Raw genomic sequence first — 57,671 nt, forward strand, 5'->3', positions numbered from 1 at the left:
TGGAGCAACGTTTAAGCGCGGAAACGGAAAGATCTTCTACTTCCGTCCGGGTCATGAAACTCACCCGACTTACCATAACAAACAGATCCAGCAGGTCATTGCAAACGGCGTAAAATGGGCAGCTCCAACAAAGCGTGACTACCCTGTTTACGGAAATGCAAAGCCGATCGAAAAGCTTGAAGGATACAAGGAGGAATAATCAATGGCTAAATTAAAAGTTGGTGTTGTAGGTGCCGGCAGTATTGCAAAGCACCGTCATCTTGCTGAATATGCAGCTAATGAAAATGTAGAGATCGTTGCAATTTGTGATATCAATGAAGAGCGCGCAAAAGAAATGGCTAAAAAATTCGGCGCTGCGCAAACGTTTACAGATTATAAGGACCTTGTAAAACAGGACCTTGATGCAGTCAGCGTCTGCACGCCGAACTATTTGCACGCACCAGTATCAATCGCTGCGCTTGAAGCCGGCAAACACGTATTATGCGAAAAGCCAATGGCAACAAGCGAGCAGGAAGCAGATGATATGATTGCAGCTGCTGAAAAAGCAGGAAAGCTTCTGATGATCGGTCATAACCAGCGCTTCGTTGCATCACACCAGAAAGCACAGGAGTGGATTGCTTCAGGTGAGCTTGGTAAAATCTACAGCTTCCGTACTGCATTCGGACACCCTGGTCCTGAAGGCTGGAGTGCTGATGGAAAAGACAGCTGGTTCTTTGACAAGGATGAAGCATTTATCGGTGCAATGGGTGATCTTGGCGTTCACAAAACTGATTTAATCCGCTACATACTAGGTGAAGAAATGACAGAAGTAGCGGCGATGGTCGAAACAAGTGCAAAAGAAAACACTGAAGTAGATGACAATGCCGTACTTGTGTTGAAAACAGAAAGTGGTATTATCGGCACGCTTGCTGCAAGCTGGTCTTACGTTGCAGAAGATAATGCAACAGTCATTTTTGCAGAAAAAGGTGTCCTTCGCCTTGAAGACGATCCTGAATATTCAGTTGTCCTTCAAAAAGCGGACGGCACGAAAGAAGAACTTTCACTTGGAAAGATCCAGTCAAATGATGAAGGCGGCCAGGTTTCTACTGGTGTGATCGATCATTTCGTAGACTCGATCCTCTCAGGCAAACAGCCGCTGATCGACGGCGAAGAAGGTAAACGTTCTCTGAAAGTCATTTTAGGAGCACTTGAATCTAACAAATCCAAACAGATTGTAAAGCTGTAGGTGATCGATATGGATAAATTAAGAGTCGGCATTATTGGAGTCGGAGGCATCGCGGTATCGCGGCACCTCCCCTCCTTTCTTGCGTTAGGAAACGATGTTGATGTAACGGCAGTCTGTGATGTAAATGCAGAACGCGCGAAAACCGTGGCAAAAGATTATCAGATCCCTTATCACACAGATGACTATCAAAAGATTTTTGATAAAGTGGATGCAGTAACAATCTGTACGCCAAATAAATTTCATGCAGAGATTGCAATTGCTGCATTTGAAGCAGGTAAACATGTGTTATGTGAAAAGCCGATGGCGATGACAACTGCAGAATGTAAGGCAATGATTGAAGCGTCTGAAAAAGCGGATAAAGTGCTGATGATCGCTTATCATTACCGCCATACAAAAGAAGCTGTAGCTGCCAAACGCTTTATTGATGCCGGTGAAATCGGCCGTCCTTTAGTCTCACGTGCGCAGGCAATCAGACGACGCAAAGTTCCTGGCTGGGGCGTATTCACAAACAAAGACTTGCAGGGTGGCGGAAGCCTGATTGATTTTGGCTGTCACTTCCTTGACCTGGCACTTCACCTGATGGACTTCCCTGAAATTGCTGAAGTATCAGGCGCAACTTACAATGAATTGAGTCGTCAGGACGATGTTGTAAACCAGTGGGGTAAATTTGACCCGACAACATTTGAAGTCGATGACCATGCAACTGCTTATATTAAATTCAAAGATGGCGCGACCTTATTATTTGAAACGTCATGGGCAGCCAACCTGGCTGATGATCAGGAAACGGTCACTGTCTCCGGGACAAAAGGCGGTATGGATGTCTATCCGCTTAAGCTTTATCAGGCTAAATACGGTATGCTGCTTGATCAGGAAGCTTACTGGATTTCAGATGACGAGAACCCTGGACTTCCTCAGGCCTATAACTTCCTTGAAAGCTGCCGCGGTAACCAGCAGCCGCTTGTAAAGCCTGAAGAAGCGATGATCGTATCCAAGGTCATTGAAGCGATTTATGAAAGCAGTGAGACCGGGAAATCGATTAGGTTTTAATATGTGTTGTATTGATATCCAGTTCCAGGCGCTAACTGCTCGAGTCATAAGCCACTGAGCGATAAAGGGATAGTTCGCCCTTTTTCGCTCCGCGTCTTATGCTTTTCGCAGTTGACCAAGCGCCTTACACTTTTATTACAGGAGGTATTTTAATATGAAGTTAGGTGTATTTGCAGTATTATTTGCACAAAAACCATTTGAAGACATGCTTGATTATGTAAAAGACTCAGGTCTTGATTCAGTTGAAATCGGCACAGGTGGATACCCTGGGAATGACCACTGCCCGATCGACGATCTTCTTGAAGATGAAGGCAAGCGTAAAGAGTACCTTGAAAAAGTAACGTCACGTGGCCTTACAATCAGTGCATTCAGCTGCCACGGTAACCCTGTCAGCCCTGATGCGGCTCTAGCAAAAGACAGCGATGAAGCCCTACGCAAAACAATTAAGCTTGCGAAGCTTTGCGGTGTGCCTGTTGTCAACACATTCTCAGGAACACCAGGTGCTGACGCTGACGCGAAGCATCCAAACTGGCCCGTAGCACCATGGCCAAATGAATACGGTGATATCCTGAAGTGGCAGTGGGAAGAAAAACTGATTCCTTACTGGAAAGAAATCGCTGAAATTGCGAAAGAAGCTGACGTAAAAATCGGCCTTGAGCTTCATGGCGGATTCTCAGTACACACACCATACACAATGCTGAAGCTACGCGCGGCAACAAACGAATATATTGGAGCAAACCTTGACCCAAGTCATCTGTGGTGGCAGGGAATTGATCCGGTTGGCGCGATCAAAATTCTTGGAAAAGAAAATGCAATCCATCACTTCCATGCAAAAGACACGTATATTGATCAGGATAACGTGAACATGTACGGACTGACTGATATGCAGACATATGACAAAATCCAGACGCGTGCATGGAGCTTCCGTTCAGTTGGAATGGGGCACCCTGCAGACGAATGGGGCCGCATCATCAGCGCACTGCGCACATACGGCTATGACCACGTTGTCAGCATTGAACACGAAGATCCAATCATGAGCATCGAAGAAGGCTTCCAGCGCGCAGTACAGACGCTGAAGTCAGTGAATATTAAAGATCAACCTGATGACATGTGGTGGCTATAAGAAAAGCGGAAGCAGGCGTTTAGGGGCGTATGCGGTGGACTGAAGCGGATTGAGATAAAGGAAACACAGCGAACGCAGTGAGCTGATGTTGACTTATCTTAAGGAGCTGAGGGAACCGCACTAGACCCTGCCTGCTGGAGCTGGACACCAAGAAAAGCGGAAGGCGCTTGTTCAGCTCCGACAGGCATAAGACGCAAAGTGAAAAAGGGCGAACTTTCCCTTTATCACTTTGTGGCTTATGACTCGAGGAGCTGCGAGTCGGAGCTGGACACCGTTAATAACAATAACCTTAAAAATCTTCCCCAGACTCCGTCTGCGGGAAGATTTTTTGTGCTCTGCACACAGGTCTAATTACACTTTTCTAAGGACCACCCCGGTTTTTCTAAGAACCATCATGTCTATTCTAAGAACAACGACGATTTTTCTACGAACTTGAACCTCCCCTCCCCCATATAGCCAAAAACCTCTCCCTAGAGTAAAATAAAATCAAAAGTTGAAGTGGCACAAGATTTAAACCAGATGAAGGGAAGGCTTCAGGCCTGACACCGTGAAAACTCTTGTAATAGTTTTTAAGAGTATGTGAGCATTTACGACAGTAAACAGGCGCTTGATAGCCTGGAGCAGGTCAGTGTATAAGAAAACAGCGCATCAAACGATTGGGCTCTGACTTTTATCATATAGACACTTATCAGTAAAAAACGATTTACCTTTTTTATAAATGGAGGAATTTTAAAGTCTTTACCTCAAAGCAGAGGAGGATAAGAATGGAGATCATTGCTTTTATTTTCAGTGCAGTCATATCTTTCACTGTTTTATACTTTGTGATCCGTGAAGCAGTCACTGAAGGAATTAACCGGTCAGTGATCGGAAAACGATTCACCCGGGGAAAAACGCCATCATCCAAGCAGGCGCAACAGCACTTTTCAATGATGAAAGGCGGCAGGGTTATTACGTACCAAAAAGCAACTGAAGCCAGATACAATGAAATTCTTTTATTACTGAAGCACTGTGCCGGGAAGTTAAAAAGCGAGGGTATTCAGCAGTGGGGCCACCTGCTGTCAGGCGGTGAAGATTCTGAGATTAAAGAGGATCTATTGAAAGGAAATACGTATGCTATTTATGAAAAGGATCAGATGATCGGGACTTTCACTCTGAGAAAAGGGCCCGGTTCATGGGATGAGCATATCTGGAGAGACCGGTTGGACCCTGACGCACTCTATCTTCACAGGCTTGCTGTAGATCCTGCGTTCAGAAAAGAAGGCATCGGCACTGCCTGTCTGTCGTGGATTGAGGAGCAGTTTGCGGGTGGATTACTCATGCTTGATTGCGTAGAGCAGAACGAAAAGCTGAAGCGGTTTTATGAGGCACGCGGATTTGAGTCTGCAGGTGTATATGATGGTCATCAGCGGTATTTTAAGAGATTGACACCACAATAAAAGAGGATGGCCTGTTAAAAATGGCCATCCTCTTTTACATTTACAGTTTTTCAACACACACTTCAAGGAGCGCTTCTGCTGACATCAGCTTCTCACCGCCACCCTGGGCGAAATCCGGCTTGCCGCCGCCCCGTCCGTTAATCAGTGGTAAAACTGATTTGATCAGCTGATTCATATCGCTTTCTGATTGTGCACTTCGTCCGCAGATCAGCTGAAGCTTTTCATCCGTTTCATTTACAAACAGAACGGTTTTTTCTTCATCTCCGGCAATGATCATTTTAGCGAGCTTCTGCAGCTCTGCAATCGGTCGGTCAGTAAAGGCTTCTTTCGCAAGAGCACCACTATACTGCTCCGCTTCAAACCTCAGCAGCTGACTTTTCAGCTCTTCAACTGTCTTTTCAAGCTGCTTATTCTGATCAAGCAGTCTTTCTGCAGCTTCTGCCAGCTTTTCCTGAGGCACGCTCATTTTAGCTGTCAGCGACTGGATCACTTCATGCTTTTCACCAAGCTGACTGTTCACTCTCTTCCCGCAGACAAAATAAACTCTCGTCTGTCCACGCTGTTTTTCAGTATGAAGGATTTTAATCGTTCCCACCTGTCCTGTAGACGTTGGGTGCGTTCCGCCGCAGCCGTTATAGTCAGCTTCCGGAATAATCACGAGCCTGATCTTGTCTGAGACAGCTACTTCTTTTCTGAGAGGGTACTGCTTCAGTTCCTCCTGACTCACCTGTTTCGTTTCAATCGGACGGTTTTCAAGCAAGAGTTCGTTCGCCTGCTCTTCAGCCGCCGTGAGCACTTCTTCATTGACCTGCTCCGCCTCAAGATCAATGGAACAGATCTCTTCTCCTAAATGAAAGCTGACCGTCTTCAAATTGAAGTTGTTTTCAAAAGCAGCAGAAAGAATATGCTGGCCTGCATGCTGCTGCATATGATCAAAACGGCGCACCCAGTCAACTTCACCATGAACGATCTCAAGCAATGGGTCAGTTCCTTCTATATAATGTCTGACTGCCCCTTCTACTTCCTCTACGTCATAGACGCGTGCCTGGTTCAGAAGACCAGTATCATGCGGCTGGCCTCCACCTGTCGGATAAAAGGCTGTCTGATCCAGCACAACATAGCGACGTCCCTGCTCATCTGTTCCTTCATCTATTTTCTTCGCCTGAAAGGTTTGGAGGTTAACATCTTCGTAGAATAATTTCATGGTGTACTGTTTCCTTTCTCTTTGGTTTCCATGACATCCCAAGGCGTTATGATGCCGAGGATCGGTTGATTGCTGGCTCCGTTTTCAGTAATAATGAGTGTGACCAGCTTCTCTCCTCGTTCAGCCGCCTGTGAAAAGCGGTCCTGGGCTTCGTACATACTCGCATCTTTCCTGATAAACCGATAGCTTTTCTTCTTTTTATCGTAAGGCTGCAGGTCTTTCACCTGAACATTTTTAATCGACACATGTTCCTCGTCCAGATGAGCCGCCAGCCAGTTTGCAATTCCGCTATCCGTCACAAGTGACGTCACAAGGTTGTGCTGATCCACAAGCGGGAATTGCGAAAACGCTTTTTCATTCATATTGTGCAGCACCTGCTTTAAAGACGAGTCTTCCTGAAGCGTTACAACTTCTTTTACAAAACGCTCCACAGTCGGCGGTACCACGAGCTTACTTCTGATTTCTTCAATGAGATTTACGATATAAGGCGTAGGCTCAGCCAGCACTTCATTCGTATACGTATGTACAATCGCATTACGCAGTTCGGCAATCTCTTTCAGATCGCTGATATAACGCTTCACAATCCGGTCATTTCGCTGCGCCGCCTTATCCAGAAGCGCCTGAAAGCTCATATAGTCGCCTTTGTTATGCTTCGTCTTCAAGTAACTTTCAATTTCATTGAAATCACGCAGAAAAGCGCGGGAATTAGCAGAGTCCATGGTCGTGTCCCCTTTTTGATTTATGATACAGGTTTTGGGGTGGGAGGTCACTTATTTGGGGTGCGGGTGGTAAGGATGGTTCAGGAGATTTTGGGTGGTGTTCAGGAGATTAGTGGCCTTGTACCTGAAATGATGAGGCGTGTTCATGAAATTACCTTTGGTGTTCAGAAGAAAATTGGCGTGGTTCAGGAGATCGTGATAATAGACCTATCTACATTTCAAAAAAACTGTCTGGCCAACCAGCCAGACAGCAGCTTACCTTACGTCTTCTTCCCATACTTCTTGCTATCCCACGCCCATTCGAAAAACCATATCAGCGCAACAGTAATCAGTGGAATGGCGATATGCTCTGACCACACAATTTCCTGATCATTTACAAGATCAACAAACGTCATAACAGTGAAAATCATGAGTCCAAATCCAAACCAATATTTATACCCTTTTTTCTTACGTGTTGATTCCTTCAAAGCATCACCCTGCTAAGAACGCGATCCCGACAAAGAAGAACCATGCGAGAATCGTAAACAGCTGAATGATCAGGCCGACGATGCTGCAGATCATCCCTGAGATCGCAAGGCCTTTTCCACCTTCCTCACTAATGGCGATCTGCTTCATTGAAATGTTCGCAGTGATGATCCCGCCGATTCCAAGGAAAATTCCGAGAAACGGAACCATCAGTGATAAGATTCCGAGTGTGAGTGATACGATTGATTGTGTATTTGTCTGTTCCATATGATCAGCTCCTTAATCTTATTTACGATTAGGTCTGGAAAAAGATTCAGTATCCTCCTAAATTTCGTCAGTTTTACGCAGGAACCGCATCTAATTTATGCTATGCTTTTAGATATGAAGATTGAAAGGGGCACCTTATGAAAGCTGTAAAATGGCGGGATCTATTTGATAAACATGACAACCATTCCATCACCGGAGACGTCAGAATTTTAAAGGATATGAAAGTACCTGAACTGGATACGACTAAAAACATCTGGATTTACCTGCCCCCGGATTATGAAAATAGCGACAGATGCTACCCCGTGCTTTATATGCATGATGCACAAAACATTTTTGATCAGGCGACTTCCACCGGCGAGGAATGGTGTGTGGATGAGACGCTTGAAAAACTGAGCGATCAACAACATGGTGACTATCAGGCCATTGTCGTTGCGATCGACCATGGAGATGATGAGCGCAGCAATGAATACAACGTTTTTAAAAACCAGAAGCATCATTTCGGAGGAAAAGGTGAACAGTATATTGCCTTTTTAAAAGACACGCTGAAACCGTGGATCGATAGTGAATTCAGGACGCTTAACGGCCCTGAACATACGATGATTGGCGGCAGTTCATTCGGTGCGTATATCTCACTCTATGCGGGCATTACATATCCTGAAGTTTTCGGTAAAGTGATGGCTTTTTCACTGATGGTCTGGCAGGATCACAATTCATTAAGAAAACTGATTAAGAATGGTCATCATACACTGCTTCATAAAGTATTCATCAATATTGGAGACACCGAAGTCAGAAGCCGTCGAGGGTCAAAGCTTTTATTGAAGGATGCTCAAAAAATAGCAGACGCATTTACTGACAGCGGTTTCCCTGAAGGAAATCTCCGGTTTGACATTGTGAAGGACGGCAGGCATCATGAGTCTACGTGGAGAAAAGAATTTCCTGACGCTTTCAAATGGCTGATTACGCCTTAAAGAGGAGGTCGACGATGTCTTTTTTACGTCCTGAATTAAAAAGCATTTTATTTTTAATGCTGACAGCGGCAATTACCGGGCTGGTCATACTGATCGGACTGGCACCTGCCTCATTCTCAACGCCGCTCGCCATTGCAGCGGCAGTACTGTTTGCAGGGTCATTCATCATGGGGTTTTTTCAGCTCATCGTATCACCACGCATTAATATTTATATGACACTTGGGCTGGTCTTTTCGATGATTAATATTGTTTCACTTGCTTCATTTATGATGCTATTGAATGCTGAAACTGTTTAAACGGGGGATTTGATGAGGGTAGAGACGATAAAAGAATTAACGACTAAAGAAGAGATGTCAGCCGCTTTTCCTGTGATGAATCAGCTGCGCACACATTTAGATGAAACTGCCTATCTGGCCCTCATTGAAGAAGCGCGGCAACAAGACAGCTACAGACTTTTTGCGCTGTATGAAAACAATGAGATTGTCGCACTGACAGGTTTTAAACCAATGATTACTTTATATTATGGACGATTTGTATGGGTAAGTGACCTTGTGACAGATCAGGGTAAACGGTCTGAGGGATACGGCGAAAAACTGCTTGAATTTGTGCATGACTGGGCATTAAAGGAAGGATACGGGCGCGTTGCCTTGTCTTCAGGGCTAAAGCGTACTGATGCACATCGTTTTTACGAAGAAAAAATGGACTATGATAAAGTGAGCTACGTATTTAAAAAAGAACTATGAATCAAAAGAGGTGAAAGCAGGCATCAGCTGCCTTCTTTCACCTCTTTTCTAAGTCATTTATTCTCATTGAAATCGTACAATCCCTGCAAGAAGGTTCATACATCCCTTTATGTAGATTCTTTTCAGATGGGCGCTCTGCTTTCAGATAAATATCCTCGTACAGCTCCATCCATTTATTACACTTGCTGCATTTCAACCTTCTGGAAATACGACTCATCCTTTCGACTCTGCAATGTCCACTAACAATACACTGGTTATATTTTCCCTAACACCACCCCTTTATAACACATTTGCATAGTTTTTTAAAAAACAGGAAAAATAATGATGAATGGAGGGATAACGATGGACAAGATTGCTAAAAATGATTCTGTTGAACAGCGTCTGAAAAAAGAGCGCGGTCAGGATATCGAGCCACAGCGCGACCCTGAAAAGCCGGCTCATACGAAAAGCGCAAAGGAAAACCGGTAACAGAAAGAGCCTGAATCGGGGCTCTTTTTTACATATAAAGTTCATATCCTGTCTTAAAAGGTGTTCACGGTGTCCAAACCTGCGTATATTTGCTAAAATTAGACATTATTAGTGTACATGCAACCTCAGCATGTCGAACTCGGGAAAGGAAGACCCTTCCATGGCATTCTTTTTATTAATGGCATTAGCCTGCATACCGTTATTCTTATCAATATCACTACTTTTTTACTCACGATCAATCCATACAAAAGCATTCTCAGTGTTCCTGCTGCTGATCTCACTTTGGCAAATGGGAATTGCGGTATTATATAGCCAGGATGTCTTCACGATCAGTGTGATCGACTGGTTATTCAGGGTTTTCAGAGCAGGACCGATCTTTTTGATGCCTGTGATGTATATCCTCGCTGTTGTCATGGTGAATCAAAGCCCTGAACTTGCAGGCTTTAAAAAGATATTTAAATTCAGAGGATTTATTTTCCTGCTGATCATCAGTGCCATCGTATATCTGATTAATTTTACGAACGCAGGGATTGACGGCTATATCTTTGTCCAGGATGGAATGTATTCTCCTGAACACATGATGCCGCTTTATGGAAACCTGAATATTACATTTCTAATCAATACAGTACTGGTGATTGCAAACACCGCCCTTTTCGCAGTCGCAGCCAGCCGTATTTTAAACCGCTCACTCAGAATTTTTTATATGCAAATCAGTATTGGCGGTATTTTTATTTTTCTAAATGGGGTGTTTAGTGCATTCACCCCGCTCCCATTATATTTTTCAAGCTTTAACTCAATTATCATTGCCATATTAATGTTTTTGGCATATGTACGCATGCAATCAATGATGCTCCTTCAGGCCAATGACCACTTGGCAAGACAGCGCACACTGCTCGAAAAGATTATGGATATTAACCCAAACTATCTGGCGGTGATCGATCAGAACAACCAGATTATCCGCTTGAACGATTCAATCTGCAGACTGCTGTCAGTATCCAAAGAAGAGCTGTCACAGCAGGATCTGTCAGCGTTACTGGCGATACGTGAACTAAACCCTGAACACGACCGAATGCTGACGCGCTCTGGTGAGATCCGCTATATAAAATGGAGTTTCGAAACAATCGAACTCGACAGCGAAGAAGTCTATACCCTGTTTATCGGCGTTGACTTTACAGAGCAAAAGCAGAATGAACAGCTTCTGCTCGACTCTGAAAAATCTAAAGTTGTTGGGGAACTTGCAGCAAGTATTGCCCATGAAATCCGCAACCCGCTGACAACTGTCAGAGGGCTGATCCAGCTGTCAAAAGAGAAATCAGACGATCCGAAGCTTGAAAATATTATTTTAGATGAAATCGACCGGATCGTAGAAGTCCTGAAAGAACTCCTGCTGCTCGCGCGGCCCGAAGCTAAAAATGAGCAGGAAAGCCGCAGCGAAATCATCAATGTGGCAGAGGAACTTGAAAACATCCACTTCCTCTACCAGTCTGTCGCAATCAAAGAGAACAAGTTTATTTCAATCGAAAACCTATTAAGATCGAACGGACTGCTTGATATTCAGAAGTCACATTTCAAACAGATTATGATCAACTTCCTGAAAAACAGCCTTGAAGCAACTGGTCCGGAAAGCAAAATTAAAATTAAGGTCGATGGGACAGGTGACAAAATCCGAATCCGTATTATCGACAACGGTAAAGGCATTCCCAAATCCCGTCTCTCAAGAATCGGCGAGCCGTACTATACAACTAAAGAAAAAGGCACCGGCATCGGTATGGCCGTCTGCTTCAAATTAATTAAAGACCATCACGGCGACATTGAGGTAAACAGTAAAATCAACTGGGGAACGACGATTACCGTAACATTCCCGCAAGCTGCGGTGGGAAATCATATTACTGAAGCAATTTAAAAAATCCAGGGTGCTGAATTAAGCCCTCTGGATTTTTCACCCTGTATAAACATCCTCTTTTGCATAACGAACCTTATCCGGTTTAATTGCTGCTAATGAAAACGCGAGCGTAATCGGTCCAACTCTCCCAAGGAACATCAAAATAATGATCATGACTTTACCTGGCGCACTCAGTTCTGCTGTAATCCCCATTGACAGACCAACTGTCCCAAAAGCTGAAAACACTTCAAATGCAAGCTCTAAAAATGGCAGCTGCGGATCAGTCAGCGTCAGCCCGAGCAGACAGATAAAAACGGTCATAAATCCGGCAAACGTAATTGCAAACGCTCTGATCACAATATTGTTTTTAATTGTACGTCCAAATACCGCCACTTCACTCTTATTTTGCAGAAACGTAATAAACGTCAGCAAAATAATAATCGCGGTGGTCAGCTTAATCCCGCTTCCCGTCGAACCACTCCCGGCCCCGATAAACATCAGTGCCATCATAAATAAAACTGATGAGGTCTCCATGCTGCCGATATCCAGCGAATTAAAGCCGGCAGTTCTTGTGGTTACCCCCTGAAAATAGGAAGCCCAAAACTGATCAATTAATGGCATATCGCCAATTGTAGCCGGATTGCTGTATTCCGAAAAAAAGATGAACAGCAACGCAATGGTATTGATCACAAGTGTGCCAACGATCATCAGCTTAGAATGCAGCGTCAGCTTTTTAAATTGCGGCTTTTTATAGACATCCACCAAAACAGTAAAGCCGATCCCGCCTAATATAAACAAGCCTGTAATAACAAGGTTGATCACCGGGTCACCAACATACCCCATCAGGTTATCAGACCATAATGAAAATCCCGCATTGTTAAACGCAGAAATAGAATGAAATAAGCTGACATGCAGCCCTTCCCTCCAGCCATATTCAGGCACCCACACCGTCGCAAGTAAAACCATACCGGCAAGCTCAATGACAAGCGAAAAAATAAACAATGACAATACAAGACGCACAACACCGCCAATAGAGGTCTGGCTCAGCGCCTCCTGAATCAGCAGCCTTTCTTTTAACGTGATTTTTTTTCTGAGAAAAAGAATCACCAGCACAGCAAACGTCATAAACCCAAGTCCGCCGACCTGGATCAGGATCATAATCACAGCCTCTCCAAAAAGCGTAAACACAGTACCCGTATCAACCGTCACAAGTCCAGTAACAGTCGTGGCTGACGTTGCCGTGAAGAATGCATTTAACCAGGTGATCCCTTCAAATGTCGAGACCGGCATCTTCAATAATAGCGTGCCAATCAAAATGGTTATTCCAAAGCCCGCCATCAGAAACTGCGGCGGTGACAACTGCACCCTTTTCAACTTCATCACAGCGCCTCGATTCCACCTTATTGACGATAAAATACTCCTGATGGAAGGCTTTGTCAATAGGAGGGAAATGGATAATATTTCTTGTGAACTCACAAAAAAATGCCCCCCAATGGACAATGGGGAGCCAAACTAGCATAAAGGTGATGTCGTCATGGTTCACAAACCATTGACTGCTTTTTCTATACCCGGATTTTTGTTTTGAGAAACTCAGTTTTTAAGGGACCCGGCACACTGGGGACGGAGTTGTGTGAGTCAAATATAGAATGATTCTAAAAATGGCGTACTCACCTCCGTCTCCAGCGAGTCATTTTTGTCATTACTACAAACTACTCCCCAAAAACTCTCACAAACTTTGTAAATCCATCAATAAATTTATCAATCTGCCTCTCAGTCGCTTCATCTGTCAGGCGGCCTGATTCCGGATCGATTTTTGTCTGATAGCGGCTTGCGATGATTTTAGGGTTGGTCATGATATTTGCGTTCATGTTGGTGAGAATCTGGCGCACCTGCATTTGTGAAAGTGCAGTTCCAACGTTCCCATTTGAAGCACCTGCGATCGCAACCGGCAGATTTTTGATTGAGAATTCCTTTGGTGAACGTGATGCCCAGTCGAGTGCATTCTTCAGTCCTCCGGGTATACCTGCATTGTATTCAGGTGTAACAATCAGCACACCGTCTGCTTCATTCAGCTTTTTGCGGAAGGAACGGACCGATTCAGGATCTCCTGCTGCTTCAATATCTTCATTAAAGAGTGGCAGCTCCCCAATTTCTGCTTCCTTCACATCCCATTTACCTTCCGACTGCCGGGTGATCTCGTTCATCAGCCTGCGGTTCAGTGAATCTTTTCTGAGGCTGCCGCACATGGCAACAATGACTGGTAATGATTCCATAAGCTCATCCCTTTCCAAAGACCTGTTTGTTTTATTGTAAAAGAGCGATCGCTATTTTACCTGTTTGAATGTTATTCGTTATGTAGTTGAACAGGTTCTTCCCCGCCTGATTTCCGGTTCATTAAATAATTGAGTCCTGTCAGTACAGCACCTGAGATACCCATTGCAACCGCAAGCCATAGCTCGTTCAAATAAATATAACAGGCAAGTCCTAAACAACCGAAAATGATGAGCAACAAACCCCTGTCCTCTTCCTTTGTGAGAATCAGCCCCCACAAAGTAATGAGCGAGCCTAGAAGAATGATTTGTAAAAGCCTTTGTAAGTTGAAATCAAGATAAATTTCCATAAAAGGTGCAATTACACTAATAACAACTCCTCCAAAACCCTGGATCCACTTCCCTGCTTTCTCCATATCGTTACCCCCATGTAAACCAAGTTACCTGTACAGGTAAATCATACCATTATAAGGTGTTTTTTCAATAATCAGTTTTCATCTGTTCAGATCGGGTAAATTTGGAAATAGACGCCCATTTAACCCTGCCACGGCTATTCTATTCTATCTGGAGGTTTTAATATGAAGGCAGTTACATTTCAAGGCACGAAGAAGATGAAGGTCAAAGAGGTTCCGGATGCAAAGCTGCAGGAGCGGGATGATATTCTGGTACGAATTACTTCAACAGCCATTTGCGGATCTGATCTACATATTTATCAGGGTGCCCTCCCTGCTCATAAAGATTATGTCATCGGGCATGAGCCGATGGGGATTGTAGAAGAAGTCGGTCCAGAAGTGACGAGTGTTCAAAAGGGCGACCGCGTTGTCATTCCATTCAATATTTCATGCGGCGAATGCTACTTCTGTCAAAATGACTTTGAAAGCCAGTGTGATAACTCCAATCTGAACCCGTCACTTGATACAGGCGGATACTTCGGATTTACTGAGCGTTACGGGAACCATCCGGGCGGACAGGCTGAATACCTGCGCGTACCATACGGAAATTTTATGCCGCTTAAAATTCCTGAATCTGTGGAACTTGAAGACGAGGCCTTACTCTTTATGTCAGACGTTCTGCCGACCGCGCTTTGGAGTGTTGAAAACGCCGGGGTTAAAAAAGGCAGTACTGTCGCTGTTCTCGGCTGCGGTCCAATCGGGCTGATGGCGCAGAAATTTGCATGGATGAAAGGCGCAAGCCGCGTCATTGCAGTTGATAACCTCTCTTACCGTCTGTTCAAAGCGCAGAAAATGAATAACGTTGAAGTAGTAAACTTTGATAATTTTGAAGATGCGGGTGAGCATATCAGAGAAATCACCCAGGGTGGCGTGGATATCGTCATTGACTGTGTCGGAATGGATGGTAAAAAATCAGCCGTCGAAGAAATCGGACAAAAGCTAAGTTTGACAGGCGGCACAATCAGCGCCATTGAAATCGGCATGAAAGCCATCCGCAAATTCGGTACGATGCAGCTCACCGGCGTGTATGGCTCTATGTACCACGGCTTCCCGCTCGGAAACATGTTCGAACGGAACATCGAAATTAAAATGGGCCAGGCACCAGTCGTCCATTACATGCCGAGGCTATTCGATATGATCCAAAACGGCGACTTTGATCCAACCGAAATCGTCACCCACAGAATGAAAATGGATCAGGCTGAAGAAGCCTACCAGATCTTTAATGACCATGAAGATGAATGTATTAAGGTTGTGTTGAAGCCTTAAGGTTTTGAGCCTGTGTGGTTGCACAGGCTTTTTTCTTTGTGATACAGCGGCACGGCGGGGACGGAGTTGTGTGAGTCAAAAATAGAATGATTCTAAAAGTGGATCACTTAACTCCGTCCCGGGCGGTTCACTTTTATACATTAATCCCCATTTCGATACACTCACCTCCGTCCCCCTGTATCACACCATATATTAGCCGCAGCAACCTTTATTACACTCTCACAAAAAAGTTGCACTAAACAAACTTTTATCATATAGTATCACTAGAATGATTTTAATCTAAAGGAGAATGCTGAATGGATGGAGCAGTTATATTTGCGTTTCTGTTAACATTATTTGCTGGATTAGCAACTGGTGTGGGCAGTATGTTTGCGTTCTTCGCAAAGAGAACGAATACGGCTTTCCTGTCTGTTACGCTTGGATTTTCGGCGGGGGTCATGATTTATGTTTCATTTATTGAAATTTTTCCGAAAGCACTGGATGAGCTGACTTCGGGACACGGTGAACAGGCCGGTACATTATTTACTGTGATGGCATTCTTTGCTGGGATGGTATTAATCGGACTGATTGATAAATTAATTCCTACTGTTGGAAACCCTCATGAGTCAAAGTTTGTTGAGTCGGCTCAGGATCCTGAGGGCGGAGAAACGATTGCTGCTAAGGCAACGAAAAAGGCGACGCTTAGTAAGAGCGATGCACTGCGTCTGAGAAAAATGGGTGTATTTATGGCACTTGCCATTGCCATACACAACTTTCCTGAGGGACTTGCAACGTTTATTTCAGCACTGGATGATCCGGCTGTCGGGATTGCGATCGCTATTGCCATTGCACTGCATAATATTCCTGAGGGTATTGCAGTTTCAGTTCCCATCTATTATGCAACCGGATCGCGAAGAAAAGCATTTAAGCTTTCGTTTCTATCAGGACTTGCAGAGCCTGCCGGTGCATTAATTGGATTTCTGATTTTAATGCCATTTTTAACTGATACTGTATTTGGACTGGTGTTTGCTGCTGTTGGGGGCATTATGGTCTTTATTTCACTGGATGGTTTGCTTCCTGCAGCACGTGAATACGGAAAAGCACACCACGCAATGTACGGAATGGTAGCCGGTATGGTTGTGATGGCTGCAAGTTTGATCTTACTCATGTAATTTGACCCCCGGGATTTCTCCCGGGGTTTTCTTTGCTCATGATTGTAAAAGAATGACTTCTTGACCTGTTTCTTGAAAAGGTGTTGTGCTACACTGAATCTATCAGATTTTGCCAACTATATTATTTCGGGGGATCTATGATGGTTGTTTTAAAGGTTATCAGGCTGGTGCTTGCCGTTGCTGCAAGTGTGATTGCGCTATACACGGCTTTTTCAGGTCATGTTTTATTTCCAATCTATTATTTAATTTTAACGATCAGTTTAATCTTTATATTAACCGGTTTTGAAAGACTGCGCTCTGAGGCGACAAAAACCGGTGCTTATACTGATTTTACTTTGGCAGGCGCTTTTATTCTGGCAGTTGTATTTGTCGACTGGTGGTAATACATAACTATGAATCGGTGCAATTGACCGGTTCTTTTTTTATTGACCATTCCCTATATATTTTGCAATTTCAAACATTAATGTATGTTTATTTGTTTATTTATTAAAATGTGACTATTTATTAAAGGGATTAAGTCACTTTTTGCGAAAGATAGTGTTGCCTGAGGGTAATCTATTTTAGAGGAGTGTCAGAATGAAAAAAGCAATTTTATTAATGGTCACGCTTGTGCTGCTGATTGCAGTGCCGGTTGTATCGGGTTCAACGCTGCTATCTGTGAATGATGCAATGAATGAACCAAACGGAACAGATGTGACAGTAGGCGGTTATATTGTGGGGGTGCCGGTGTCAACGTCCACTGTGCAGCAATCTAATTTCACAAGTGACTATGCGCTCGCATTGGCGGACGATCCAGGTGAAACACAGATATCAGAGATGATTTTTGTGAAGCTGGATGCGGGATATCGCAGTGAATATGGCTTAATGAGCAACCCTTCAAATTTAGGGGACTACATTGTTGTGGATGGCACGCGTGACGACTATTTCGCTCACGAAGGTGTTGAGTCAGTTACATCTATTACCCGTGAAGCAGGCGGAGATCCAGGCACACCGGGAACAGGCTATTATGCTGATGCAGAAGGCTTGACTGGTGTGGCATTAAAGCAGGCACTACATAATATTATTGATGATCATCAGGAGATTTCCTACGCAAATGCATGGGACGCGCTGCGCAATACAGATGAGGATCCGAATAATTCAAATAACGTACTTCTTTTATATACAGGGAAATCCATTTCAAAATATGATAATGGCGGCCTTGTAGATGAATGGAACCGCGAGCATGTCTGGCCTCAGTCTAAAGGAGACTTCGGAACCTCTATGGGAACCGGTACTGACCTGCATGCACTCAGACCGACTGATGTAACAGTTAATTCATCAAGACAGAATCTTGATTTTGATAACGGTGGCAGAATTCACCCTGAAGCTCCTGACACGTTTTACGACAGTGATTCATGGGAGCCGCGCGATGAAGTAAAAGGTGATATTGCACGTATGGTGTTCTACATGGCAGTACGCTATGAAGGCGACGCAGGTGAAGTAGACCTTGAAGTACTTGATCAGGTTGACGTCTCAGGTCCTTATCTCGGGAAGGTCTCTACGTTAAAAGAATGGCATGAACAGGACCCGGTTGATGCATTTGAACGTAACCGGAATGAAGTTATTTTCGAATCATATCAGGGAAATCGCAATCCATTTATTGATAATCCTGAGTACGTTGAAGCAATTTGGTAATCATGTAAAAAAGCAGGCCCTTTTCAAAAAGAGGGTCTGCTTTTATCGTTGATTCATTTCAAATCCTTTATCCTTCATGATATGCTGAAGTGCACTGCGGAACGTCGAAAAAGAATGAATCCGTCCGTCCCTTACAACCCCTGACAGCACCATCTCTCTTGCGAACAACGGAGAAAATCCGACAAAAATCGTTCGTGCACCCATCAGCTTAATCGCCCCGATCAGATCTCTCATCTTCGCAGCCATCAGCTGATAATCCGAACTGTCCACATCATTTATATTCGTGCCTGATAAATCAATCAGCACATTCTCTACTTCCCCGTACTGCAAATGATGAAGAATCGCCTCCAGAATATGTGTCAGCCTCTCTTCAGTGATCCCTCCCGTTAAAGGAACCAGAATCGTATGCGGTACAATGGACGGAATAATTGGTGCAGAGAGCTCCTTAATATATGTTTCATAACGTTCAAGCTTTTCATTCAGGCGATTGATCTCCTGTTTTAAACTTTCAATTGACTCACTCATGGCACTCCCTCTTTTCGCCCTCAGGATACTCTTTGTATACCCGGGAAATGAGGTTATGTAACCAATGATACAGCGGGGACGGAGGTTGTTGTATCAAAATGGAAATAATCACAAAATTAACCCACTGGGGGACAGAGTTCAGTGCGACAAAATTAGAATGATGATTACAATGAACCACGCAACTCTGTCCCCGCTGAGCCGCTCATAAAACTACACCCTAATGATGATGTCCCTCATCATGCTCTTCGGGCTCATCCTCTACAATCGCCTGCTCTTCTTCGGTCAACTCACCAACTGTAAAACTTTTAACCGGCATAGATGATACGTCTCCTGAACTGACGTGCGCCTGTATATAGTAAAGCCCTTCTTCTTCAAAAGAGGCTTCAGCAGTGTAAACACCCGCTTCACTGCTTTGTGCCTCGATCCATTGAGATTCTTCCGCTGCTTCCTGCCACACCTCAATGGTGATATCATCCGCAGTTTCAAGTAGTTCACCGTTTTCGGTTACATGCACTGTAAATGTTTCCGGTATGTCTGCTGAAATGCTTTCAGGTAAGTAGATATACGTTTCAAGAGGCTCAGCCAGTCTCGCTTCGGGATTTCCTGCTGCACATCCGCTCAAAAATACAGCCCCTGCTAATGTCAATGCTGCGATTTTTTTACTCATTTGCTCCCCCTCCTTCAAACAGCTGCTTTCGTAAAGGTCTAATGCGCGGGATCACAAATCGGTCAAGCAAATACATCACGATGATTGAGATTCCGACAAGTGGCATCAGTACACCAAGCGCCAGCATGATAAAAAACACAACCCGTGTCATGTTCCTGTCTTTTGGCTTAGCAGGTGCCCCTGAACGCCCTTTTAGTTTGCGCTTTTTCCACATCACATATGAACTGATAATGACAAAGATCAATCCGATACAAACAATCAGACCAAGAATCTGATTGGCAAGTCCGAACAGCCGTCCTTCGTGCAGTGCAATACCAAGCGTAATGCCCTGAGCCATGATGCCGTAATCCTGAAAACGCACATCACTTAAAATGGACCCCGTATACTGATCCAGGTGAAGAGTAGCACTATCAGATGGATTCGAATGAGAGGTTGCCAGTGTATAAACGCCAGCTTCGCCCTGAGGCATTGAAATCGTATAAGGCTTTGCGATATTTTGCTGTGATGCTACCCCCACAGCATCATCAACTGAGATCGGAACATATCCGTTATCCACTGATGACGGCACAGGCATATTTTCAGAAGCCCACGGCACGTCAGATGCTATATCCTTTGCAAGTATCTGTGACTCAGGCTTTTCACCAAAGCTCTGGGCAAATGCAGGATAACCTGTATTTGTAGAAGTAGCCAGACGATTAATCTGTTCACCCATCACGCCTGACCATGGCAATCCTGTCAAAACCAAAACCAGAATGCCAAGAGAAAGCCAGAAAGCCGGCACGGCATGCATGTCACGCCAGAAAGTCCTGCCTTTGCTTCTAAGTCTCGGAAGCACAGTCCCCCAAATCGCTGACCGCTTTCTTGGCCACCACATATAAAGACCCGTGATCAGTAAAATCACAGCCCAGCACGCCGCAAGCTCTACAAGCAGGTTAGCTGCTGTTCCGCCAATTAACAATTCACTATGAATACTGACGAAAATATCAGTAAACCTTTCACCGGATGGTATATCCCCTAGTACTGAAGCATTATAAGGATTCACATAAACGGATGCTGCTTCGCCGTTTTGCATAATTCCTACTTCAGTTGAACGCGCCGGATCATCGTAAAAACTGACCGATGTCACACTTGCATCAGGATAACTTTCCAGCACACCTGCTGTTTGTTCGGATACAGCAAGCGCTGTTCCTCCCTCTTCCACAAAGTACAGGTCCTGATACATGACATTTTCAATCTGAGGCTTAAATAAGTACACGCCCCCGCTAAAAGCTAAAATCAGTAAAAACGGCGAAAAAATTAACCCCGCATAAAAGTGCCACCTCCATACCGCTTGATACAATGAAGCACTGCGTTTTTTCCCCTTCTTCTCACTTACTTCACGCTCACTCATCTTCAACGCTTCCATCCTCACCACTCCTTCCCGGGCACACATGCCCCTTTCATTTCACAATCCTATTACTTAACTAACGCAGAATTTTTTTAAATGGATCACTTTTTCTGAGCTGTATTTAAAAATTTTAGCAGCGGCGTGTGAAGTTAGCGTGAAATAGAAATGAAAATAAAAGTAAGAATGTCAATCTTTCACTTGCATCGCATTCAAAGAAAAGATAATATGTAAAACGTAATGATTACTATTTACATAAAAGGAGCTGACGTTTTTGAAAAAATACACATTATTTTTCTGGACACTTATGCTTGGTGTTCTTGTACTGGCTGCATGTAATACTTCTGACACCTCTCAGGAGACAAACAGTACTGACAGCAATGAAACTGCAACTGAGGAGAAAAGTGATCATGAGGTGGAGGATCATCATGATGAGGATGACCATGAGGAACACGCGCACGGCAATGAAACCACTGCACGTTTGACAGTGGCTCATGAAAACGGCATCTGGATTTTGGATAGTGATCATGATGAGGTCATTGAATCTCTTGATCTGAGCGTTTCTGCTCTTAGCCTATCACCAGACCAGCGCCATATTTTTGTAAATGACCGTGAGAATGGCGTGATAAAGCTGCTGGATTCAGGGGTGTGGTCTGAAGCTCATGGGGATCATGCACATGATTACATAGAAAGCCCGGTACTTTCATCATACGAAATAGAAGGTGAGCAGCCCACTCATTTTGTAAATCATATCGGCCGCACCGCTATCTTTGATGATGGCAGCGGAGAAGTGCAGGTTTATGAGGATACATCATTAACGACTGAGAATGCACCGGCACCAGTGGCAGCAATTCAGACAGTTCCTCACCACGGGGTGGCAGTTCCACTCTCAGACGGACGTAACATTGTTTCCTATACACCAGAAGAAAATCCGCAGCCACTTCCTGAGGGGATTACGATTTATAATACTGAAGGTGAAAAAGAAACAACTTATCCAAACTGTCCCGGTCTCCATGGAGAAGCTTCCGGTGGATCGGACGAAACGGAAACAGTCGCTTTCGGCTGTGAAGGACAGGTGCTTCTGTATCACCCGGCCGACAATAGCATAACGGAGCTCGCACTGCCTGATGAAGAGGCAAGAGTTGGATCTCTTAAGGGAATCTCAGACTCTGATTATATGATTGGAAACTATAGCAGCAAAGAAAATGCTTCTTTAAATACTCATCTCTCCCTGATTCACTTGAAAGATCGTACAATCGAAACAATCGATCTTGGGATGGAATATGTCGGCAGTATGGCAATGGATGAAGAGCATGCATACGTCCTGGGTAAAAACGGTTCACTTATTATGATTCATTTATCGACAGGAGAAATTGAATCAGAAACTGCAGTAATCGACCCGATCGCTCTTTCAGAAGGTCATGGCCATGGAACACCAAACCCTGCCCTTGCACTCGTTGAAGGGATTGTATATGTAACAGATCCTGCAACAATGACACTTCATCAGGTTGATCCTGCATATGAAGAAGCAAAAGTCATTAAAACTTTCGACACAGCACCAACTGCACTAATTGCGATTAAAAAAGGTGAACCGCACGACCATTAATATTCATTCCCCCTAAATGAATATAAATAAAAAAATGCCGGGTGTTGTGCCCGGCATTTTTGTGATTTGAACTCATATTTTTGCCGCTTTGAGAATGATGACAAAACGGCACACTTGGGGACGGAGTTGTGGTGCGCCATTTTTAGAATGATGATCAAAATGAATCACGCAACTCTGTCCCCGCTGTGCCGCTTATTCATTAAGCAGCCGCTCTCCCTTCTCCAAAATTTCCTTCTTCTTGTTAGCATCCCGCTTCTGCCACTGTTTATAGACTAGCCCCATCCGGTGATTGTCGCTGAGTTTGTCAGCGTTCCGGTCTAAAAAGTGCCAGTATAGCGCGTTAAATGGACAGGCATCTTCTTCTGTCTGGTGGTTGACGTTATATTTACAGGAGCCGCAGTAGTTGCTCATTTTGTTGATGTATTTGCCTGATGCGACGTAAGGCTTGGTGGAAAGCACGCCTCCATCAGCATAGAGCGCCATACCGAGTACATTTGGAAGGACGACCCAGTCGTGGGCATCGACATACATTTCGTTGAACCAGTCGGAGGTTTGCTGCGGTGATAGCCCAAAGAGAGTTGCATAGTTACCGATCACCATCAGCCGTTGAATATGATGGTTATATCCATGTTCCACAACCGGCCGAATTGATTCATGCATACAATTCATCTCAGTCTCTGCATCCCAGAAAAAAGAAGGCAGATCGCGCTGATGGCTGAATTTATTTACATCACGATACTTTGGCATTTTCTTCAGATAGACACCCCGTATAAATTCGCGCCAGCCAATGATCTGCCTGATAAAACCTTCAGCTGAATTAAGCGGCACCTCCCCGTTCAGATAGGCCTGTTCAGCTTTTCTGACCACTTCCATTGGCGTCAGCAGACCAATATTAATAGAAGAAGAAAGCAGCGAGTGTGACATAAAGTCATCCCCTTCAAGCATCGCATCCTGATAAGTCCCGAAGGTTTCAAGCCTTTCCTTTATAAACTGGTTCAGTGCCTGAAGCGCTTCTTTTCGCGTTACCGGCCACCTGAATGGCTTCAGTTCACCCGGATTATCTCCGAACTGTTTTTCAACCTTTTCCATCACTTCTTTCGTGACATCATCCGGTCTGAATGAACGCGCCTTTGTAAATGTGGTGTTTCCCTTAGCAGACTTGCGGTTTTCCTGATCAAATGACCACTTACCGCCAACCGGATCATCGTCTTCCATCAGCACTTCAAGCCGCTTTCGCATCCTCCGGTAAAAAGGATCCATCTTCCACGGACCGTCACCTTTCAGCTCACTTTTGATTTCCTCAGCCGTCAGTAAAAATAACGGGCGGGCATCAAGCACTTCCACTTCAATATCCGACAGCGACTTCTCCCACTTTTTCATCGCCTGCGTCATCCGGTAATCTGTATGCACCGTATAATAAACTTTTTCAGGCTCAAACGCTTTCGCGTGAGCCTTCCACGCATCCTCAAACGACTCCGCTTCACGGTAATCCACCCGAAACCCTTTCTCCTCAAGCTCCGATGCAAAATGCCGCATCGCAGAAAAAATCAGCACCAGCTTCTGCTTATGATAATGCTGCCACGTCGACCGCGACTGCGCCTCAATCATCAAAAAAACGTCGTCTTTATCCGCCTCTTTCACAACCGGCAGCTCATGACACAATTGATTCCCAAAGATCCAGCGTGTTGCCATGGGATCACCTCCTGTTAGTGGTATACCCATTGTGGCGGAGGATGAGTCGGGGGAATGTGCATGTACCTGCCGGGGACGGAGGTTGCGTTGTCATGAAATATGCACACCGGGGACGAAGTTCAGTACGCCACTTTTAGAATCATTCTTAAAACGACTCACTCAACTTCGTCCCCGCTGCACCGGTTTTATCATCCACCTGCATCATGCTATAATGAAAAACAAAAATTGGCAGGTGATTCGTTGTATTTAAAAGCTTTTCGGATGATTTCTTACATCGCGGCAGCGGTTGTTCTGATTAGCGTCGGACTAAGGTGGTTTGCAGATACTGAGCTCATTGGTTCCGTCTGGCTCTCAGTTCTGACAATCATTTTAACTGTCTCTTTGGGATTGGAATCATACCGGGATAAATCTACCGGAAATAAATTAGCCTATTTTTATTTCATCGTGAGCGGGATCTTATCCGGCTTTCTGATTTATGAGGGTGTCAGTAACGTCATCAGCTGATATAAAAAAACGCTATGAACAGCTCCGTTTAAAAACGGGGTTGCCCATAGCGTTTTTTCTTATTGTTACTCTGTATCCTTCTTCCACTCATCCTGCTCAATCAGCATTTTACCCGGCCATGTGTAAGCGAGAATACCACCGTCTGCTTTGATGTCCTCACCTGTTACATATGAGCTATCATCTGAAGCAAGGAATAGCGCGACTGTTGCCATTTCACGCGGTTTACCTAGTCTGCCAAGCGGTGTGATCCACTTGTTGGCTTCACGGAATGCTTCACCCATTTCTTCCTGCTTTGAGCCGACAAGCTCATCAATCAGAGGCGTTTCGATTGTTCCAGGTGAAACTGAATTTACCCGGATGCCGTTACGTGCATAATCAATCGCAGTTGCCTTTGTAAAATTGATTATGCCGCCTTTAGCCGCGTTGTAGCCTGAGCGGTCCAGGTCTGCAGCGTGTCCCGACATAGAACCGTTGTTAATGATCGAACCACCGCGGTCCATCATTAACGGAATGATAAATTTACTCATCAGGAACGTCCCGCGAAGGTCCACTGCGATAATACGGTCAAACAGTTCAATCGGGTATTCATGTACCTTTCCACCCTGCTGATCGACGCCTGCATTGTTAAATAAGACATCTACCGTTTTATATTCTTCCTTTATCGCTTCTGCAAATGACTCGACGCTTTTTTCATCAGACACATCAACCTCATAAGCAACTGCCTTCCCGCCGTTACTTGTGATCTCACTGACTACCTGATCAAGCGCATCTTTATTCACATCCGCAAGTACCGTTACAGCACCTTCCTCTGCAAAAACATGCGCTGTCGCTTCACCAATACCAGTAGCGGCTCCTGTAATAATTGCTGTCTTCCCATTTAATCGGGCCATCTGAAAAACCTCCATTTGTTTGTATATACATGTTTTTCCCTTTATGTGGGAATGTAAACCTTGAAGGGCACATCAGGGACGGAGTTCAGCGCGCCACATTTAGAATGATTATGATGATGAACCACTTACCTCCGTCCCCAATGCGCCAGCTTCATTTAACTCAGTGCGTATTTTTCCATTTAAAGTTATAATAACCAGTAACAAACTAAAATGAGGGATCTCAATGAAGTTGAAATTTTTACAAATTGCAGCACAGGTAGCTGCAGTCATTTTTTTGATTAATGCAGGTTTCATGCTATGGGGTGACGGTGGCTTTTTGTCAGAAACACTTATGATGATTCTGATTGCGCTGCTGATGTTTGCAAACGGCGCAGAATATTACGTGAACCCTGATCACGGGAAGAAGACCGCCTATTCTTTTCTCATTCTGGGTAGTGTCATGGTCGGAACAGTGATATTTGCGGCAGTGACTGGAGGCTTTTAAGTCTGCCTGTCCACTGCCTCACCAATCTGTCTGATTGCCTCCCTGCCTCCGTAGCTCCCATGACTCAGCCCGTTATCATCTACTCCACCACCAAGCGCAAGAAATTGCTCGGATGGTTTAAAATGCAGGCCAATCACTTCCGCTCTAAATTCCTCACTATAGCCTTTTTGATAGCGTGCATCAGGATAACCTTCTACCGCATGAACCTCACCGAGCGCTGTCTCAGTATAAAACTTTTGAAACCTCTCGCAGTGCTCTTTTCCAAGGATCAGGATTTTCCCTGGCGCAAGAAAATTGATGGTATCGCTTAAAAGGGATTTAATCACTGGTGAATCTATGACAGCTTCCCTGCCCCTGATCGTCCCCATCTGCTTTAAAGTTGGAATCGGAAAAAAGTCGATATGTACAGCTGGTGGCATTCCTGTTTCCTTATAAAACGAATACCCCATTCCATTCAAGAATCCTTCAAGCTTCGCACCACCCTTTTTGCCAAACCATCCGCTGTAAACAGTGTTGCGCTCAAAGTAGGTCTGGTAATGCTTAACTGTTTCAATCAATGACTGCTCACTCTGCTGATATTGGTTCAGGCTCACTCCCTCTTCCCTCACAAAAAAGCGTGATTTTTCTGCAGCAAGCAGGCTTCCGTCAGAGGCAACAAACTCTTTGGAAGAGGGATTTGTTCCGATCGTAATCACTGATCCGGGTGAGCGCATGCCAAACCATACGACCGGAATCGACCGCTCCATCACCTGATCGGCAAATACGGTTTGCTGCAGGCTTTCCTGAAGATCAGCCGCTTTTCGGATCAGGTTGATGGCCTCTATTAAGTTGTGCTGAGAGAGTCTTTTTTGGTCCATTATGAGATTCCTTTCTCTAATTCAATGCTTTTGCTTGAGGGTTTTATTCCCTGCCTGAGTGAAGTACAAACTGATACAGGAGGACGGAGGTGTTGTATCTTGATGGTTATCATGTCCGTTTCGATACATAAACTTCCATCCTCCTGTACCACCAAAAGATAAAACCATTGCTAACCATCACGTTACACTGTATACTTTTCTTACTTTGCATAACGAGAGGACGATGACTATTTTGGGAAGGCGCTAATACGAATTGGAACGGTTGCGAAGCGCAGTGGGCTTTCAACCCGGACAATTGATTACTATACCCAGATTGGGCTTTTACCTTTTGAGCGTTCTGCTTCGAATTACCGGTTATATCCTGAGTCTGTTCTGGAGACACTGAAGGAAATTCAGTTGTTAAAGGACCGGAGAATGACGCTTGATGAGATTAAGGTTTTGATGGAAATGAAGCCTGTGTCGAGTCCTGCACTGCAGGAAGTAAACGCGGAGATTGCTCATTTGGAAGAAAAGATTTTATCGCTGAAAGAGGAGCTATCGGAAGCAGCTCCTGAGGAACGGCATATGATTAAGGAAGAGATTCAGCTGAAAATGATTCCACTGCTTCAGCTGATGACGACACTATTAAGTTAAAATTTTCGGAGGTGAATCCCCTTTTTCAGGGGAATTTATTGGACAGTATATTGTATTTAAATCTTGGGCTTGTAGCCGTGTTAATCGGTTTGACAGCCTTCTTCGTAGGATCTGAGTTTGCGGTTGTAAAGGTGAGAATGTCGCGTGTAGATCAGCTGATTGCTGAAGGGAATAAAACAGCACCGATTGTGAAAAAGCTTGTGACAGATCTGGACTATTATCTATCAGCATGTCAACTCGGGATTACAGTGACAGCACTTGGTCTTGGATGGCTTGGTGAGCCGACTGTTGAAAAGATTCTTCACCCTGTGTTTGACAATCTCGGTGTGCCAGCAGCGATGTCGACGATCGTTTCATTCGCTGTGGCGTTTGCACTGGTGACTTTTTTACACGTTGTCATCGGGGAACTTGCACCGAAGACGCTTGCGATTCAATTTGCAGAGAGAATGACACTGATACTTGCCCGTCCGCTTTACTGGTTCGGTAAAATTATGTTTCCGGCGATCTGGACACTGAATGGTTCTGCACGATTATTACTTCGCGCGTTTGGCGTTCAGCCGGCGGGTCATGAGCAGGCGCACTCTGAAGAAGAGCTTAAGATTATCATGGCACAAAGCTTTAAGAGCGGTGAGATCAATCAGACTGAACTTTCATTTATGGAAAATATCTTTGCCTTTGATGAAAGTGTTGCCAAGGATATCATGGTTCCCCGTGTACAGATGGAGACGCTTGATATCAGTATGACAACAGAAGAGATTCTCAGCATCATTGATGAACACCAGTATACGCGTTTCCCTGTGACAAACGATCAGGATAAAGATCATATTATCGGTTTTATTAACGTAAAGGAAATGCTGACAAATATTGTACGTAACCGCTCCCACAGCCTGTCTGATTCCCTTCATGAAATTGTGCTGCTTCCTGAACATACACCCCTTCAGGATGCGATGCTGAAAATGCAGATTGAGCGCGTGCATATGGCGCTGATCATTGATGACCATGGGGGAACATCAGGATTGCTGACACTTGAAGATATTCTTGAGGAGATTGTCGGTGAGATCCGTGATGAGTTCGATGAGGATGAGCGAAATGACATTGAGGAAGTAAGTGAACTTGCTTACTGTGTCAATGGACGCGTGCTGCTAGATGAGCTTGAAGAACGATTTGGCGTGGCGTTTGAAGGTGCCGAAGATGTCGATACAATAGCCGGCTGGGTGCTTCATAAGAAAGATGAAGTGTCTGAAGGCGATCAGTTCCTGACAGATGAGAAGCATATCTGGACAGTTGAAGAAATGGATAATCATCAGGTTTTAAGAGTGCGTCTGGATATTCAGATGGCTCAGGCTTAATGTGAGACCATGCCCCCGTACGGCATGCTGTGCGGGGTTTTGTGTACATCCATCTATTAATCTATGGGTTAGACCTTGATAAAAAACGGGAATAAAAGATTAATAACTACATTCATGGAGGAATTACTGTTGACGATTGCGCTCGTTACGTTAGCCGTATTGATTTTGATTAATGCTTTTTTTGCTGCTTCAGAGCTTGCTCTTGTGAATTTGAACGACAATAAAGTAAAGCGGGATGCAGATCATGGGGATGCGAAAGCGAAAAAAATATATGATCTGATATCTAAACCCAGCCTGTTCTTGAGTACAATTCAAATCGGGATAACGCTTGCGGGATTCTTGTCCAGTGCGTTTGCTGCGGATTTCTTTGCGGGCCCGCTTGCTGAAACACTTGTTGCCTGGGGCGTCCCATTATCACTTGGTGTATTGAATACACTCTCAGTTATCACCATTACCATCGTTTTATCTTACTTCACACTTGTCTTTGGTGAACTTGTACCAAAACAGCTGGCGCTTCAAAAGGCTGATGCAATTGCCAGAACAGCTGCTACACCTCTTACAGTGCTGGCGAAAATCAGTGGCCCGATTGTATTCATTTTGACTGTATCCACAAACGCAGTGGTTCGACTGTTCGGCGTTGACCCGAATGCACGAAATGAAGAAGCAACAGAGGAAGACATCAGAATGCTTGTGGATGTAGGCCGTGAAAGAGGAACGATCAATCCGGAAGAAAAAATATTGATTAACAATATTTTCGAGTTCAACGATAAGATTGCAACAGATATTATCACGCACCGCAGAGATATCTCAGCACTGCCCATTGCTGCGTCTTTTGAAGATGTGCTCTCACTGGTAAAAGAAGAGCGCTTTACGCGATTCCCCGTTTATGAAGAATCGATTGATAATATAATCGGGGTGTTGCATGCCAAGGACCTTTTCCAGTATATTGGTAACGATGAACCTTTTCATTTAAAAAACCTGATCAGAAAGCCATTTTTCGTCCTGGAGTCCCAGCCGATTGATGTACTCTTCGCTTCTATGCAAAAGAGCAACACCCATATTGCGATTGTCATTGATGAATATGGCGGAACTGAAGGGCTGATTACAATTGAAGATGTCATTGAGGAAATTGTCGGCGAGATCTCAAGTGAAAGCCTTGAACATGGTCATGCTGACGAAGAGATCATTGAACAGGCTCCTGGTGTATATATAACTGAAGGTACTTACCGTCTGTGGGAGCTTGAGGAAATCATTAAAGTCAGTCTTCCATCAGAAGAACTCGATACTGTGAGCGGCTTTATAATTCATGAACTCGGTTATATTCCGGATGAATATGAAAGGCCTTATATCCAGTTTAAGAATGTTCGTTTTGATGTACTCGAACTATCTGAAAACCGGATTGAACGTGTGAAAATCACTGTACTGAGACCTGATGATCCTGAATCTGAAAAAGAGTCTTAACAAGGCTGCTGCTTTAGCAGCCTTTCTTTTATATAAAGCTTAACCAATAATTTTCAGAGGAGAATACATATGGCATTTGTCTGGTTTATCCTGGCTGCAATTGTCACCGTATATGCAGCAATGAAGCTGTCAACATACGCTGATGTGATCAGCACGAAAACGGCAATGGGCGGTCTGCTTGTCGGTACGCTCTTACTCGCAGGAGCTACTTCCCTTCCTGAGGTGACAACGAGCCTTTCAGCTGTTTTGATTGGAAATAATGATATTGCGATTGGTAACGTGCTCGGATCAAACTTATTTAACGTGTTTATCCTTGCCTGCTTTGACCTGTATTACAGAAAGAAAAAGCTCTTTTTACAGGCTAGCAATGATCACCTTTATACAGCAGGGCTCGGCTTACTGCTGACACTGCTTGTCATGATTGCGTTAACGTTACGCATTGATTATACGATTTTAGGGATGGGTATTGATTCCATCCTGATCGTGATTATTTATATTGCAGGTATCTCGATTATCGGCCGCTTATCCAAGTCAGATCAGCCTTCTCTTCCGCAGGCTGAAGCACCTGCTGCGCACCCGGTGACATCATCAGAATTTACGATGTCAGTAAAACACGCTGTGATTGGATTTAGCATTGCAGCCATTGTGATCATGGGTGCAGGGACTGTCCTTTCAATCATGGGTGATCAGATCGCAGTCATCACAGGACTCGGATCGAGTTTTGTCGGGAGCTTCCTGGTTGCTGCGACCACATCACTGCCTGAAGCAGTATCTGTACTTGTTGCACTGCGTCTGAAAAATATTAACCTTGCGATGGGATCGATTCTCGGAAGTAACATATTTAACATGCTGATTCTTGCAGGATCAGATCTGATTTACCGGGAAGGCGCAATCATCACAAGTGTCTCAGACTCCCATTTAACCACTGCAATCGGTGTGACGATTCTGTCTGTGATCGCGATCTGGGCTGTATTGATGAAAAAAGCAACTTCTTCTTTTAAATACATGCTGCCTTCTATGCTTGTTGTCGTGGTTTATTTCGTATCATCATATCTGATTTTCGTTAATAGCTAACGAGCTTAACCCTGGTTTAACACACCAGGGTTTTTTCGTGTTTATATCAGGGACATAATTTTTGTAAATGTGGGAAAGCTATCAGGTAGGATAGCAGTCTACACAAGGAAGTGATGTCAGATGGCGTTTGTCTGGTTTATACTTGCTGCAGTCGTTACAATTTATGCCGCAATGAAACTTTCTACATACGCAGACGTGATTAGTACAAAGACAGGAATGGGCGGACTGTTAGTAGGTACCATTTTACTCGCAGGAGCAACGTCTTTGCCGGAAGTAACAACAAGTTTTTCAGCAGTATGGATTGGGAACAATGATATCGCAATCGGAAATCTGCTTGGATCAAATTTATTTAACGTTTTTATTATTGCCTGTTTTGACCTTTACTTCAGAAAAAAACAGCTCTTTTTACAGGCCAGTAACGATCATTTATTTACTGCAGGAATTGGCATGATGCTGACATTGCTGATAACGCTGTCGCTCATGATACGGATCGACTATACAATTCTTGGATTAGGGATTGATTCCCTGCTGATTGCAGCGATTTACTTAGCAAAAATAATGATTCTTGGACGCTTATCAAAAAATAAACAGACGCTTAAACAACATGAAGACCCACTGCTGGCCAAAGTCGATTCTTCAGAAAAAACGATCTCTCTCAGATATGCTGTAATCGGATTTACTATTGCAGCGATTGTCATTATGGGTGCAGGGACAATGTTATCCATTATGGGCGACAAGATCGCTGTGATTACAGGTCTCGGTTCAAGCTTTGTCGGAAGCTTTCTGGTCGCTGCTGCAACGTCCTTTCCTGAAGCAGTGTCTGTCTTAGTGGCATTACGCCTTAAAAATATTAACCTTGCGATCGGGTCGATTCTGGGTAGTAACATTTTTAATATTTTTATCATTGCAGGTGCTGATGCCGTTTATAGAGAAGGCTCGATCGTTACATCTGTTTCAACTTCTCACTTAACAACCGCAATCGGTATTTTTATTCTTTCAGGCATTTTGACGTATGCTATTTTGAGGAAAAAAGCAGCATCCGGCTTTAGGTACATGCTGCCTTCCATGCTGGCTGTAGTTGTCTACTTCGTGTCATCTTATCTGATTTTTATCAACAGCTGATTTGTAAACATAAAAAAGCTCCTGCTTTAGTTGAACAGGAGCTTTCTTGGTGTTTATTTATTCACGTTATTCTTAAAATTACCTACGCCATCCTGAATATCACCTTTTGTCTTATCTTTCTTACCTTCAGACTGCATATTCGGATCATTTTTTGCATTCCCCACCTGATCCTTCGTTTCACCCTTTACCTTGTTCACAGCACCTTTTACCTTGTCACTCAATCCTTTATCAGCCATATATAACACTCCTTAGAAGTTAATAGTCCATGCATTCCCTTATGAGAAAAGTACAAACATTTCCTTTTAATCGGTTAGACTATGTCAGGCATTGATTGGTTAGAATGGATGTGAATTCACCTGGATTGATTCTCCTGTTAAGATCTTTGTCAGTTCATCAGGGCTGACTGGCTTACTAAAGTAAAATCCCTGCATTTTTGTTTCACCCTGTCTGACAATAAAGTTCAGCTGCTCTTCATTTTCAATTCCTTCAGCAACAACTTCAATATCGAGCTGTTTAAGAAGGCTGTAAATACCTGATAGTATACTTGAATTGAAATTTTCATAAGGAATACTCTCCATGAAACTCCGGTCAATTTTTACAATATCAACAGGCAGATTTCTCAATCCGTAAAGAGATGACGTTCCTTTTCCAAAATCATCAAGTGCAATTCTCACCCTACGCTTTTGTACCGCTTCAATAAAATGCATCAGATCATTATCATAATAAGAAACTTCACTTTCAGTTATTTCAACGATAATCAGATGCGGCTGGATATGGTGTGCTTCTAATTCCTGATCAAGCGTTTCAAGAAATTCTGTATAGTGGAGCAACTGGGTTTTAGAGAAATTGATCGAAAGCGACATATTTGGATAGCCGAGTTTATGCCATTCTTTTAGATTTTTGATTCCTTCACTCAGGACCCACCTGCCAATCTCGTGAATCGCACCACTCTCTTCAAAGATCTCAATAAACAGCTCGGGAGAAAGCGGACCGTATTCAGGGTGCTTCCATCTTAATAATGCTTCCACTCCTGAAATTACCGGAACCTTGCCTTCAAAAATCGGCTGGTATACAATACTCAGCTGTTCTGTGCATAAGACTGATTTTGATTCCTCTTTCAGTCTCTCTGCCTGCCCATATCGTCCGGCTGCAAGAAGATCCTGATACAGGAAAACCTGATTTTTACCTTGAGTCTTCGCCTCGTACATTGCAGCATCTGCATGCTTTAACAGCATGGATAAGTCTTTTCCGTCAGTGGGAAAAAGGCTGATGCCGATACTTGCTGAGATAAATGTCCGGATCGATCCCATTCTGAATTCAGTGTTCAGCCTGTTTTTCAGCTCTTCACATGTATCTAAGAGTGCATTCATTTCACGGTATGGAAGTATAACGGCGAATTCATCTCCACCGATTCTTGAAATCATCACCTGATCCCGCTCAAAGTATTGTTTCACTCTGGCGGCTACTTCTTTCAGCAGTAAATCACCTACTTCATGACCCCATGTATCGTTGACTTTTTTGAATCCATCAAGATCGAAAAAGATCACTGCTTTTTTTACTTTTGATTTGTTAACAAACGAACCAAACATCTTCGTCAGATAGAAGCGATTGCCAAGACCGGTCAACTGATCATGGTAAGCCATTTCTGTAATTTCTTCATTTGCTCTTTTGATATCATTGATCATATCTGAAAACTCGGTTTCAAGCTTCTTCACTTCATAAAGTTTCTTGAATAGATGATGCCCCTCCGGCAGGGCAACGCCGTCATGCTTTCTCATACCTGAAGCGAGCTCCATAATCGGTTTGAGGAGCATTTGTCTGAAAAGAAAATAGACGGCCAGTGTAATCAGCAGAAACCCAATTGCTGCCCACGTTTTGAATTTTTTCAGGTTTTTCTGCTTCTCTTTATAGAATACCCGGTCGGATGCTACATTAAGTGGCAGTAAAAAGCTTTCATCCAGATTCTCAACTATATATTCCCCGCTGATTTTATCCGCCTGTTCCAGGCTCATTATCCGCTCCTCAGTGGATAATGCAACATCCACAGACAGCTCTTCACTCAGTTCAGCAAGATAATTCTCATCAATTATTCTGCCCATAATCAGGTAGCCTGTTGGATCAGAAAAATCATTTCTGGTAATTTGGTGTGATGCCATCATGACCATTTCTCCCTGATGCGATTCATAGAACAAATCTTGACGAGCAACAGCTTCCTTCACCGTGGTCACGAAGCCTTCACTCAGTGCAAAAGTTGCACCATCGCGATCAACTCCTGACCGATAAACAACCGATCCGTTCTGATCAAGGTAAATCATGATCTGTACCTGCAGGTTAGCAATCATATCCGGCTGAAGATTATCTGTTATGTAGCCCGGGTTCTCACCATTTACAAATAAGTACGTCTCATCCCACGCACTCCAGTCGATCGTCTGGTGCAGCAGGTCATCCTGCTCATTCACAAGATAATTCTGTACCCGCTCCACATCCCTCTGCACCCTCTGCTGGTCAAACCCATTCGCTTCTTCAAGCTGCAGAGGTGTCATCAAAAATTGTATAAACAAAAAAGCCAATATTAAAAACCCGCTAAGCACGAACATCGTTAACGTTCTTATTCTCACGACCGCTCATCTCTCTTTTAATTTTTATATCGGTTGGCAGATGTGACATTTAAAATAAGAATTGAGCTATGGGTGAAGGATTCCACTGTCCAACTGATAATAAGAGATTAATTTGTCTTATAAACTGAAAAGATTATATAGTAGAATGTTAGACGAGTTGATCAAAACACTTGATGCATTACATTATTAGTTTTCTGACTTTTCGGTGATTAATAGAATATATTGACAAGTTCTAACAAGAGGAGTAGATTCTATCTATCAATCACATAACTGCCTTTAAATCGCTGAAACATATTGTGCGGGGGACCCATTTTACTGACCAATTGGTCTCAGGGGTGAATCTTTCATCTGAAAGAAGGGATACTCTTCAGTCCCTAATCCGACAGCTAACCCCGTAAGCGTTAAGGAGAGAAAGGTCTAATCATGACCATTTCTTTGTGATGTGGTTTTTTTACATTCAAAAGGAGTGAAGGAAATGGTCAAAAAGCAATTTTCAGTCATTGGGTTAGGCCGCTTTGGCGGCAGCATCTGCAAAGAGTTATATGGAATTGGACACGAGGTTATGGCGATCGATCTGTCAGAAGATAGAATCGAAGAATACGGTCAATATTCCACTCATGCGGTTCAGCTTGACAGTACGGATGAAAGATCCTTGATTAACGTAGGCATCCGAAACTTTGATGAGGTCATCGTCGCGATTGGAGATGACATTCAGGCGAGTGTGCTGACTACACTATTATTAAAAGAACTGGGAATAAAGAAAGTTGTCGTAAAAGCCCAAAATGATTATCACCATAAAGTACTTGAAAAGATCGGGGCTGATGTGATCGTTCACCCTGAATACGAGACAGCAAAACGAGTCGCTCATAACCTGTCTTCAGATACGTTAATTGACTTCATTGATTTGTCAGAGGAATACAGCATCGCGGAACTGCTCGCTACTTCAAAAATGAACAACCGATCATTAGCCGAACTGGATATCAGAGCCAGGTATGGTGTAACGGTTCTTGCTTATAAAAACAATGATCATGTGAATATTGCCCCCTCTCCCGATGATCTCATCAGGCGGGGTACAATACTCGTTGTCATGGGTCACAAATCTGATCTGGAACGATTTGAAAACACTGCTTTTTAAATTGGGATTTGGAGGTGTACCGCATGAAAAAACGAACATTCACATTGACCCCTCCCCAGTTTTTAATGGGAGGTTTTGCGATTACGATCTTGATTGGCACATTACTGCTGAAGCTGCCTTTTGCAACAGAAGAAGGCATTCAATGGATTGACGCTTTCTTTATGGCTACCTCAGCCACCACTGTTACCGGCCTGGTTACAGTGGACACAGGAACCATTTTCACTGTGTTCGGTGAGGTTGTCATCATGTTACTGATACAGATTGGCGGTCTTGGCTTTATGACATTTGCCGTATTGGTGATTCTGATTCTGGGTAAGAAAATTTCTTTGAAGGAAAGACTGCTTTTACAGGAGGCCTTGAATCAGACTGCCATTGGTGGCGTGATCAGACTGGCAATCAGGCTTTTTATTTTTTCAATTCTGATCGAATTGTTCGGAATGCTGTTACTCGCTACTGTATGGGTGCCTGAATATGGATGGGCATTCGGGTTATATACAAGCTTATTCCACTCAATCTCAGCTTTTAATAACGCCGGATTTTCTTTATGGTCTGACAGCCTGATGGGTTATGCCGGGAACCCGATTGTGAACCTGGTGATTACAGGCATGTTTATTCTTGGAGGATTGGGCTTTACTGTCCTCATTGATGTGAAGAATCAGCCGATCTTCAGAAAGCTCGCCCTGCATTCCAAGCTCATGATTATTGGCACGCTTGTCATTAATGTTGTGGCATTCCTGCTCATCTTTTTTATTGAATATGGCAATCCGAATACCATTGGACCGCTGTCATTGTTAGATAAAATATGGACATCTTATTTCCAGGCTGTCACAACGAGGACCGCCGGATTTAACACGCTGAATATTGGGGATATGGAAACGCCCTCTTTACTGCTGATGATGGTACTGATGTTTATCGGGGCAGGAAGCGGGTCAACAGCGAGCGGAATTAAGCTGACAACTGCAATTGTGATGATTGTCGCTGTGATCAGCTACCTCCAGAATCGCAGTGAGGTTACACTGATGAACCGGACAATTAAACGGGATATTGTCATTCGCTCCTTTGCCATTACAGTGGTCGGCCTTGCAGCTGTATTCGTCACTCTGTTCTTATTAACCATAACAGAACCGGATATGCCATTCCTGCTACTGGCATTTGAGACGTTTTCCGCATTCGGTACAGTGGGACTGTCAATGGGGATTACGGGAGACTTAAGTGATCCAGGTAAAGTCATTGTGATGATTCTCATGTTTCTCGGCAGACTCGGGCCGATTACACTTGCGTTCTCACTGGCGACGACAAAGCCGGATAAAGTGAAGTATGCGAAAGAAGATGTGTATACCGGGTAATACATTAAAAGAGCGGATTTCTCCGCTCTTTTATTGCTTGTTTTTACTAATTTCAGTAGATTAAGCAGTCATTTTTCGGCACTCTTCTGCACACATACGGCAGATATCAGCACATTTCTGACAATGGGTATCTTTAAACATTGAACACTCTTGTGCACAGCGCTCACAAATTGTTGCGCATAGTTCGCAATGTTCTTTAGCAAACTGTCCATTCATCGCCATCATTGAAACAGACATTTGACACATCATTGCACATTCCACAAGTATGCTTACGCAGTTTTTACGGGCATTCAAATCCGGCTCATTCAGACACGCGCTGAAGCATTCATAACATGCCTGCGCACACTTTGAACAAGCATCAATACAAGCTTGAAATTTTTCGTTTGTACTCGTGACTACACTCATGATTAAGAACCTCACTTTAATAAATTTTATTACAAAAGTAAGATTTACTAAACAACCGGATTTTATTCATTTGCTCATGAGACACCATTTAATTGAACGCAGTCAATGTATGTTGTTTCAATGTCAAATACCAATGAACGATCAAAGTACCCGCTAGGCTTACTGCCACTGGTGAAGAAGATCGCGCCATCAATAACCATCCAAAAAATGAGGCCTAAGTGTCTCATCCTCATAACGACTTGATCTTCCATCAATTTTATTCCTTTTCAATGCGAACGTTTTTTACTATAAATGGTGTCAATCCGAATATTGGAAATGTTATATTGAATGTAATGATATTGTCAGGAGGTAGAAATATGGAATTCAATTTGATCGAGATCATCACGCTGGCTGCTGTTGTTTATCTGCTATCTACGGTTTTCAGGCTCGAGCAGCGAGTGAAAACATTAGATTATAAAGTAGAGCAGCTGTCTGCGCATACGGATGTGACAGATGAAGAACTTTACCAGGAATTGCACCAGGAGCTAAGAGAGCTAACTCATCAGGGAAAAGACGTGCAGGCTGTCAAAAGAGTCCGTGAAACAAAGGGTCTTTCACTTGTTGAGGCGAAGCAGTATGTAGATACTTTTAAATTGAAGGAACAATAATTGCCCACCATTTGAGAAGTAAGAGCTTTCAATCAAGCTGATAAAGTCATTGATACAAACTGAGGACCTGGCATCCAGGTCCTCATTCTATAATGCCCGTACCCATTACTTTTATATCAACCTTCGCCTGAATCTGAAGTGCCTGATAAGTTTCATCCCATGTATCAGGGTTCCACCGCTCAGCATTAAAAGCTGAGACACGGTGCGCAAGACCAAATACATCAGATTGTGAGTCCTGTAATTTTGTCATAACATGTTCGATATCTTCTGTGAGAATCTCTTTTAGCCGCTTTTGCAGATCCGCCTCTTTTTCCTTCGTGATTTTATTCTGACCATATTCAGTAATGACGATCTCCAGTTTAACTTTCGCTTCCCAGCTTTTCAGATCTTTGCTGATTTTCATACGGGTTTTTGACTCTTTGATTTCCGCTGTCAGCCAATTCTCAACCTCAAGTTCCCTGTCAATATGGACACGACGGGTAACCCTGACCAATTCCTCTGTGTCATTATTTAAAATGTTAAAGATCACACTTTCCTCAGGGTCCAAGTGCTCTCCTGTAAAGCGATTTTTGTGAAATAGTGCAATACCGGCTACCTTTGCACGCTTTTCTTCCTCTTTATAAGTAATATAAGGCAGGTACAGGTCTTTTTCCGGATTGAAAATAATGGTGCACGCGTCCTGTAAGGAAACGTATGGGGTCACACTTGTCAGTTCAGAACTTTCCAGCAGTCCCTTAAAGTACTCTGATTTATTTTTCTGCGTCTCAATTTGTTGAGATAATAATTCATGCGCTGCTCCATCTGCTACTGCAACTCGTGCATGCAGATTGTGCTTCGGGTTTCTATACATCTCATCAAGAAATGAATATATCTCCTCTGTAGCCAGATCGTCTCCGAGGATGACCGTCTGAAGTTTTGAGAAATCTGCATACTCAGCGATCATCAGATCCATCTCAAGCATGGAGTCACGCACTGTGTGACCAGTCACAGAAATTTCATTTACCTGATCTGTCTGTTCAATCGGCGGAGCAAGCGTTGTAGCCATCACTGCCCCACTCTCTGTCTGGTCGTATCCGGCTGTATAGATCAGCTGTACATCTTTTAAAAGGTTTTGATCCCAGCAGCCTGAGAGTATAAGGCTGCTGATCATGATTGATAGCACAGACCGTTTCCTCATGTCGTATGCCCCTTTCTAAATAACAGATAAGTACATAAAGTAACCAGTGGAAGAATGACTGTAAAAATAACTGCCGCATATGGCACCAGACTTTGCAGCTTAATAATGGACTGCTTTTCGTTAATGAACAGGGAAATCACAAATACACTGGTCACGATCACCATGATGACACGCTGATGACTTTTCAGATTGAACAGCAGCCTGGTTTCTTCTGCAGCTACAAACAAATAGTTAATAAACGACGTAAGCGCCACAACAATCCAGAGTGTAATAAAGATCAGGTCAATACGCTCAATAATCACAAAGCTTAGTGACTTTAAAATGTATAAAACTGCATACGGCACGACTAGAATTTCCTCCAGGTGAAAGTAGAGCTGTGTTGAAATGATCAGAAATAAATAAAAAAACAGAACAAACGACGTTGCCCATACTGCTTTTTTCAATTCTTTCTCCCGGTTGCTTTTCACATACTTACTAAAGTATAAAAAAGCTTCAAAACCTATATAAGCCAGCATAGATGCCTCAAGCCCCCTTAGAATTGCAGGCATCCCCTCGGATCCTATTGGAAACAGGTGAATGTATTCCGGCGAACTGTATACAGGAATTAATAGGATGATCATCACCGGCAGCAGACAGGATACGATCATAGAAAACCTTGCGATATGAATAATTTTACTTCCTGCGCAATAAGCAGCCGGAATCAGAAACAGGATCACCAGCAGTTCTTTGGGGGTATCCATGTAGATCCAGTCTGATAAAACCTTTGTAAAAGAAAGGTTCGAGACAGTCAGAATGTATAGAATATAGATCAAGTAGCAAAAAACCAGGAAGTTACCCGCTAATTTGCCAAATGACTTGATCATCATGTCAAAATAGCTGACCTCCCCTGCCCTCAGCAGCAGCCATAGAAATAAGAGCAGGAGAACCTGAACGATTATTCCGCCGAATATTAAAGAAATCCAGGCATCATGTCCTGCTTCTGCCGAAATGTCTTTTGGCAGTGAAAGGACACCTACCCCAATCTGCGTCTGGATAATCAGGAAAAATAATTGCCAGCCAGTGACCTCATTATTTTTTTGCATGCTGCCACCTCTTTGAAAAGCCCTGTCTGACTTTGTTGAGTGTCAGTGTTCCTGCAGGTCTGGTGCTCTGAAGCCAGGTCGGAAGCCGGAATAGAGAATCTCTGAGACCTGACTTATGAAACGGTGCAATTGGTGTGAGATAAGGAACACCAAGGGATTCTAACCGGATCAGATGAATCAGCAATATCGCCAGTCCAACAGCAATCCCGTAAAATCCAAAGGATGTAGCCATGATCATAAATGGGAATCTTAAAATACGTACTGTTGCATTCATTTCAACAGAAGGTACAACGAATGAAGAAACGGCAGTCAACGCGACAACAATGACCATGATATTAGATACAAAGCCCGCATTCACTACAGCATCCCCAATGACCAGACCACCTACAACCCCGATCGTTTGTCCAACGGGAAAAGGCAGCCTGACCGTTGCTTCTCTGATCAGCTCAATTGTAATTTCCATAATCAATGCTTCAACGAGCGGTGGATAAGGAATATCTTCGATTGCTCTTTTGGCCGGAAGTGTCAGCGTTTCCGGAATCACTTCAAAATGGTAGCTGATAATGGCGATATAAAACGCCGGAAGCAGCAGCGCCACAATGAAACTCCCCAGTCGCAGCAATCTGTAAAACGTACCAATAATGAATCGTCCATTATAATCATCCGGAGACTGATAGAATGAAAAGAAAGAAGCCGGGCCAATTAATGCAGTTGGCGAGCCATTCAGCATAAATGCAATTCGCCCTTCAGCAAGGTTATCTGTTACGCGGTCAGGTCTTTCTGTTATGAGAAATTGTGGGAATGGAGAGAAACAGTTATCCTCAACCATTTCTTCAAGGAAACCTACACTATGAGCCACATCTGTATCAATACTTTCAATTCTTCTGATAAACTCTTCAACAATCATTTGGTTTGCTACATTTTCCACATAAATCAGTGCAGCCTTTGTGTTAGACTCTTTACCAATTTGATAATACTTGACGACTAAATGAGGCGATTTCAAGCGCTGCCTGAGTAAATATATATTGTTGCTGAGCGATTCATTCATTCCATAATGGGGTCCGCGGATCACCTGTTCATTTTTCGGTTCCTCAATACTTCTTGAAAGCTCCTTTGGTATGGTAATCCCTTTCATCTTCCAACCAGTTTTTTCAGGCATGACGATGAACGCTTCTCCATCCAGCAAATTTTTCACAAGCTGCTTAAATGAGATCGTTTCCTCATAAAATTGTATTTTGCTGCTCATGACCTGATCATCTGTCAGCCACTTCATTTCACCTGACCACTCAATGATCTCCTCCAGCCTCACCTGATCAACAAGTGATTCAATATAGATGATTAACGACTGAGATTCAGCAGCATGACCGTACACAGATAATACAACCAGATCCTCTGTATTCCCTAATTGAAACAGCAGCTGTTCCTTAAATTCATTTATATCGGTACACTGAAACACTCGATCCTTGCGCTGGAATGGCTTCCCTCCCACACCCTCACCCCCATTTTTATTAATCTTGAACACTTTTGAGTAAATATATACATGACTATCAGACTTTTAATTGATCCACAGACACAGAAAAACACCTGACGGCTGGTGGTCAGGTGTCTGGTCATCATGCTATGTATATATGATAAAACTGAGTACTGCTATGCCTGCAAACACTGCTGTAAAAAATCCATTGATATACCCTTCTCTGTTCTTTCCCTTTTCAAACAGCTGCATAGTCGTCAGAACAAAGATCGCCGGCAGCAGATAAAAGATGCCGGGTATTGGGAATGGACCGATGATGAAGCTTGCAATGAATAGGCTGGTGAAAAGTGCGACTAGGATGTAGGCAGTGACTTTCATCGGAACCCCTCCATGCTTAAGTTTTCTTCAGCAAATCAAGCGTTATGTCTTTTTTGTAGATACCGGTGTCTGTAAAGACAAACAGCGCATTGCCACGCATGATGTTTCTACCATCCAGCTTGTTACCTGCAGCATCAATCATCTGGAATCGCTCTTTGGTCTCAAATCCCCACCTGCCGTTTAACAAAAGACGCGCCTGTCCCGGGTGACAGCCGGCTTCAAATATTACGTCAGGACTGAGCATAGTAAAAGGCCCAAGCAGCATATGGTCGGGCAGCTTTACCTTTCTGACTTCATCAAAATGGTTTAAATGAACAAGATTTGAAAACAATGAATAGTTGATGTAGATATGTTCCGCAGCCTGTATATTCATTGAGCCCATTTCATGAATATTATACTTTCTTGCTTCCCATCGAATCTGGCCAGTTTGAGAAAATGCCACAAGCCCGGCACTGCCGATCGGATTATAGTGCCAGCCGTGATTTCCATATACACCTTCCTCGTGGTAAGCTACCCAGATCGTATCTTCATCATCAATTGCAACACCTGACAGGCCGGTACCAAGCACAAATTCATCCAGACACTCACCATCCGCACTGTATCTCCGTGCATTCTTCTGTACCCAGTCATTCTTCCGCCAGCAGAAGCTTGATGCGAGCAGCACTGTTCCATCTGTAAACATATCCAGTCTATCCGGTACAAACGGAAAATCAGCCGCTGTAAAATGCGTGCCCTCATTCCCGTCAATGATCTTCACCACATAGCCACCTCGATGCGTGCTTGAATCGACACCATTAAACTGATGCAGATCCTCTTCAATCATCAGCACCCGTTGATCACGCGTTACAGCAATCGGGTATGCAACTGCCTTTGGAGTTTTCATATCACTCCACTTTTCTAAAGTAATACTCCTCATATCAGCACTCCCTTACTTCTCTGCGGCTCCCATCACAAGATCCATCCACTGCTCACGTCGCGCCCAGAAACTGAACTCCATTTCCATCGTAGCAAGCCACTTCATGTCCTGTATCCCAAGGTTAAAAATCATCGGTGGCGCGGTCGGCGTAAATAACTGCACGCACCAAGGGCTGACGATATCAAACTGCTCATTAAATTCGTGCCATTTCGCTAAAGTGAGCCTGTTCGTCCGCACAAACGTCCTCAACTTTTTGATCAACACATGCAAAGCCTCGTTATGATCCCAGTTCGTTTCTTCAATCTCCTCTTCAGTCAGCGCAAACAGTTTCGTCCAGTAGGCAAAGCCCGCTTTCCCGTGTCCTGATAAAAGATTATCTTCACCTCTGTCAAAATGTAGAGACCCCTTTGCACCAAAGTGCGCTTCAAGATCAGCTGCGGTAAATACACGCACGTTTTCAAATCCTTCATCTGTCAGTAAAGACTTTGGTGCTGAAACAATGACAAGGCCAAGTACGAATTGATCGTTCATCTAGTTCACTCCCTGGTTTAGCTTGTAAGTTATTTGCGTTTTCATTTAACTTATAAAAGATATAGCAAAACTGGCAGATTACCTTTGTAACAATCGATAATCTTATAAATAAAAATTAAAATTTAATAGAATAGTAGTTTAAGTTTAACATTTATATTCAAAAAATTGGTTATTGAACTAAAAAAGCCATTTATCAACGGCTTGTAACCGTTAAATAAATGGCTTCACAATTATTTTATACTTTCACCTGCCCAAGATCCTTCCAACCATACACAGCTTCCTTCAGGTCTCTCCCACCAAAATTAATCTTCACCGTATCAACCTTCTCTGCGCCAAGCACCTCATAAAACCGCTTAGAATCATTCTTCTCAAGGACACAGACAATCATTGAAGTCAGCCCTTTACCTTTCAATTCTTCCACCAGAGGTGCCATCAGCTTTTTGCCAAGCCCCTGCCGCTGATAAGATTCCAGTATGTAAATCGCAAACAACTCACCGTCGTAACCGGAATACTTATTACTTCTCTCTTCCCCGCCATTTGCAAACCCGACAATCTCACCATGCTCCTCAGCCACATACACAGCCTGTCCATCTCCGATAATCTTGCTCCACATCTCTTCCCTGCGCTCATAAGACATGTGGTCCAGATAATCATCCGGCACCATTCCTCTGTACGTCGTTTTCCATGTGTCCACCTGCACCTTTGCGATTCCCGCAGCATCTTTGAGTGTTGCTTTTCTGATATTCATTGGGCACCTCCGTGATTATATGAGTTTGAGAATTGTATACCTATATATTCTGGATTACTTTTGGAAATCCTTTCAAACAAGTTAATTAGTTTTAGGTTTTGATGCTTTTTTCTCAAAATACTCTTCAAGTCTGTAATGACAGATCTGCTTGGTTAATTCATATAATTCTTTCCGAAGAGCTTCAGCAGGTTCCGGTATATCAAACCAAAACTTTTTATCTTCAAACTTTACAATTCCACCAGAAGAACCGGACCATTTAGAAAGCGGCATGTCTTTAAGCAGTTTGGCAACCTTTTTCTCATCATACTCCCATAATGACTTACCCTTTTTGTCACTGAAATCAATAACTTTTCTATACTTTTTTTCAGTAAGGTAATGATGAAACGAATAAGCAATCTCTTCAGCTGTGACAGGTTTATACCAGTTTTCAGAACCCCGTTCAAGCATGGCGAGCAGCACAATCATTTTATAGCTTTTGACCATCCCTGTTTTTTCAGCTTCTATAAACCAGTCTTTATAAAGATCAGCTGTCTTCTCTTCAGCATCTGTCAGCTTCCCTGCATTTTTAAGCAGGTATACGTACGAGCCAAATGTTCTTTTTACGAAAATACTTGGGATGGAAGCCATTCTATGAAACTGTAAATAAGTTGGTCTCTCTCCCAGTTCAAGTGTCAGTTCATCAAGCTCATTCATCAGCCTGTCTCTGACCTGAAGCCTGTTTTTACCCATTTCTTTTACGAGATCTATAATATTTGTTTCAAGCTCTACTTTACAGCCCTGAGGCATGTCAGGAATCACTATTTTATGATCTCTTTCAAAGCTTGAAGGATCCTGATCAAACACCTTCAGTTTTACATCTGCATTCCGGTAGTTTCCAATCAGATCAATGACGGTACAATGACTTTTCCCTTCAAACAAGCGCAATCCTCTGCCTAATTGCTGAGTAAAAATCGTAAGTGATTCAGTCGGTCTGACAAATAACAATGTATCCACCGGCGGGATATCAACACCCTCATTGAATAGATCTACTGTAAAAATGACGTCCAGCACCCCTTCATGGAGTTCTTTAATTGCTTTTTGCCTTGAGGTATTACTTTTGGAATGAAGAGCTGTTACCTGCTTTCCCTGTTCCCTGAAATAGTCTGCAAGGAACTCCGCCTGTTTAATAGATGAACAGAATGCTATTGTTCTTGTCTGACGATGTCTGTTCCAGGCAGCGTAAATCTTTTGTGCCATACCTTTTCTAAGCTGAACCTGCTCAAGCTGCTCCTGATCATAACCAGAACTGAGCCATCTGATCTTTGAATAGTCCGTTTCATCGTAAACACCATAATAATGAAATGGCGCCAACCACTGATTCTGAATCGCCTTCCAGAAGTTCATGTTATAAGCTTCATTTCCATCACAAATGGCAAAAACATCTTTTCCGTCGTTACGGTCAGGAGTGGCAGTAATACCAAGCAGGAACTCAGGTTTAAAGTGATTAATAATCTTCTGATATGAAACTGCGGCAGCATGATGAAATTCATCTACTACGATCAAATCAAATGTTTCAGGATGATATTGATCCAAATAGTGCTTTCTTGATAACGTGGCAACGGATGCGAAAACAACATCTACATTCATTTGTTTTTCAGTGCCTGTAAGAAGGCCGGTTGACCATTCTTCTGACACATGTTCAAAAGAAGCTTTCGCCTGTCTTAAGATTTCTTCACGGTGTGCAATAAAAAGCACCCTTTTAAATTGATGGGCAAAGAAAGCGGCAAGATAAGTCTTCCCAAGTCCAGTGGCCATCACAATCATCGCTTTGTCATATCCCAGATCCATCGTTTCATCTAACGCCTGCAAAGCCTGTTTTTGCGCTTCCCTTGGCGATAATTCACCTGTAACTGACGTCTCAAAAACAGTGGCTGGAGAGTCCTGGTCCTCCGGCTCACCAAACATCACTGCTTCTTCCTCTGATTGAGTCCAGACTTTATGTACATCTTTAGATAAATGGAAAACATCAAATATCTCTTCATAGCGTTCTATTGTTTTTATATTAACTGGAACCGTACATTCATGTTGAAAAAGGTTCATAAACGACTCAGCAGAATGCTCGAATAATTGCTCCTGATCTGAGGCTGCAGAGAGACTCCATTCAATACCCCCATCTAAAGCTGATGCTGATAAGTTAGAAGACCCTACAACAACATGCCCACCACTCGAAAACCTGAACAGATAGGCTTTAGGATGAAAAGACCGCCCATCATTCTGCCACAGTCTCACTTCAGCCGAAGGTAGTTCTCTAATAAGGTTTTTCAATGCTTTTGGTTGAGTGATGCATAGATAATCACCAGTTAACAGTCTGATATCCGCTCCTCTATCAGCAGCTTTCTTTAATGACGGCAGGATTCTTTTCACACCTGAATCCATCACAAACGCCGTTAACAGATAAATTTCCTCAGCCTGTTCGATATGATGATTTAATTCATCGATTAAATGAGAAGTGATCAGCTTTACGCTAGTCATCTTCCACACTCACTAAATAAATTTTTTCATTAAATCCGCCCCGGTCACGAGCCTTTACCTCTCGCGCTTCCTCCACTTCCTCGAGCGTCACGCCATGCGTCTTAGCAGCAGCAGAGATCAGTTCAAGCAGGTCTGCGAGTTCCTCGATTGCGTCTTCGTCGTTTTGGGTGGCGTGGTATTCTGCCAGCTCTTCTTTCATCTTTTTCTTCACTTCAATCACATACTCTTCATTACTCAGAATTCTCGTTTCCATTGACTTCCCGCTTGCTGCAATAATATCCGGGATGAGGTCGCGGACGAGTTTGTTATAGACCGGCATATTGGACACTTCCTCTACGTTTTTCTCTATTATAACCCCTACAAAAGGAAGCTTCATCCAAAAGTATATTTTTCATTTGAGGCGTTATATAATAGATTTACTGATAAGGAGGTGAAAACAATGGAGAAAGAGATACTAGCAATTTTGCAGGACATGCAGGGTGAGTTGAAAGAGATTAAGACTGACCTGCGCGAGTTTAAAGAAGAAGCTAAAGAGAAATTTATAGAAATTGATACAAAGTTTGTTGCCATTGATGCCAGGTTTGATGCTGTTGATGACAGGTTTAATAAGATTGATTCACAGCTACACCGTATGGAATATGAAAACCAACATGCAATCCTTTCTATGTTAAAAAATCAGGATAAAAAACACGAAGAACAGCATTAGAATTTCGATTATCTGCTACATAAAAACATCGAACATAATGAAGACTTCCACACATTTAAAAAACAATCACAGAACTAGCTCCGCGTCGTTCCTCATGACACTGCTAAAATTGAATATCCAAAAGAAAACAGCAGTGTGCGTTCACTGCTGTTTTTTGATGACTATTTCTTTAAAAAATCCATTGCTGACTTTATTTCTTCTATATAACTAGCTGCTTCATCGTATTGATCAGTGACGACACATTTGATTGCCCATACCGAGTGCTACTACCCCACATTCGGCGTGTCTTCAACACTTTCCGAAACATTCTTTTTGTGTTCTCTTATGATCAGTCTTGTTACTTGAACAATCGACTGGCAGATTAATAGAAGGCCTGGTAAGATAAAAAACACAAAAATTCCGTTTTTTGATCTGGAGAATTCAATCACGTATCCTGCGTAAGGTATGGTAAAACCATGATATTCAGCAATGATATTATCAGGCAGCAAAAGAGAGGTATCGGGTCCATCGTTATGATCTCCTTTTGTTCGATACATGACTTGATCATTTTTTGTTATGACTTCGATGATGCGATGCGTGACAAACTGACGGCTGTTTTTCATGTATGTAACAACGTCGTATTCTTTAAACTTTTCCTTATCCCCTCCAGTTTTGACCGCGATAATCGATCCGGTTTGAATGCCAGGCTCCATTGACCCCGACAGCACCGTCTTAATCTGGTAGCCAAACACTTCCGGCGGTCCACCGGTTAGTCTGGAGGAAGCGATAAAGAAGATCAGGACCCCTATCACAAGATAAAACAAAACAGTTACAGCTTTAGTCACGAATAGAAAAAATCGATTATTCTCCATTTTGGTCACCTTCTCCTTCACTTCCTTCCATATCCGGGAGGTCATCCTGGTTTGTTTCTTCCTCTACATGTTCCTTAACTTCCGTACCATCCTCTATTTCTTCAGTTGCTTCTTCTGTACTCTCTTCTTGAGCGTTTTCTTCTACTACTTCTTCCATCACGTCTTCACTTGTGTCACCATCTACTTTTCCCACTGCTTCTTCACTCATATCCCCGGTTACTTCTTCTATGACTTCCTTACTTACCTCATTTCGTTCATCCGCTTCTTCTGTTTCAAGTTCCTCTTCAGGTTCTTCCACCCAATACCCTGCATGAATGAATCCATTTTCACTGGAGGCTGTTGTGAGGTATGCGGATGTAGCGGAACTGATGTATGTAATGGTCACGAACAACGCATAGATGATGCCTACACTAAAGGCTGCTAGCTTTTTCTTTTTTCGACTAATCGCAAACACCCCTCATTCCATATGCAATCAATAATTAACTTCTGAGCGTACACAAATATCGTGCTATTTACGTTCGCTCAAAATTCAATGACTTTCAAAATATGGCAGCAAGGTGAGTTCCCCCACCCTCCTGACCAGTACAAACAAATTACTCTATATGCTCTCCTTCCCCTTGATTCCCAACAAATTCCCAAGTGATGGATAAAGTATCACCCTGAAATTGATTTTGTTCTTCACCGTTATCGACAAATTCAAATTGAACAAACATCAAATCATCTGTTCCTGCTTCTAAGCCGCTGCCTTCTCCAAAGTATTCATCAATTTTCTTCTCTACCGCATCTGGTGCCATGTTCTGTAAATCATATAAAGTAGTGGCAAAGATGATATCGTTATACTCAGCCCGGCCTGTTTTATCTGCATTCTCTAAAAAGTTAACCATCATATGTTTTCCAAAATCGTCGGTGTTATCTCCGTTTGCATCAATGACTTCGTAAGAAGAGTTTAAAATCACTTCAGGAATATCAAGAGAGCCATTATTCTCAAGGTAAAATACCCGATTCATCCAGTCACCCGGCTTCATGTTATCAATTTCGATAATGGTTTCAGGGTTTACTGACAAATCCAGCGTACCCACCGCGAAAGTACCATTCGCTTCTGCGGTCGCACTAAAATAGGCGTATGTACCTCCACCGACTAATGATAATCCTAATGCAGCCGGTGCCAGTCCCATTGCAATTCTCTTTATTAAACTCATTTAAGTTCCTCCTCTAGTTTTTATATTTTGTCATATGCTTTTTAAAACCGGTCAGAGACTTAGCTCCCTTATTGAGGGATGAGCCTCTATTAAAACGTTATAACGATCTTAAGATTCTATTTTAAGAACAATCGAACCGCACTTAATTGCACTTTATTATTTAATCGCTCACTTTCACCATTTTTTCTCCTGCAAATAAATGAGGGGGAAAGAGTAGAGATGAAAGATGAACAGCCATCCCTACTCTTTTAATCATTATCTGGTTAAGCCAGGAATATCAGGTCTGCCTGGTACAGGTCGCACAGGGCGATCTTTATCTCCAGGGGACCAGCTGTTGATAAATAGTTTTCCTTCAGCGATTTGACGCGCTTCGTTGCCAAAGTCATCCTTCACTGTTACCTCGATCGCAACTCCATCGGCAATCACAGACGATGTTGCTGTCCAATAGGCTTCGTATTGACCAGGAGCTACTTCATTAATAGGAAGCTCCGTTACATTACTTGTGCCTAAATTCGTTAATGGCATCTGCAAGACAAAGCTTGCATCCAGATCTTCTTCACTTTCAAAGGAGATCTTCACAGATTCTCCCGCTTTCAGGTGAACATCCTCTACAGGCTGCAAGTTATCAATGGCAAGATCGTCAAACTTCGCTTCAACCGTTACTTCTTCAGAAGACGAGTTGCCTGCTAAGTCAGTTGCAACGATGTCAAAATGATTTTCACCATTTTCCAGTAGTACTCGTTTTGAGAAAGAACCATCTGTTACAGTTGCATCCTGACCGTTAATGGTCACTTTATCCAGATGCTCCTCATCGACAGTTCCTGTGATCGTAATCGCCTCTTTATTTGTTTTCAATCCATCTTCAGGACTCGTAACGGACAGTCCAGGTGCTGTCTGATCCACTGTAATCGTCACCGGATCAGATTCATCTGTCATTCCGGCTTCTGTTGTAACTCTTGCAGTCAGAACGTTTTCACCTTCAGACAGCTCAACAGAAACTTCATATTGTCCTTCTTCAGAAGCTGTAGTCGTCCCAGCTTCTTCTCCATCGTTATACACAATGACATCTGTATTTGGCGCTGCATTCCCTTCTACATTGACAGACGTTCCATTTGTAAATGAACCATCTGCTGGTGAAGTAATGCTTGGCGCTGTAACTTCGTAGTCAACAAGTGCACGGATCATGTAGTTTCCTTCTTCTGCCGGAACCTGTGACCATGCTCCCGCTACATACTGCCAGCTGCGTTCAGCATTCGGACCATCTTCATCTGTACCTAAACCTGGTGTATCAGGGTTTGCTTTTGATTGAATGTAAACCATGTAGAAGTCTCCATCCACAACGACACCTTCGCCACTTAAGTCAACCTGCGTCCATGTGCCGTCACGCTTTGCCGTACCGTCAACCGGTCCAGCCAGTTTCGTTCCAGGTGCTCCGTCTGCTCCCGTTGCATCCCAGATCTCTACCTGGAACTCAGTACCACCAGGAACTGGCCACTCGGTATCCCAGAAACGGAATAAGCCGCCTGTTACTAATGCTGCATGATGACCCTCTTCCAGGGACATTTTCACAGCCCATCCATTTCCAGCATCATAGAATGCTCTCGCATTTTCAGCTGTTCCATCGTCATAGCCGATTTCACCAGCAAATCCGATGAATGGACGTAATTCAATATCTTGTTCGATATCCCCTTCAAGCGAAATCGTTACTTCTTCGCCATAGTAGTTAGGTGCTACCACTTTTAGCGTATAGGTTCCTTCGTAGCCGGTAAGCGAATAGTTTCCGTTTTCATCTGTTTCCACAGGTGTAACGGCCGCATCCTCCATCAGGTAGACGGTTGCGCCGCTTACAGGGGCACCAGTCGCTTGATTGACTACTGTACCGGTTACCGTGCCGGTCGGAAGTTCTTCCATTTGGAAGTTAGCAGTTGTATGTTCATTTTCTACAACTTCAATGGATTGTGTTTGAGGTACATAACCGTATGCTTCAGCCACAAGCGTGAAGTCACCAACGGCATGAGTCATATTAAATTCTCCAGTTGCAGGATTTGTATTGACAGATCGGTTTGTTTCTTCCACTGTCACTCTTGCACTCATTGGCAGACCAGAAGTTACAGCATCCTCTGAAATCACTTCCGTTTTCATATCCACTGCGTCTGCATTTTTTCGATCAATTACTTTTTGCGCATCAAATTTCGGTGCACGTTCATTTTTTGTTGACCCTTCGTCTTTTACTTTTTTAGCTTTTGCTACTGAAGATAAAGCTTCAGCAGAAATTTTAAAGTCATCTATATACCAGCCTGGTCGAACAATTGTAAAATCTGTTTCAAGTTCAAATGCAACAGTAATTGTTTTCCCGGCATAGGCAGATAAATCATATTGTCCATCGATCCAATCTCCACTTACACCGGTGAATGTATCGATCAGTTCCCATGAAGTTCCACCATCATCTGTGATAAAGATATGACCGAAATCCCAACCATTTTCAATGTTGTACCATTGTTTAAATTGAAGATAAGCATTTCCATCCTCAGGTATAGCAAAAGGCGGCGTTTCAATCGCCTCGAATAAATCGTTTGCATAATTTCCTGCTAAGTTAGTACCTACTACTTTCTCACCGGAGAATGCACTTCCAGGACCCGATGCAGGAGTTCCCCACTGCCATGTTTGCATTGGTCCAACGATTTTCCAGCCGTTAATGTCCGTTTCGAAATCCTGCTCATAGCCAACGGTCGGCGGAGCATTGACTGTCACCGTATAATATTCGCTTGATGTTTCATTCTGACCGAAGTCTACGGCTTTCCAGCGATACACCATTGCACCTTCAACAACATTCTCGCCGTTGATCATGGCACTGTAAGTTCCGTTTTTATAATTCCCTCCTGTATTTGCTGCAGTTACCTCTTCCCAGGTACCGTCTTCTTTTTGATACTCAAGGGTTACTTCTGTGACACTGATATCATCTGTTACAGTTGCTTCTAACGCGATCGGCACTCCAGCGAAAACCTCTGCCGGACCCTCGTGTTCAATCACCGGAGCTTCTGTATCTTCGCCGTCTTTTGTTACTTGGCCACTAATGGTTCCAAGTCCTGAAATAACGGCTGATACTGCGTCGAACACGTTAATAATCCCGTCTCCAAAACCGTTATTTGGTGCCGTTGGGTATTGATCATTTGTTCTTGGCGTAGCTGTATCCATTAACAAGTCTTCAACATCATCAATCGACAGACCAGAGTTAGCCTGAAGAATTAATGCCGCAGCCCCCGCTACATGTGGTGCTGCCATTGAGGTTCCATTGTAGTTACCATATGCACCGCCTGGAAGTGAAGAGCGGATGGAAACGCCCGGTGCTGAAACATCCGGTTTCTGAGTTCCATATGGAGATGGACCCTGCAATGAGAAGGTTGCTAAGTTTTGATTGACATCTGTCGCTCCGACAGCGAAAGATTCCGGATAGTTTCCTGGCGCTGCAACTGAACCAGGTCCTCCAGGGTTACCTGCGCGCGTGTTACCAGCTGCAAAAACCGGTACGATTTCTGATGCTCTCCACGCTTGAACCATTGGCCGGTACCATTCATCCAGTCCCGGTCCGCCGCCCCAGGAGTTATTCACGATATCGGGAGCCATCGCAGGATTTGGATTACCATTCGCATCAGTAGGTGCTAAAATCCACTCACCTGCTGCCAATAAATGAATATCCTGACCTCCAGCCGGGCCGAATGCATTAGCTGCAATCCACTTTGCTCCCGGTGCTACGCCGACTTGATTTGCATCATTTGACTCTGCACCCGTCATGGTTCCTGTTACATGTGTTCCATGTCCTTCCGGATCAATTGGAGTGGATGAACCGTTCACCGGATCAAACCAGTTATATTCATGGTTTACCTCTCCATTGTTGAAACCGCGGTATTGTTCCTTAAGAGCTGGATGATCCCATTGAACACCTGTATCAATCGTAGCTACGACGATACCGGCTCCATCAATGCCCTGATCCCATACAGCAGGTGCGCCAATTTGATCCACACCCCACTCGACAGCTTCAGTGGTATTGGCTGGTTCTGCCGTCTGGGTATCATCAATCACTGCACGGGTTTCATTCGGATCAATACTTGCTACTTCCGGGAGCATAGCGATTTTCTCCATTACATCCTTAGTTGCCGTAACTGCAAGACCATTTACGATGTAAAAGGAATGAATATCTTTTGCTTTCCCGTTTTTTTCCTGCTTTTCTAAGAAATCTATTACATTCGCTTGCGAAACTTTAGCAGTGGATCTTAATTCATTTACGATTTTCGACCGTTTTGCTAACTCCGCCTGTGAAGGAGTCATTTTTGATTTGGCAGCTGCTTGATCTGCATTCACTGCGACACTCGCCGTATCCACCTGTTCATTCATCCTGACAAGAAACGTAACCATTTCATCTTCCTTGAACAGCGTATTTAACTTTTTATCAACCTTCGATTCTACTATTTCTTTTGTGCTGCTAAGATAAGAGGTCGATACATCCGCTGTTCTGGCAGATGCCTGACTTGCAGAAAAACTCGGTACAACTAAAGCCGCACACATTAGCATTACTGCCACTCTGTTAAACTTTCTTTTCGCGTTCTTTTTCATTTTCATCCTCCCGTATTTTTAGTTTGAATGAAAAAACCGTTCCTCCTTTACACATAATTCCTATCCTCCAATGCAATAGGATGAAAGTGGCTAAAGTAAGCTTTCATACATCTAAAGTTGTCAGGAGATTAGACCAAATCAATCACTTATGTAGGAAAATAGGTATATCTATACTGTAGTCACAATCAAAAAAAGATGCTGTCGAAAAAAAGATTTAATTTTCTAAATATTAAAAATTAGTTATATGTATACTGGTGATAATTGGATTTAATAGTATTTATTAACCATTAAATTGGTTGTTTTCATCTGATTCTAGATCGAATCGTCGTGAGGTTCCTCCCATCTCCTTCTCCTCACTTTTAAATTTTTAGAACTTTTTGTCATATAAACCGTTTATTATGTCGTTTACCCTCCACCACATGGTAAAAAAAGGGCGATAAAACCGTTAAGTTCTTAAATCAAGACTATGAAAAAATACCTATTCAACATATAAAAGGACTAAACCAGGCAGTCCGCTCAGTGAGCAAGGGCAAGTAATCGACACAACGCTAAGTCTATGGAAAGGAAGTTCTTCCCTTCTACTGATGTACTAGAACACACGACTCAGCTGAAAGGATGAGAGAGGAAATTCTGATACTGCTAAAATTAATTAACCAAAGCAAAACAGCAGTGGCGCACACTGCTGTTTTTACATCTCTATCAACCTTATTCAGCTTTTGTAAAGTGCTGATTCATGTCGTTCACTCCTTTTGAATAGACAAAAAGCCCACATGTGAGTAGAGGGCTTCATTGCTATTTCTTTAAGAAATCCATCGCTGACTTAATTTCTTCTATATAACTCGCCGCTTCATCATACTGATCTGTCACAACACACGTGAATAAAATATCGATCATATGGAGCTGGGCAAGCCTTGATGAAGTAGCACCGCTTCTGAACGGTGCAGGAATTTCCCGTGACGCTGAGATAAATAAATTGATATCTGCATGAGAAGTCACTTTCGACTGACCATACCGCGTCAGGCTGATCGTCGTGGCCCCCTGCTTTTTGGCGAGTTCCATGATTTTTGCGGTTTCGTGCGTTTCTCCTGAAAATGAAATCCCCACGACGACGTCATCATTTGTGGCATTGGCAATGTACATCGCCGCATTATGAATATCAGTAAATGCAGAAGTCGGTTTATTCATACGCAGAAACTTTTGCTGGGCGTCTTTTGCGATAATACCTGAAGCGCCTACCCCGTAAAAGTGGAGACGGTCTGCTTTCTGAATCGCTGCGACTGCTTTTTTCAACGCTTCTACATTGACCATTTCAGTTGTTTCCTTGATCGCCTGAATGCTGTTGCTCGTGACTTTATTAATAATGGATTCAATGTCCTCACCCGGCTGAATATCGCGGTACTGTGCTTCATCAGGCTTATGAAGATCTCCTGAAATTCTGACTTTCAGCTCCTGGTATCCTTTTAGCCCGAGTGATTTACACAGCCTGATCACTGCCGCGCTGCTTGTTCTGCTTGCTTCTCCAAGCTGGTTGGCAGTGAAATAGACGGTTTCGTGCGGGTGTTTTAAGATGTATTCTGCAATTTTACGTTCTGATGGCGGCAGCTTGTGTAAAAGCTCGTTGATGAGTACAAGGCCGCCTGTGATCGATCGGTTACGCTGAGGGTCCTTCACAGCTTTCCTCCTATTGTTCAGTCGTTTCTTCATATTAATGTATCATAACCTGCGCCTTATCCTTTAATCGCACCTTCAGTCATTCCTTTTGCGATACGCTTCTGGAAGATGGCATACAGGATGATGACCGGGATAATGGCGATGGTCAGACTGGCAAACAGTGTGCCCCATGCGTTCGTGTACTGGGCTTCACTGCCGATAAAATCAATTGCCAGACCAAGCGTATACTTTTCGCGAGAGTTCAGGAAGATCAGAGCCATAAAGTACTCGTTCCAGAACTGGATCGCATTCATAATTGAGACGGTAATAATCGCTGTTGTTGAAAGTGGAGCAATGATTTTAAATAAAATGCCATACGGTGACATGCCGTCCATGGATGCTGATTCCTCAAGCTCTTTTGGAATCGTTCCCATGAAGCTCGTCAGAACAAAGATTGAAAATGGAAGCTGTGAAATCGCATAGACGATTGAAAGGCCGATAATACTGTCGAGTAATCCAAAATCCATTAATAAGAAGAATAATGGAATCCAGCCAAGCACCATTGGAATCATCATTGCTGAGACATAGACTGTAAACAGAATGCTGCTTCCGCGAAAGCGCAGGCGCTCAAGTGCATACGCTGTCGGGAGTGCCAGTACGAGTGTGAGGGCCATTCCGAGCACTGTGACGATCGCGCTGTTGAATACACTTGTATCAATATTATAATTGTTCCATGCATCTGCGAAGTTCTGAACGTTGAACGTTTCAGGCAGTCCCCACGGATTTGCATAAATTTCTGCATTTGATTTAAAAGAGCCGATAAACATCCAGATAATCGGATACAGTACCGCAAGTGTCCACAGGATCAGTGGAATCCGGATGCCTGTTCTGATCAGTGTCGGCTGCCATTTCTTTTTCATTCCGGTTCCCCCTCCTAGTACTGTACTTTCTCTCTCTTCATAAAGAACTGCAGGATTAATACTGTCAGCAGTGACAGAATCAGAATCATGACGCCAATCGTGGCCCCGTAACCAAAGTTATACTGAACAAACGCCTGCTGATAAAGATAAGACCCCATTAC

58 protein-coding genes, 1 pseudogene and 1 riboswitch (2 of these 60 running past the window's edge) are annotated in these 57,671 nt (G+C 43.4%); of the genes and pseudogenes, 26 read left to right on the forward strand and 33 right to left on the reverse strand.

The window, feature by feature from the left end:
* The 5 genes from DH10bf12_RS01575 to DH10bf12_RS01595 all read left to right on the forward strand — a co-directional run.
* On the forward strand, positions 1 to 199 hold the 3' portion of the coding sequence (locus DH10bf12_RS01575; RefSeq protein ID WP_471736875.1) for a ThuA domain-containing protein. 530 nt of this gene lie to the left of the window's left edge; only the last 199 of its 729 coding nucleotides appear in the window; the start codon falls outside the window, past its left edge; its stop codon occupies positions 197 to 199.
* A gap of 3 nt (positions 200 to 202) precedes the next feature.
* Positions 203 to 1,225 carry a Gfo/Idh/MocA family protein gene (locus tag DH10bf12_RS01580; protein WP_471736876.1) on the forward strand — a complete coding sequence of 341 codons (1,023 nt, stop codon included), beginning with the start codon at positions 203 to 205 and terminating at the stop codon, positions 1,223 to 1,225.
* Between the two features lie 9 nt (positions 1,226 to 1,234).
* On the forward strand, positions 1,235 to 2,272 hold the full coding sequence (locus DH10bf12_RS01585) for a Gfo/Idh/MocA family protein (protein ID WP_471736877.1): 1,038 nt from the start codon (positions 1,235 to 1,237) through the stop codon (positions 2,270 to 2,272).
* 154 nt (positions 2,273 to 2,426) lie between these two features.
* A complete protein-coding gene (locus DH10bf12_RS01590; RefSeq protein WP_471736878.1) occupies positions 2,427 to 3,395 on the forward strand; it encodes a sugar phosphate isomerase/epimerase family protein in 969 nt (322 codons plus the stop codon).
* A 764-nt stretch (positions 3,396 to 4,159) separates the two neighbouring features.
* Positions 4,160 to 4,831 carry a GNAT family N-acetyltransferase gene (locus tag DH10bf12_RS01595; protein WP_471736879.1) on the forward strand — a complete coding sequence of 224 codons (672 nt, stop codon included), beginning with the start codon at positions 4,160 to 4,162 and terminating at the stop codon, positions 4,829 to 4,831.
* A gap of 40 nt (positions 4,832 to 4,871) precedes the next feature.
* On the opposite strand, the gene DH10bf12_RS01600 is transcribed toward DH10bf12_RS01595, so the two are convergent.
* From DH10bf12_RS01600 to DH10bf12_RS01615, 4 genes are all read right to left on the reverse strand, one after another.
* Positions 4,872 to 6,035, reverse strand: a complete 1,164-nt coding sequence (locus DH10bf12_RS01600; protein WP_471736880.1) for an alanyl-tRNA editing protein — start codon at positions 6,033 to 6,035, stop codon at positions 4,872 to 4,874.
* Positions 6,032 to 6,754, reverse strand: a complete 723-nt coding sequence (locus tag DH10bf12_RS01605) for a CBS domain-containing protein (protein WP_471736881.1) — start codon at positions 6,752 to 6,754, stop codon at positions 6,032 to 6,034. The genes DH10bf12_RS01600 and DH10bf12_RS01605 overlap by 4 nt, the downstream gene beginning before the upstream one ends.
* 260 nt (positions 6,755 to 7,014) lie before the next feature.
* Positions 7,015 to 7,221: a hypothetical protein gene (locus tag DH10bf12_RS01610; RefSeq protein WP_471736882.1), complete on the reverse strand. Its 207-nt coding sequence runs from the start codon at positions 7,219 to 7,221 to the stop codon at positions 7,015 to 7,017.
* 4 nt (positions 7,222 to 7,225) lie between these two features.
* The gene (locus DH10bf12_RS01615) at positions 7,226 to 7,486 is read right to left on the reverse strand and encodes a DUF4190 domain-containing protein (protein ID WP_471736883.1); all 261 of its coding nucleotides are present in this window, start codon (positions 7,484 to 7,486) and stop codon (positions 7,226 to 7,228) included.
* A 137-nt stretch (positions 7,487 to 7,623) separates the two neighbouring features.
* Between DH10bf12_RS01615 and DH10bf12_RS01620 the strand changes: the two genes are divergently transcribed.
* From DH10bf12_RS01620 to DH10bf12_RS01640, 5 genes are all read left to right on the forward strand, one after another.
* The gene (locus DH10bf12_RS01620; protein WP_471736884.1) at positions 7,624 to 8,454 is read left to right on the forward strand and encodes an alpha/beta hydrolase; all 831 of its coding nucleotides are present in this window, start codon (positions 7,624 to 7,626) and stop codon (positions 8,452 to 8,454) included.
* A gap of 14 nt (positions 8,455 to 8,468) precedes the next feature.
* Entirely contained in the window at positions 8,469 to 8,750 is a 282-nt protein-coding gene (locus DH10bf12_RS01625; protein WP_471736885.1) for a hypothetical protein, read from the forward strand.
* A 12-nt stretch (positions 8,751 to 8,762) separates the two neighbouring features.
* The gene (locus DH10bf12_RS01630) at positions 8,763 to 9,197 is read left to right on the forward strand and encodes a GNAT family N-acetyltransferase (protein ID WP_471736886.1); all 435 of its coding nucleotides are present in this window, start codon (positions 8,763 to 8,765) and stop codon (positions 9,195 to 9,197) included.
* A 342-nt stretch (positions 9,198 to 9,539) separates the two neighbouring features.
* A complete protein-coding gene (locus DH10bf12_RS01635; RefSeq protein WP_471736887.1) occupies positions 9,540 to 9,665 on the forward strand; it encodes a 3-methyladenine DNA glycosylase in 126 nt (41 codons plus the stop codon).
* A gap of 160 nt (positions 9,666 to 9,825) precedes the next feature.
* On the forward strand, positions 9,826 to 11,568 hold the full coding sequence (locus DH10bf12_RS01640) for an ATP-binding protein (protein WP_471736888.1): 1,743 nt from the start codon (positions 9,826 to 9,828) through the stop codon (positions 11,566 to 11,568).
* 36 nt (positions 11,569 to 11,604) lie between these two features.
* On the opposite strand, the gene DH10bf12_RS01645 is transcribed toward DH10bf12_RS01640, so the two are convergent.
* The 3 genes from DH10bf12_RS01645 to DH10bf12_RS01655 form a co-directional block, all read right to left on the reverse strand.
* Positions 11,605 to 12,927: a TrkH family potassium uptake protein gene (locus tag DH10bf12_RS01645; protein ID WP_471738169.1), complete on the reverse strand. Its 1,323-nt coding sequence runs from the start codon at positions 12,925 to 12,927 to the stop codon at positions 11,605 to 11,607.
* A 329-nt stretch (positions 12,928 to 13,256) separates the two neighbouring features.
* Complete coding sequence (locus tag DH10bf12_RS01650; RefSeq protein WP_471736889.1) at positions 13,257 to 13,820, reverse strand: NADPH-dependent FMN reductase; 564 nt, start codon at positions 13,818 to 13,820, stop codon at positions 13,257 to 13,259.
* Positions 13,821 to 13,891: 71 nt separating this feature from the next.
* The gene (locus DH10bf12_RS01655; RefSeq protein ID WP_471736890.1) at positions 13,892 to 14,233 is read right to left on the reverse strand and encodes a hypothetical protein; all 342 of its coding nucleotides are present in this window, start codon (positions 14,231 to 14,233) and stop codon (positions 13,892 to 13,894) included.
* A 162-nt stretch (positions 14,234 to 14,395) separates the two neighbouring features.
* On the opposite strand from DH10bf12_RS01655, the gene DH10bf12_RS01660 reads away from it, so the two are divergent.
* The 4 genes from DH10bf12_RS01660 (at position 14,396) to DH10bf12_RS01675 (ending at position 18,360) form a co-directional block, all read left to right on the forward strand.
* The gene (locus DH10bf12_RS01660) at positions 14,396 to 15,535 is read left to right on the forward strand and encodes a zinc-dependent alcohol dehydrogenase (protein ID WP_471736891.1); all 1,140 of its coding nucleotides are present in this window, start codon (positions 14,396 to 14,398) and stop codon (positions 15,533 to 15,535) included.
* 296 nt (positions 15,536 to 15,831) lie between these two features.
* A complete protein-coding gene (gene zupT, locus DH10bf12_RS01665; RefSeq protein WP_471736892.1) occupies positions 15,832 to 16,686 on the forward strand; it encodes a zinc transporter ZupT in 855 nt (284 codons plus the stop codon).
* Positions 16,687 to 16,826: 140 nt separating this feature from the next.
* Positions 16,827 to 17,069, forward strand: a complete 243-nt coding sequence (locus tag DH10bf12_RS01670; protein ID WP_471736893.1) for a hypothetical protein — start codon at positions 16,827 to 16,829, stop codon at positions 17,067 to 17,069.
* 193 nt (positions 17,070 to 17,262) lie between these two features.
* Positions 17,263 to 18,360: an endonuclease gene (locus tag DH10bf12_RS01675; protein WP_471736894.1), complete on the forward strand. Its 1,098-nt coding sequence runs from the start codon at positions 17,263 to 17,265 to the stop codon at positions 18,358 to 18,360.
* A gap of 42 nt (positions 18,361 to 18,402) precedes the next feature.
* Here DH10bf12_RS01675 and DH10bf12_RS01680 read toward each other — a convergent pair whose 3' ends face one another.
* The 3 genes from DH10bf12_RS01680 to DH10bf12_RS01690 all read right to left on the reverse strand — a co-directional run bounded on the left by DH10bf12_RS01680 (position 18,403) and on the right by DH10bf12_RS01690 (position 20,957).
* Entirely contained in the window at positions 18,403 to 18,885 is a 483-nt protein-coding gene (locus DH10bf12_RS01680) for an STAS domain-containing protein (protein ID WP_471736895.1), read from the reverse strand.
* A 217-nt stretch (positions 18,886 to 19,102) separates the two neighbouring features.
* Positions 19,103 to 19,552 carry a FixH family protein gene (locus DH10bf12_RS01685; protein WP_471736896.1) on the reverse strand — a complete coding sequence of 150 codons (450 nt, stop codon included), beginning with the start codon at positions 19,550 to 19,552 and terminating at the stop codon, positions 19,103 to 19,105.
* Positions 19,545 to 20,957 (reverse strand): PepSY-associated TM helix domain-containing protein, encoded by a 1,413-nt coding sequence (locus DH10bf12_RS01690; protein WP_471736897.1) that lies wholly within the window; start codon positions 20,955 to 20,957, stop codon positions 19,545 to 19,547. Before DH10bf12_RS01690 ends, DH10bf12_RS01685 begins: the two co-directional genes overlap by 8 nt.
* A gap of 253 nt (positions 20,958 to 21,210) precedes the next feature.
* Between DH10bf12_RS01690 and DH10bf12_RS01695 the strand changes: the two genes are divergently transcribed.
* Complete coding sequence (locus DH10bf12_RS01695; RefSeq protein ID WP_471736898.1) at positions 21,211 to 22,542, forward strand: hypothetical protein; 1,332 nt, start codon at positions 21,211 to 21,213, stop codon at positions 22,540 to 22,542.
* A gap of 192 nt (positions 22,543 to 22,734) precedes the next feature.
* Here DH10bf12_RS01695 and DH10bf12_RS01700 read toward each other — a convergent pair whose 3' ends face one another.
* Positions 22,735 to 24,234, reverse strand: a complete 1,500-nt coding sequence (locus DH10bf12_RS01700; RefSeq protein ID WP_471736899.1) for a cryptochrome/photolyase family protein — start codon at positions 24,232 to 24,234, stop codon at positions 22,735 to 22,737.
* Positions 24,235 to 24,803: 569 nt separating this feature from the next.
* Complete coding sequence (locus DH10bf12_RS01705; protein WP_471736900.1) at positions 24,804 to 25,628, reverse strand: SDR family oxidoreductase; 825 nt, start codon at positions 25,626 to 25,628, stop codon at positions 24,804 to 24,806.
* A 223-nt stretch (positions 25,629 to 25,851) separates the two neighbouring features.
* On the opposite strand from DH10bf12_RS01705, the gene DH10bf12_RS01710 reads away from it, so the two are divergent.
* Positions 25,852 to 26,112, forward strand: coding sequence for a hypothetical protein (locus DH10bf12_RS01710; RefSeq protein ID WP_471736901.1), 261 nt, complete (start codon positions 25,852 to 25,854; stop codon positions 26,110 to 26,112).
* Here DH10bf12_RS01710 and DH10bf12_RS01715 read toward each other — a convergent pair.
* Positions 26,109 to 26,969: a hypothetical protein gene (locus tag DH10bf12_RS01715; RefSeq protein ID WP_471736902.1), complete on the reverse strand. Its 861-nt coding sequence runs from the start codon at positions 26,967 to 26,969 to the stop codon at positions 26,109 to 26,111. The genes DH10bf12_RS01710 and DH10bf12_RS01715 overlap by 4 nt on opposite strands.
* 294 nt (positions 26,970 to 27,263) lie before the next feature.
* Here DH10bf12_RS01715 and DH10bf12_RS01720 point away from each other — a divergent pair.
* From DH10bf12_RS01720 to DH10bf12_RS01745, 6 genes and pseudogenes are all read left to right on the forward strand, one after another.
* Positions 27,264 to 27,359: pseudogene (locus DH10bf12_RS01720) on the forward strand (MerR family transcriptional regulator); the annotation flags it as partial.
* 6 nt (positions 27,360 to 27,365) lie between these two features.
* Positions 27,366 to 27,602 carry a MerR family transcriptional regulator gene (locus DH10bf12_RS01725; protein ID WP_471736903.1) on the forward strand — a complete coding sequence of 79 codons (237 nt, stop codon included), beginning with the start codon at positions 27,366 to 27,368 and terminating at the stop codon, positions 27,600 to 27,602.
* A gap of 38 nt (positions 27,603 to 27,640) precedes the next feature.
* Positions 27,641 to 28,951, forward strand: coding sequence for a hemolysin family protein (locus tag DH10bf12_RS01730; protein ID WP_471736904.1), 1,311 nt, complete (start codon positions 27,641 to 27,643; stop codon positions 28,949 to 28,951).
* 129 nt (positions 28,952 to 29,080) lie between these two features.
* Positions 29,081 to 30,412, forward strand: a complete 1,332-nt coding sequence (locus DH10bf12_RS01735) for a hemolysin family protein (protein WP_471736905.1) — start codon at positions 29,081 to 29,083, stop codon at positions 30,410 to 30,412.
* 69 nt (positions 30,413 to 30,481) lie between these two features.
* Positions 30,482 to 31,486: a sodium:calcium antiporter gene (locus DH10bf12_RS01740; RefSeq protein WP_471736906.1), complete on the forward strand. Its 1,005-nt coding sequence runs from the start codon at positions 30,482 to 30,484 to the stop codon at positions 31,484 to 31,486.
* Positions 31,487 to 31,606: 120 nt separating this feature from the next.
* Positions 31,607 to 32,608, forward strand: coding sequence for a sodium:calcium antiporter (locus DH10bf12_RS01745; protein WP_471736907.1), 1,002 nt, complete (start codon positions 31,607 to 31,609; stop codon positions 32,606 to 32,608).
* A gap of 53 nt (positions 32,609 to 32,661) precedes the next feature.
* Here DH10bf12_RS01745 and DH10bf12_RS01750 read toward each other — a convergent pair whose 3' ends face one another.
* Positions 32,662 to 32,844 (reverse strand): CsbD family protein, encoded by a 183-nt coding sequence (locus DH10bf12_RS01750; protein WP_471736908.1) that lies wholly within the window; start codon positions 32,842 to 32,844, stop codon positions 32,662 to 32,664.
* 99 nt (positions 32,845 to 32,943) lie between these two features.
* Entirely contained in the window at positions 32,944 to 35,178 is a 2,235-nt protein-coding gene (locus DH10bf12_RS01755; RefSeq protein WP_471736909.1) for an EAL domain-containing protein, read from the reverse strand.
* A gap of 320 nt (positions 35,179 to 35,498) precedes the next feature.
* Positions 35,499 to 35,642, forward strand: a riboswitch (cyclic di-AMP (ydaO/yuaA leader).
* A 50-nt stretch (positions 35,643 to 35,692) separates the two neighbouring features.
* Here DH10bf12_RS01755 and DH10bf12_RS01760 point away from each other — a divergent pair.
* Entirely contained in the window at positions 35,693 to 36,361 is a 669-nt protein-coding gene (locus tag DH10bf12_RS01760; RefSeq protein WP_471736910.1) for a potassium channel family protein, read from the forward strand.
* 23 nt (positions 36,362 to 36,384) lie between these two features.
* The gene (locus tag DH10bf12_RS01765; protein ID WP_471736911.1) at positions 36,385 to 37,707 is read left to right on the forward strand and encodes a TrkH family potassium uptake protein; all 1,323 of its coding nucleotides are present in this window, start codon (positions 36,385 to 36,387) and stop codon (positions 37,705 to 37,707) included.
* Positions 37,708 to 37,767: 60 nt separating this feature from the next.
* On the opposite strand, the gene DH10bf12_RS01770 is transcribed toward DH10bf12_RS01765, so the two are convergent.
* Complete coding sequence (locus tag DH10bf12_RS01770; RefSeq protein ID WP_471736912.1) at positions 37,768 to 38,112, reverse strand: four-helix bundle copper-binding protein; 345 nt, start codon at positions 38,110 to 38,112, stop codon at positions 37,768 to 37,770.
* A 74-nt stretch (positions 38,113 to 38,186) separates the two neighbouring features.
* Positions 38,187 to 38,363, reverse strand: coding sequence for a hypothetical protein (locus DH10bf12_RS01775; RefSeq protein WP_471736913.1), 177 nt, complete (start codon positions 38,361 to 38,363; stop codon positions 38,187 to 38,189).
* A gap of 105 nt (positions 38,364 to 38,468) precedes the next feature.
* Here DH10bf12_RS01775 and DH10bf12_RS01780 point away from each other — a divergent pair, with 105 nt between their 5' ends.
* Positions 38,469 to 38,759, forward strand: coding sequence for a hypothetical protein (locus DH10bf12_RS01780; RefSeq protein WP_471736914.1), 291 nt, complete (start codon positions 38,469 to 38,471; stop codon positions 38,757 to 38,759).
* Positions 38,760 to 38,841: 82 nt separating this feature from the next.
* On the opposite strand, the gene DH10bf12_RS01785 is transcribed toward DH10bf12_RS01780, so the two are convergent.
* The 9 genes from DH10bf12_RS01785 to DH10bf12_RS01825 form a co-directional block, all read right to left on the reverse strand.
* The gene (locus DH10bf12_RS01785; RefSeq protein ID WP_471736915.1) at positions 38,842 to 39,936 is read right to left on the reverse strand and encodes a Ger(x)C family spore germination protein; all 1,095 of its coding nucleotides are present in this window, start codon (positions 39,934 to 39,936) and stop codon (positions 38,842 to 38,844) included.
* A complete protein-coding gene (locus tag DH10bf12_RS01790) occupies positions 39,933 to 41,018 on the reverse strand; it encodes a GerAB/ArcD/ProY family transporter (RefSeq protein ID WP_471736916.1) in 1,086 nt (361 codons plus the stop codon). Before DH10bf12_RS01790 ends, DH10bf12_RS01785 begins: the two co-directional genes overlap by 4 nt.
* Positions 41,005 to 42,507 (reverse strand): spore germination protein, encoded by a 1,503-nt coding sequence (locus DH10bf12_RS01795; protein ID WP_471736917.1) that lies wholly within the window; start codon positions 42,505 to 42,507, stop codon positions 41,005 to 41,007. Before DH10bf12_RS01795 ends, DH10bf12_RS01790 begins: the two co-directional genes overlap by 14 nt.
* A 129-nt stretch (positions 42,508 to 42,636) precedes the next feature.
* A complete protein-coding gene (locus tag DH10bf12_RS01800; RefSeq protein ID WP_471736918.1) occupies positions 42,637 to 42,867 on the reverse strand; it encodes a hypothetical protein in 231 nt (76 codons plus the stop codon).
* A 16-nt stretch (positions 42,868 to 42,883) separates the two neighbouring features.
* Positions 42,884 to 43,783 carry a hypothetical protein gene (locus tag DH10bf12_RS01805; protein ID WP_471736919.1) on the reverse strand — a complete coding sequence of 300 codons (900 nt, stop codon included), beginning with the start codon at positions 43,781 to 43,783 and terminating at the stop codon, positions 42,884 to 42,886.
* 12 nt (positions 43,784 to 43,795) lie between these two features.
* On the reverse strand, positions 43,796 to 44,314 hold the full coding sequence (locus DH10bf12_RS01810) for a hypothetical protein (protein ID WP_471736920.1): 519 nt from the start codon (positions 44,312 to 44,314) through the stop codon (positions 43,796 to 43,798).
* 235 nt (positions 44,315 to 44,549) lie between these two features.
* Positions 44,550 to 45,062 carry a GNAT family N-acetyltransferase gene (locus tag DH10bf12_RS01815; protein WP_471736921.1) on the reverse strand — a complete coding sequence of 171 codons (513 nt, stop codon included), beginning with the start codon at positions 45,060 to 45,062 and terminating at the stop codon, positions 44,550 to 44,552.
* Positions 45,063 to 45,143: 81 nt separating this feature from the next.
* Positions 45,144 to 47,573 (reverse strand): DEAD/DEAH box helicase family protein, encoded by a 2,430-nt coding sequence (locus DH10bf12_RS01820; RefSeq protein WP_471736922.1) that lies wholly within the window; start codon positions 47,571 to 47,573, stop codon positions 45,144 to 45,146.
* Positions 47,566 to 47,892, reverse strand: a complete 327-nt coding sequence (locus DH10bf12_RS01825) for a pyrophosphohydrolase domain-containing protein (protein WP_471736923.1) — start codon at positions 47,890 to 47,892, stop codon at positions 47,566 to 47,568. Before DH10bf12_RS01825 ends, DH10bf12_RS01820 begins: the two co-directional genes overlap by 8 nt.
* A gap of 120 nt (positions 47,893 to 48,012) precedes the next feature.
* Here DH10bf12_RS01825 and DH10bf12_RS01830 point away from each other — a divergent pair, with 120 nt between their 5' ends.
* Positions 48,013 to 48,279: a hypothetical protein gene (locus DH10bf12_RS01830; RefSeq protein WP_471736924.1), complete on the forward strand. Its 267-nt coding sequence runs from the start codon at positions 48,013 to 48,015 to the stop codon at positions 48,277 to 48,279.
* Between the two features lie 266 nt (positions 48,280 to 48,545).
* On the opposite strand, the gene sipW is transcribed toward DH10bf12_RS01830, so the two are convergent.
* From sipW to DH10bf12_RS01865, 7 genes are all read right to left on the reverse strand, one after another.
* The gene (gene sipW / locus DH10bf12_RS01835; RefSeq protein WP_471736925.1) at positions 48,546 to 49,130 is read right to left on the reverse strand and encodes a signal peptidase I SipW; all 585 of its coding nucleotides are present in this window, start codon (positions 49,128 to 49,130) and stop codon (positions 48,546 to 48,548) included.
* Positions 49,120 to 49,584: a hypothetical protein gene (locus tag DH10bf12_RS01840; protein ID WP_471736926.1), complete on the reverse strand. Its 465-nt coding sequence runs from the start codon at positions 49,582 to 49,584 to the stop codon at positions 49,120 to 49,122. The genes sipW and DH10bf12_RS01840 overlap by 11 nt, the downstream gene beginning before the upstream one ends.
* A gap of 139 nt (positions 49,585 to 49,723) precedes the next feature.
* Positions 49,724 to 50,329, reverse strand: a complete 606-nt coding sequence (locus DH10bf12_RS01845; RefSeq protein ID WP_471736927.1) for a TasA family protein — start codon at positions 50,327 to 50,329, stop codon at positions 49,724 to 49,726.
* Positions 50,330 to 50,584: 255 nt separating this feature from the next.
* Positions 50,585 to 54,940: a S8 family serine peptidase gene (locus DH10bf12_RS01850; protein ID WP_471736928.1), complete on the reverse strand. Its 4,356-nt coding sequence runs from the start codon at positions 54,938 to 54,940 to the stop codon at positions 50,585 to 50,587.
* A gap of 792 nt (positions 54,941 to 55,732) precedes the next feature.
* Positions 55,733 to 56,611 (reverse strand): MurR/RpiR family transcriptional regulator, encoded by an 879-nt coding sequence (locus DH10bf12_RS01855; protein ID WP_471736929.1) that lies wholly within the window; start codon positions 56,609 to 56,611, stop codon positions 55,733 to 55,735.
* Between the two features lie 56 nt (positions 56,612 to 56,667).
* Positions 56,668 to 57,510, reverse strand: coding sequence for a carbohydrate ABC transporter permease (locus DH10bf12_RS01860; protein ID WP_404405795.1), 843 nt, complete (start codon positions 57,508 to 57,510; stop codon positions 56,668 to 56,670).
* Between the two features lie 14 nt (positions 57,511 to 57,524).
* Positions 57,525 to 57,671, reverse strand: the end of a protein-coding gene (locus tag DH10bf12_RS01865) for a carbohydrate ABC transporter permease (RefSeq protein ID WP_471736930.1). It continues 747 nt past the right edge of the window; 147 of the gene's 894 nt are visible here — the last part of the coding sequence; the start codon falls outside the window, past its right edge; its stop codon occupies positions 57,525 to 57,527.

The organism is Jeotgalibacillus sp. 10bf12 (genome assembly GCF_055597105.1).

What these genes read in the sequence shown, in the direction of transcription:
- DH10bf12_RS01580 (WP_471736876.1), top strand. Translation starts at nt 203, where the DNA reads ATGGCTAAATTAAAAGTTGGTGTTGTAGGTGCCGGCAGTATTGCAAAG.
- DH10bf12_RS01585 (WP_471736877.1), top strand. Translation starts at nt 1,235, where the DNA reads ATGGATAAATTAAGAGTCGGCATTATTGGAGTCGGAGGCATCGCGGTA.
- DH10bf12_RS01590 (WP_471736878.1), top strand. Translation starts at nt 2,427, where the DNA reads ATGAAGTTAGGTGTATTTGCAGTATTATTTGCACAAAAACCATTTGAA.
- DH10bf12_RS01595 (WP_471736879.1), top strand. Translation starts at nt 4,160, where the DNA reads ATGGAGATCATTGCTTTTATTTTCAGTGCAGTCATATCTTTCACTGTT.
- DH10bf12_RS01600 (WP_471736880.1), bottom strand. Translation starts at nt 6,035, where the DNA reads ATGAAATTATTCTACGAAGATGTTAACCTCCAAACCTTTCAGGCGAAG.
- DH10bf12_RS01605 (WP_471736881.1), bottom strand. Translation starts at nt 6,754, where the DNA reads ATGGACTCTGCTAATTCCCGCGCTTTTCTGCGTGATTTCAATGAAATT.
- DH10bf12_RS01615 (WP_471736883.1), bottom strand. Translation starts at nt 7,486, where the DNA reads ATGGAACAGACAAATACACAATCAATCGTATCACTCACACTCGGAATC.
- DH10bf12_RS01620 (WP_471736884.1), top strand. Translation starts at nt 7,624, where the DNA reads ATGAAAGCTGTAAAATGGCGGGATCTATTTGATAAACATGACAACCAT.
- DH10bf12_RS01625 (WP_471736885.1), top strand. Translation starts at nt 8,469, where the DNA reads ATGTCTTTTTTACGTCCTGAATTAAAAAGCATTTTATTTTTAATGCTG.
- DH10bf12_RS01630 (WP_471736886.1), top strand. Translation starts at nt 8,763, where the DNA reads ATGAGGGTAGAGACGATAAAAGAATTAACGACTAAAGAAGAGATGTCA.
- DH10bf12_RS01635 (WP_471736887.1), top strand. Translation starts at nt 9,540, where the DNA reads ATGGACAAGATTGCTAAAAATGATTCTGTTGAACAGCGTCTGAAAAAA.
- DH10bf12_RS01640 (WP_471736888.1), top strand. Translation starts at nt 9,826, where the DNA reads ATGGCATTCTTTTTATTAATGGCATTAGCCTGCATACCGTTATTCTTA.
- DH10bf12_RS01645 (WP_471738169.1), bottom strand. Translation starts at nt 12,927, where the DNA reads ATGAAGTTGAAAAGGGTGCAGTTGTCACCGCCGCAGTTTCTGATGGCG.
- DH10bf12_RS01650 (WP_471736889.1), bottom strand. Translation starts at nt 13,820, where the DNA reads ATGGAATCATTACCAGTCATTGTTGCCATGTGCGGCAGCCTCAGAAAA.
- DH10bf12_RS01655 (WP_471736890.1), bottom strand. Translation starts at nt 14,233, where the DNA reads ATGGAGAAAGCAGGGAAGTGGATCCAGGGTTTTGGAGGAGTTGTTATT.
- DH10bf12_RS01660 (WP_471736891.1), top strand. Translation starts at nt 14,396, where the DNA reads ATGAAGGCAGTTACATTTCAAGGCACGAAGAAGATGAAGGTCAAAGAG.
- zupT (WP_471736892.1), top strand. Translation starts at nt 15,832, where the DNA reads ATGGATGGAGCAGTTATATTTGCGTTTCTGTTAACATTATTTGCTGGA.
- DH10bf12_RS01670 (WP_471736893.1), top strand. Translation starts at nt 16,827, where the DNA reads ATGGTTGTTTTAAAGGTTATCAGGCTGGTGCTTGCCGTTGCTGCAAGT.
- DH10bf12_RS01675 (WP_471736894.1), top strand. Translation starts at nt 17,263, where the DNA reads ATGAAAAAAGCAATTTTATTAATGGTCACGCTTGTGCTGCTGATTGCA.
- DH10bf12_RS01680 (WP_471736895.1), bottom strand. Translation starts at nt 18,885, where the DNA reads ATGAGTGAGTCAATTGAAAGTTTAAAACAGGAGATCAATCGCCTGAAT.
- DH10bf12_RS01685 (WP_471736896.1), bottom strand. Translation starts at nt 19,552, where the DNA reads ATGAGTAAAAAAATCGCAGCATTGACATTAGCAGGGGCTGTATTTTTG.
- DH10bf12_RS01690 (WP_471736897.1), bottom strand. Translation starts at nt 20,957, where the DNA reads ATGGAAGCGTTGAAGATGAGTGAGCGTGAAGTAAGTGAGAAGAAGGGG.
- DH10bf12_RS01700 (WP_471736899.1), bottom strand. Translation starts at nt 24,234, where the DNA reads ATGGCAACACGCTGGATCTTTGGGAATCAATTGTGTCATGAGCTGCCG.
- DH10bf12_RS01705 (WP_471736900.1), bottom strand. Translation starts at nt 25,628, where the DNA reads ATGGCCCGATTAAATGGGAAGACAGCAATTATTACAGGAGCCGCTACT.
- DH10bf12_RS01710 (WP_471736901.1), top strand. Translation starts at nt 25,852, where the DNA reads ATGAAGTTGAAATTTTTACAAATTGCAGCACAGGTAGCTGCAGTCATT.
- DH10bf12_RS01715 (WP_471736902.1), bottom strand. Translation starts at nt 26,969, where the DNA reads ATGGACCAAAAAAGACTCTCTCAGCACAACTTAATAGAGGCCATCAAC.
- DH10bf12_RS01740 (WP_471736906.1), top strand. Translation starts at nt 30,482, where the DNA reads ATGGCATTTGTCTGGTTTATCCTGGCTGCAATTGTCACCGTATATGCA.
- DH10bf12_RS01745 (WP_471736907.1), top strand. Translation starts at nt 31,607, where the DNA reads ATGGCGTTTGTCTGGTTTATACTTGCTGCAGTCGTTACAATTTATGCC.
- DH10bf12_RS01750 (WP_471736908.1), bottom strand. Translation starts at nt 32,844, where the DNA reads ATGGCTGATAAAGGATTGAGTGACAAGGTAAAAGGTGCTGTGAACAAG.
- DH10bf12_RS01765 (WP_471736911.1), top strand. Translation starts at nt 36,385, where the DNA reads ATGAAAAAACGAACATTCACATTGACCCCTCCCCAGTTTTTAATGGGA.
- DH10bf12_RS01770 (WP_471736912.1), bottom strand. Translation starts at nt 38,112, where the DNA reads ATGAGTGTAGTCACGAGTACAAACGAAAAATTTCAAGCTTGTATTGAT.
- DH10bf12_RS01775 (WP_471736913.1), bottom strand. Translation starts at nt 38,363, where the DNA reads ATGGAAGATCAAGTCGTTATGAGGATGAGACACTTAGGCCTCATTTTT.
- DH10bf12_RS01780 (WP_471736914.1), top strand. Translation starts at nt 38,469, where the DNA reads ATGGAATTCAATTTGATCGAGATCATCACGCTGGCTGCTGTTGTTTAT.
- DH10bf12_RS01785 (WP_471736915.1), bottom strand. Translation starts at nt 39,936, where the DNA reads ATGAGGAAACGGTCTGTGCTATCAATCATGATCAGCAGCCTTATACTC.
- DH10bf12_RS01790 (WP_471736916.1), bottom strand. Translation starts at nt 41,018, where the DNA reads ATGCAAAAAAATAATGAGGTCACTGGCTGGCAATTATTTTTCCTGATT.
- DH10bf12_RS01800 (WP_471736918.1), bottom strand. Translation starts at nt 42,867, where the DNA reads ATGAAAGTCACTGCCTACATCCTAGTCGCACTTTTCACCAGCCTATTC.
- DH10bf12_RS01805 (WP_471736919.1), bottom strand. Translation starts at nt 43,783, where the DNA reads ATGAGGAGTATTACTTTAGAAAAGTGGAGTGATATGAAAACTCCAAAG.
- DH10bf12_RS01810 (WP_471736920.1), bottom strand. Translation starts at nt 44,314, where the DNA reads ATGAACGATCAATTCGTACTTGGCCTTGTCATTGTTTCAGCACCAAAG.
- DH10bf12_RS01815 (WP_471736921.1), bottom strand. Translation starts at nt 45,062, where the DNA reads ATGAATATCAGAAAAGCAACACTCAAAGATGCTGCGGGAATCGCAAAG.
- DH10bf12_RS01820 (WP_471736922.1), bottom strand. Translation starts at nt 47,573, where the DNA reads ATGACTAGCGTAAAGCTGATCACTTCTCATTTAATCGATGAATTAAAT.
- DH10bf12_RS01825 (WP_471736923.1), bottom strand. Translation starts at nt 47,892, where the DNA reads ATGCCGGTCTATAACAAACTCGTCCGCGACCTCATCCCGGATATTATT.
- DH10bf12_RS01830 (WP_471736924.1), top strand. Translation starts at nt 48,013, where the DNA reads ATGGAGAAAGAGATACTAGCAATTTTGCAGGACATGCAGGGTGAGTTG.
- sipW (WP_471736925.1), bottom strand. Translation starts at nt 49,130, where the DNA reads ATGGAGAATAATCGATTTTTTCTATTCGTGACTAAAGCTGTAACTGTT.
- DH10bf12_RS01845 (WP_471736927.1), bottom strand. Translation starts at nt 50,329, where the DNA reads ATGAGTTTAATAAAGAGAATTGCAATGGGACTGGCACCGGCTGCATTA.
- DH10bf12_RS01850 (WP_471736928.1), bottom strand. Translation starts at nt 54,940, where the DNA reads ATGAAAAAGAACGCGAAAAGAAAGTTTAACAGAGTGGCAGTAATGCTA.
- DH10bf12_RS01860 (WP_404405795.1), bottom strand. Translation starts at nt 57,510, where the DNA reads ATGAAAAAGAAATGGCAGCCGACACTGATCAGAACAGGCATCCGGATT.